Origin of the sequence: Acinetobacter sp. F-1 (assembly GCF_022869025.1) — a bacterium.
Classification (GTDB): Bacteria; Pseudomonadota; Gammaproteobacteria; order Pseudomonadales; family Moraxellaceae; genus Acinetobacter; species Acinetobacter pseudolwoffii.
The window spans coordinates 1-50901 of sequence record NZ_JAJKFX010000019.1; the positions used below are offsets into that span (position 1 = coordinate 1).

The following is a 50901-nucleotide window of genomic DNA, read 5'->3' on the forward strand; positions in this document are numbered from 1 at the left end:
TTCTTGTGAAAGTGGTTCTTCACCATTTTTTCTAGCTTCTTCTACATATAGCTCATATGCAGACTTACCATTAAGACTATCTTTACTATCCAAAACGTTCGCTACTGCAGCAATAATTCCTGCCCCACTAGCCAAAGCTATTGGCCAAATGAACAAGGCTCCCTTATCTACTTCCGAAGTTGGATATAGTAAAGGCTCAATTTTATCGATCGGATTGTAACTTATAGTTTCAAAATCAAATAAATATAATTCTGAGTTTTCATTTCTAAAAACCAATGAACTTTCTTCTTTATCAAAGTTCTCAATTAATATTTTTTCACCATTTTTTAAAGTAATGGCAGCTTGATTATTTAAATATTCGATTTTTTCTATATCTTCGATTCTTATATCTACCAGAACTACAGACCCTTTATTTAATGATATTTTTCCCAGATACTCTTTTATTAATTGATTACTACCTTCAACTTTTGAAATAACTTGAACCTGCATAAAAAACCTCAAAAAACCAAGCATATTAGTTGGATTAAACTGTGATTCACCCCACTTTTCAAGTATTAATTATATATTTTATAAAGTTATTTTTAACCATCTATACTATGATGGCCATATAGTTAAGTTTTTCTAAAGCTCATTTTTTAAATGATTAATATACACTTGATAAGCAAGTAAATAATTTAGTTCTTAATTTTTAGCTTATAGAACATATTAAATATATTTAAAAATTACACAACTATGCTGCAATTAATCTATAAATTTTAAAAAATTTTATGATTATTAAAAACAAATTAAAAATATATATTATATAAAAAACTATTCTTATACTCTGCATTAAATTTTTGAAATACTTTAGTCTGAATTTATTTGGTTTATTTTATCTGAACTGCTATCGTCAACTAAATATCCGATTTCTAACAATGTTATTAATTCATGACTTATAAATTGAATGCCCGTCATCTGGTTTTAGACTTGTTATATGCGTCTCAAAATTCTACCGCCAGCATTAAACAGATGCTATGTGCAGCAGATCTATTAAGCATTTCTCACAATAGCCTGCGAGTTGCTGTAGCCCGATTGAATCAGGAAAATATCATTCAAGCTGTAGAGCGCGGCGTGTATCAATTGCTAGAAAAAAAATTTGATACTTCTTTTATCAGTTTAAACAAGCATCCCAATATGCAAATGGCGACCGCGTGGAATGGAAAATATGTACTGGTTTATACCGGTGCTTTGGGACGTGTAGATCGCACTGCATTATCCAAACGGGAAAAAGCACTAGGTTATTATGGCTTTCAGGAAATGGAGCAGAATGTTTTTATTCGTCCAGACAACTTAATGCTGAGCTTAACCGAATTAAAAGCGGCTGCAATCCAGTTTGGATTAGATCCAGATGCACGTTTTTTTCAAGTCAGTGAGATAGATCAGGAAATAGATGTCAGTGCACTTTGGGATGTTCAAGCCTTACATCAAACTTATCTGGAGGTGAATCAAGACATTCATCAATGGTTTGATCACTCTCAAAGCTTGCCTTTACCTGATGCAGCAAAAACTGCCTTCTATCTCGGTAAATCTGCCTTATTTAGTTTACGTGCCGATCCCCTACTTCCTGCAGAATGGATAGATGCCGAAGCTCGGCAACAATTTGAACTGGCGGTTCGTAAAATAGAAAAACAGGGGCAATTTTTATGGCAACAATATTTTAACAATCAGGGTGTATAACTTATTTCATATTTATTCACAAAAATAAATTGACTGTAATATTTAGGACAAATATATTGAAAGTAATGATAAGAACGCAATAGGCAAAACAATGAACACTAAGCTCAGTGTCACCGAATTTTTTAGCCGCGAAGAAATTAAAGAACTCACCACGACTTCTGACTTACATGGTGCTTGGTCTATAGCTTCAACTTGGGCTGTGATTGTGATGACCTTCGGTACAGTGGCCTATAGCTGGGAATATTTGCCCATTTGGGGAAAATTTTTAATGTGTGCAGTGGCATTGGCGATTTTGGCAGGTCGTCAGCTGGCCATGGCGATTTTGATGCACGATGCCTCACACCATAGCCTGTTTAAAACCAAATGGCTAAATACACATTTGACCGATTGGCTGTGTGCACGCCCAATCTGGAATGAGGTCAGCAAATATCGTCCTTATCATTTGAAACATCATGCTAAAACCTCTCAACCAGACGACCCGGATTTAGGCCTGGTGAAAAACTTCCCCATTACTCAAAGCTCATTATTCCGAAAATTCTTTCGCGACTTAAACGGGCAATCTGGACTTAAATTTCTGGCAGGTCGGGTATTGATGGATTTGGAGCTTTTGGAATGGAGTGTGTCTAACGATCCCAAACCTATTCCACGTGGCGATCGTAGCAAGGTAGATTTGGCCAAAAATCTGCTGAAAAACAGTTCCGGTATGCTGCTCGCGAATGCCACGATTTTCTCTGTGTTTTGGGCCAGTGGCCATCCTAAGCTGTATTTGCTATGGCCTTTGGCTTATATCACACCATTCCCTTTATTTATCCGTATTCGCGCAATGGCTGAACATGCGGGTCTGGAAACCAGTTATTCTGCCCTCAGCAATACCCGTACAACCCGCGCAGGTTATCTGGCACGGGCTTTTGTGGCACCGATTCATGTGAACTATCATATTGAACATCATTTAATGGCCGCTGTTCCGCATCAAAAGCTGGCGAAAATGCATCAAATGTTAAGAGAGCGTCAGTATGTCGATGCTCCACCAAGTTATTTGGATGTCATCCGTTCACTTCTAAAAAACAATTAAGCCCTGCGATGCTCAGATGATTATATTTCAGTGCTGATGGGTCGAATGCCCTCGTTGTTCCGGTGGACAATTTTCTGCCTCAATCTGTAAAGTCATTTCAGTAATATGATGCTGATGGCTCAACATTTCAAAAGCCTGATGACGCAGTTTCTGATAATCTACATTCGGTGCAACCAAATGTACCGTCAACATGACTTTTTTGGAAGTAATCGCCCAGACTTTAAGCTGATGAATATCTTGTACGCCTTCGAGTGCTAAAAGATCATGACGCAGTTTTTCAATATCAATTTCATCTGGCACTCCTTCCAGCAGAATATTGATACTTTGTTTGAGCAAAATCCAGGTGCGTGGCAAAACCCAAAATCCGATCAATACGGCAATCAGTGTATCTACCCACATCCAGCCAGTAAAATAAATCAGCAGCGCCCCGATCATCACGCCGACTGACCCCAATGCATCACTCAGCACCTCCAGATAAGCCCCTTTGATATTTAGACTTTCCTGACTACTCGACACCAGAATTTTCATCGAAATCAGGTTAATGATGAGTCCTAAGCTCGCCACAACCATCATCCCCAGACTCTGGATTTCTGGAGGATTGCTTAAACGTTGATAGGCTTCAAATAAAATATAAATCGCCACCACAAAGAGCATCAAGGCATTAAACAAGGCCGCCAGAATTTCAAAGCGTTGATAGCCAAACGTGCGTTTGTTATCTGCCGGTTTTTGCCCAATCTTGATGGCCGCCAGCGCAATGGCCAGTGCAGCAGCATCGGTAAACATATGTGCTGCATCAGAAAGCAAGGCCAGACTTTGCGTCATAAAGCCGGCGATCACTTCCACAATTAAAAAGCTGGTCGTGAGTGCCAGAGCAATCGATAATTTTTTGATATTTTTCGCAGTCACAGTGACATGACTATGCTCATGATGATGTGAATTCCCCACCCCGCACTCCTTAATAATGATGCAACAAGGACATTATTTCTCGTAATTTTCCACACAGTTCTGATTTATATTACGCTTGATTTTTATCTATTTAAGTCTTTTTTGTATCCTCTAGTTGATAAGTTTTGGCAGCTTAAAGCTTGAGCTTTTCATTTTCTGTTAGCCACGCCTGAACTGAAGCACGCTGGAAATTTCGCTGGATATATACCTGAATTTTATCAGGCAGTTCAATCTGCTGGCTAAGCAGGCGATGCAGCATAAAGGCCAGATCAAAATCTGCAATTGACCACTGTTCAGTGAGCCAGCGTTCACTGAGCAAGCTCTCTGTGACTGCCAATAAACGCTGAATATCTTGCAAGACTTCGGCTGATGCAATAAAAAGTCCTTTAGGCGCAACAAAGATTGAGTCTGAAGGCATGGTCTGGCGGATTGCCATAAAATCAGTTTTGACTAAAGCCTGAACTGCACGGCATTTTGCTCTGGCCTGACTCTCTCTGGGGTATAAAGCTGGATAATCTGGCGCCGGAAAAGCATCTTCCAGATATTCTGCAATCGCCCAAGATTCAAATAAATGAAAATCATCCATCACCAGACAAGGGACTTTTCTACTGGGGCAAATTCTGCGATATGCCATGCTTTGTTGTTCCAGTTGATCTAGATCAACCGTTTTTTCCTGAAAATTCAGGCCTTTTTCTTTTAAAGCGACGTAAACTGACATGACATAGGGACTGATACGTTTTTTATCGATATAGAGACAGATATTGTGCATTTTTTCTTCCTCAGTCTTTTTATTCTATATTCACCTCTACTCTACTGCCTTTCTAGTGGGAAATGAAATTGGGCTGCATAATGATACAAAGCCGGTTCAGAGCCCTGCACCAGGATTCACTATTCAGATTGAGAATATCTTGCTTCATAAATTACGGGATTAAAAAGACTTCTATTTTTTTACAGAATGACGTTAAATAAATATTTCCCGTTTTAGATTAAATGACCATGCTGAACCTGGACCATTTCCCCGATACTGTATATGCAATCCAACATCTCGCTTTTGAAGACCTCGGTGCTTGGGAAGATGTATTTTATCAGCTGGGGCTACGTGTCCGCTATTTTGAAGCCGGGATTGATGACCTGCGTAAGGCTTATGAACATCCTGGTTTAACCGTAATTCTCGGTGGCCCAATTGGGGTTTATGAAACAGAAAACTTTCCTTTCTTACAAGCAGAAATAGACCTGCTTAAAGTACGTTTGGATAAGAATTTACCCACTTTAGGAATCTGTCTGGGTGCTCAATTGATTGCACATGCGCTTGGTGCCAAAGTCTATGCAGGACAGAGCAAAGAAATGGGCTGGTCTAAGCTCAGTCTTGCAGCTATCGAGAATAATCCACTGCGAAATCTGGAAAATATTGAAGTGCTACATTGGCACGGTGATACCTTTGACCTACCTGAACAGGCTGAATTACTGGCAAGTACTGAGCTTTATTCAAATCAGGCCTTTCGTATAGGCAGTAATATTCTGGCACTACAATTCCATCCTGAAGTCGCCAGTGATAGTCTGGAAAAATGGCTGATTGGCCATAGCTGTGAATTGAGTCAGGCTAAAATTGATATTCCTGCACTACGCGCTGCCAATCTTCAGTTTGCGCCTGTACTGGAAACTACCTCGCAAACTGTACTAGAGCAATATCTGACGCAATTAAATATCGTATCCTAGTCTCAGATAAATTCTAGGCTAAACTCTTCCTCTCGACTGTAGAAATATTATGAGCGCATTATTCGGCATTGCCGTGATTCATTTTTTTGCCCTGATTAGTCCAGGACCGGACTTTTTCTTTGTCACACAAAGTGCCATCCGGCAGTCCAGAAAGCATGCTTTATGTGCAGCCCTCGGTATTTCATTGAGCATTCTGGTCTGGTCAATTTGTGCACTTGGCGGCCTGCATTTTTTATTTCAGAAAATGGTCTGGTTACAGCAGATCTTAATGCTATTGGGTGGATTATATCTGCTCTATCTGGGCAGTTTGATGTTGAAGTCGAGCTTTAAGACACCTCTACCTTTAACAAATTCGAAAGCAGAAGCTCTTTCTATCGTTCAGCCGTCGTATCTTAAATTATTGCTGCAAGGTTTTTTCACCAACATGGCCAACCCCAAAGCCCTGATTTACTTTAGCAGTGTATTTGCATTGGCGATTAGCCCTAATGCAAAACTATCAGAACAATCTTCTCTTTTAGCTCTGGTCTTTATCGAAAGTTTGCTCTGGTTTACGGTTGTAGCCATTATTTTTTCAATGCCGAAGATGACGACTTATTATCAAAAATTTGCCAAATGGATTGATGGAGTTACAGGCGGGATCTTTATCAGTTTTGGCTGTCTGCTGATTCTGAATCGTGATTAGATCTAAGTCATTTTATTTGATAAAAAAGCACCTGAATCAGGTGCTTTTTCATACTACCCATACAGAGAATCTTATTTCTTTGTAGGCGCAGGTACAGTGGCTTCAGTGGTAATCTGAACAGTAATTTTATCACCCACACTCGGTACGTTTGCTCCTAAACCAAATGCAGAGCGGTCAAATGAAGTGGTTGCATTGAAACCAATTGCTGGAACTTTCATCATTGGATGTTCAGCCTGTTTGTTTAAAACAGCATCCAATACCACAGGTTTGGTCACGCCTTTAATAGTTAAGTCACCAGTAATTTTGAAGTTCTTTTTGTCCTGTGTTTCTACTTTGGTACTTTTAAAGCTGATGTTTGGATATTTTGCTGCATCAAAGAAATCTGCTTTCTTTAAGTGATCATCTAAAGCTGTCACGTTGGTATTAATACTGGATACTGGAATTGTCACATGCACAGCTGACTTTGCCGGTTGTTTATTGTCTACCACGATTTTGCCCTGAATATCAGAGAAATTACCAGATGGCGTAGAAAAACCGAAATGATCCCAGCTAAATACGGCTGCAGTATGGGTCGGGTCAATTGTATAGGTTACTGGTTTTGCAATAGAAAATGTTGCTACAGATGAAACCGCTAAGCCTAATACTAATGTTTTGAAATTCATGTTTTTATCTCTCGTTTTGGATGTTATTCAGTGTATAGAATTCAGAAATATTTACAGCTCTAAAGATAAAACGTTTTGTTGCAGCGATGAAACGATAAATTTGTAAGTTATTTTTTAAATTTCTATTATTAATCCATACGGTATTGGATAAATCCGGTCTTTTTGGCCACTTTATCATAGAGCATTTGTGCCTGACGATTTGATTCATGCGTAAGCCAGTAAACGCGGTCACAATTACGCTGTTCTGCCACCTGATAAACGTGTTCAATCAACTTGCAAGCGATACCTTGACCTCGATACTGCGAAGGCACAAATAAATCCTGCAAATAAGCATAAGGTCGTAGCGTCCAACTGCTGTCATGCTCGACCACATGTACAATGCCCACCACTTTTTCATCAAGCAATGCGGCAAAGCCATACATCGAATCTAGCTCAGTACTGTGTAATTTCGCCCAGGTATTTTCACTGACCTCGTCACAGATCTTCGCATGATAAAAAGCCTGATATTCTTGCCATAAAGGCAGCCATTGGTACTGGGATATTTGCTCTAAAGATTTGATCTGAATCTGGGAATTTATTTTCATGTTTACCAACTTCTTTTGCCTATTTCATCAAAATAAACCGTTTCGATAGGGTGCTGAGTTCTATAGCGGGTTATAAACTTATCTTTATCTCATCTGGTTTTGATAAGCAACTTCCAGACAAAAATTATCTGACATAAAAAAAGCCCCAATCAGGGACTTTTTTAGTATTTTAGCTTTACAGTTTTTCAACCAGAATACGATCAACCTGTTTTAGGCCAGTCGTCTTTTCATGGTTTTTACGACGGACTTTGATGACTTTTTCTTCTGCGAGTTCTTGCAGCATTAACTCAACCGCCATCATGGCCTCAAGAGGTAAATCCTGCCCGATCCATTTCTGTTCGCCTGCATCCATCAGAGTAATTTCTTCGCTAATTTGCTCGTACAAGCTCATGTTCATCTCACTTTTTTGCATTCAATTATCAAGAGAACTCTTCAACTCTTGTCACATGAAAACAGAGCTAAAAAGACCAAAAACAAAAAGACGCCCCAAAACTGGAACGCCATTTTAAACTTTTAAGGGGCTGATTAAGCAGTAATTTCTTTTACTGCTGCAACAACGGCTTCAGTGGTAATACCAAAGTGCTGGAACAAGTCTTTTGCAGGTGCAGATTCACCATAAGTACTCATACCAATCACGCGACCATCTAGACCAACGAATTTCCACCAATAATCTACATGCGCTGCTTCAACCGCAACACGCGCACGAATATTGGATGGAAGAACCGCTTCACGGTACGCTGCATCTTGCTTCATGAATTCTTCAGCACATGGCATAGACACGACACGCACGCCCTCAAGCTGTGCATAAGCTTCCATTGCCAAAGCAACCTCTGAACCTGTTGCAATAATAATCGCTTTTAATTCGCCTTTTTCTTCAGCCAATACATAACCACCTTTCGCAGCGTTCTCAATTTGTGTTTGAGTACGAGTTTGGAAAGCTAAGTTTTGACGAGAGAAGATTAACGCTGTCGGACCCTCAGAACGAGTCAATGCAGACTTCCAAGAAATTGCGGCTTCAACGGTATCACATGGACGCCAGGTATTCAGGTTTGGTGTACCACGTAAAGATGCAATTTGCTCGATTGGCTGATGCGTAGGACCATCTTCACCGAGACCAATAGAGTCATGTGTGTACACATGAATCACACGTTGCTTCATCAAGGCAGACATACGTACCGCATTACGTGCATATTCCATAAACATCAGGAATGTAGCCACATAAGGAATGAAACCGCCATGCAGCGCAACACCATTGGCGATTGCAGTCATACCGAATTCACGCACGCCATAATGTACGTAGTTACCCGCTGCATTGTCTTGTACACCTTGCGCACCTTTCCACAGCGTCAGGTTAGAACCAGCCAAGTCCGCAGAACCGCCTAGCACTTCTGGCAATAATGGAACCAGTGCTTGCAATGCATTTTGGCTTGCTTTACGTGTCGCGATGGTTTCAGCTTTAGCATTCACTTCAGCGATATAAGCATCTGCTTTTGCAACGAAGTCCGCTGGCAAATCACCTGACATACGGCGTTTTAGCTCTGCCGCTTCAGTCGGATATTTTGCAGCATAGGCAGCAAATGTTTCATTCCACGCTGCTTCAGTTTTAGCGCCCTTGTCTTTGGCATCCCAAGCTGCATACACATCTTCAGGAATAACAAATGCTTCGTCAGTCCAGCCTAATGCTGCACGCGTCAAGACAATTTCATCATGCCCGAGTGGCGCACCATGGCTGTCTTCTTTACCTTGCTTGTTTGGTGAACCCAAACCAATCACTGTTTTACAGATAATGATGGTTGGCTTAGCAGTTTCAGCTTTAGCTGCTAAAGTTGCAGCACGAAGCGCTTCGCTATCATGACCATCTACTTTAAGTACTTGCCAGCCGTAAGCCAAGAAACGTTGTTCGGTATCGTCAGAGAACCAGCCTTCCACTTCACCATCAATCGAGATACCGTTGTCGTCATAATAGGCAATTAACTTACCAAGACCTAAGGTACCTGCCAATGAACACACTTCATGTGAAATACCTTCCATCAGGCAGCCATCGCCCAGGAAGCAGTAAGTAAAGTGATCCACAACCTGAAGGTCATCTTTATTAAATTGTGCGGCTAAGGTTTTTTCAGCCAGCGCAAAACCAACAGCATTGGCGATCCCTTGACCTAGAGGACCAGTCGTCGTTTCAATCCCGGGTGCATAACCCAATTCCGGGTGACCAGGTGTTTTAGAATGAAGTTGACGGAATGCTTTTAGATCTTCAATCGAAAGATCGTAGCCCGTTAAATGAAGCAGTGCATATTGAAGCATAGAGCCATGGCCATTTGACAATACAAAACGGTCACGGTTAGCCCAATTCGGGTTGGTCGGGTTGTGGTTCAGGAATTCACGCCAAACCACATCAGCGATATCTGCCATCCCCATTGGAGCACCTGGATGTCCTGAGTTTGCTTTTTGCACAGCATCCATTGCCAATACACGAATTGCGTTTGCAATACGACGTTCATTAAGCGGGGTTGTCATAAATCAGAGTCCAAAATATTCAGAAATAGGAAATGATGAAAAGACTTTCAAAACTATGGTCTATTGTCTTAAAAAAACAGCGAGGGGTAAAGACTAAGCAACAACATTTATCAGTTTATTAGTCTTGTATTTCCTTATCGGGTAATTATTCCACATTTTTCTCTCTAGTTCTGTTTTCTCTGGTCACTTTTGCGAGGGATTTATTAGACATGATAGTTAGCATATTGTTGTCTGATTGAGCTTTTCAACCCTGCATTTTTTAGAATTGACTGTTATTTCGTTTTTAATCTAAAGTCGGCTCCATCCGTTTAAAGAGAGATGTGTCATATAATTTTCTCGTCGATGATGAAGAGCATTGATGATTCATTCTTATCAATAGATCGATCAACTATGTATTTTTTAGATGAAAAGCTTACATCTATTTAGGCTCAATCATAAGCAGCAAGCGTGCTTAGCGCCCCTGGCAGCTTTTAGGTAAATAGCGCTGATAAATATCAGTCGAGAAGCATTTTCCCGTATAGACATCAAATGCAATTGATTTACCCCGAATCGCTGCATCTAGGCCTTGCTGTCGCAGCTTAAACTCAATTCGGCATGTCGCATTAATCACCACTTTTTCGATATATCGTGTATTCCCTCCAATCTCGCGTCCAGCATCACAATGCTGGCCTGAGGCAATGAACTGAGTTCGATATGTGCCAGCCTGCTCAAACACTTCAGCCAGTTGAGCGCGTACCACATAGCCCTGATAGCTCATAAACGCCATGGTGGCTAAAATCGCCATCATCGTCAGTACAATCATCACCTCAATTAAGGTAAATACCTTTTGATACATCATGACTTATCTCCGTACAGTCTTACTTCAAGAAGCCCATACAAAAAGAATCTTGGCCATGCTTAACCGGCCAGTAGTGAAACCTTAGGCCTAATATGCAGAGAAGCCGATGCAACAACAATACAGCTAGTCGAATCATGTTGAATCACATGCGAGCGTATTAATGTAATAATCATTTTCCTGAAAATTACTCAGATTTTAGCTTTATATTTTTCCAATCAGCGATCTTTTAAAATTTATTCGAGAATATAACTGTTTAATTTTGCTACATCTGGGAAAATCCGGATTAATTTGTCGCTCCTTGCCAAATCAGCAATGACGGTTAAATCGACATATCAATTTTTTTAATTCTATTAATCAATTAAAAACACAATAATTTGAAACAATTTCGACCAATTTTGTCGTGTTAAGCTAGTCCTAGAGCGCAACTCGATGTAACATATCGGGTCTTTAAAATTAACTGTGATAGGACTATGCGCGAGTACGCTGTATTTACTTCGGAATCTGTAAGCGAAGGCCATCCAGATAAAATGGCTGACCAAATCAGTGACGCTATTTTGGATGCAATCTTAAAAGAAGACCCTTATGCACGGGTTGCTTGTGAAACGCTTGTAAAAACAGGTGCGGTTGTACTTGCCGGTGAAATCACAACGACGGCCAATATCGATTTTGAAGCGGTAGTACGCCATACCGTGAACGGTATTGGTTATCACCATTCTGATCTGGGTTTTGATGGTTCGACCTGTGCCGTAATCAACATGATTGGCAAACAGTCACCTGAAATTGCTCAGGGTGTAGACCGTCAGAAACCTGAAGATCAAGGTGCCGGCGACCAAGGTTTGATGTTTGGTTATGCCAGCCGTGAAACTGACGTTTTAATGCCTGCGCCAATTACCTATGCACATCGCTTAATGGAAAAACAAGCAGAGCTTCGTCGTAATGGAACTTTGCCTTGGTTACGCCCAGATGCGAAAAGCCAAGTGACCTTTGCTTATGAAAATGGCAAACCTGTTCGTTTAGATGCTGTGGTTTTGTCGACTCAACACGATCCTGAAATTTCACAAGCCAATCTTAAAGAAGCTGTGATTGAAGAAATCGTGAAGAAAATCATTCCTGCCGATATGTTCCATGCAGAGACCAAATTCCACATCAACCCAACGGGTATGTTCGTGATTGGCGGCCCTGTCGGTGACTGTGGTTTGACAGGTCGTAAAATTATCGTAGATACCTACGGTGGTATGGCGCGTCATGGCGGTGGTGCTTTCTCTGGCAAAGATCCATCTAAGGTTGACCGTTCTGCTGCCTATGCAGGGCGTTATGTAGCAAAAAATATCGTTGCGGCTGGTCTTGCAGACAAGTGTGAAATCCAGGTGTCTTATGCAATTGGTGTTGCTGAACCCACTTCAATTTCAATCAACACTTTTAATACTGCAAAAGTATCTGAAGAATTGATTATTGCCTTGGTTCGTGAGCACTTTGACCTACGCCCATATGGCATTACCCGCATGCTGGATCTGATTCAGCCAATGTATAAGCAGACTGCGGCTTATGGTCATTTTGGCCGTGAAGGCTCTGATACGGCCTTTACTTGGGAAAAAACCGACAAAGTGGAAGCGCTTAAAGCCTCTGCTGGTCTCTAATTTTCTCTTTAAAAAGCCCGCACCCTGCGGGCTTTTTTTATGACTGGGATTTTATTGCTTAAAATCATCTTTTTTATACGACTGACAGCTTAAATCGCAAGATTAATAATATACCCTGTTCACCTCCATCATCCTTGAATGCTTATTAAATTAGAAATTTCTTAGTTTCTGGATCTGACTCATCTAATACACTTAAAACAACTTATTAAATAAGTTATGAGCGAGTTAAAGCAGCATAAGTATTGAAAAAAGTTACAGTTAATCAACAAATTTTGATCTATTTTCTAGCATAAACTTTAAGAAATGACTGTTAAATTAGTTGGCAGCTATACAACAACAAGGGATATTACTCGATGAATAAATTAATGATTGCTTTAGGTTTAGTGGCAACTGTTGCCTTGGTCGGCTGTAACAAAGATAAAGCACCTGAAACCGGGGCAACGACAGGTGAGCATTTAGAAAATGCAGCAGATCAAGCCGGTCATGATATGCAAGATGCAAGCCGTGAAGCTGCGGTAGACACTGAAAGAGCCTTGGATAATGCAGCGGAAAATACAGCTCAAGCAGCTGACGAAGCTGCTGCTGCAACGTCTCGAGCAGCAGATGCTACTGCTGAAGCAGCACGAAAAGCCACTGCGGCCACTGCAGCTGCGGTTGAAGAAGGTGCTGGCAATGTTCGAGAAAAAGCTGAAAACTGATTTTAGCTCTCAGTTTAATGCTTAAAAAGCCTGCGATTCAATTTGCAGGCTTTTTTATGTACTTCATTTGAAAACCCAGAAACTCAAAAATGCTCGATACTGATCTATAGGCATAAAACCATACGATTAAATCTGCAATTTATTTAAGCTGCTTAAGTATAGAGAATTACAGAATAATGAAATGTTCCATTAGATTTATTTTTATAATTCACTCCCATCAATCAGATAAAGTGATAAAACTTATCAACTATAAGAATGACTTAATACTCACTCATTGGCCAAAATGGGCTGCATTTAAGCTGAAATTCAGTAGAATACCAGCCTTTATTTTTAAAATTTAATCTCCCATGTCAGTCATTGCTGCTGCTTCCCAACGGTCGAATATTTCGGTCTGGGTGGCTTTTATTTTACTTGTGATCGGTACAATCGGTGCCTATCAGATCGTTGGCTTAAATCAGGCCTTGTTATTTTTAATCGGTGGTGCGCTAGGCATGACCCTGTACCATGCCTCATTTGGTTTTACCTCGAGTTGGCGCGTCTTTATCAAGGAACGTCGCGGTCGTGGTCTGCGTGCACAAATGATTATGCTCGCTCTAGCAGTATTGTTATTCTTCCCGGCTTTAGGTGCGGGTGAATTGTTTGGCAACCCGGTCACAGGTAACGTCAATCCTATTTCCATGTCAGTCATGATTGGTGCCTTTATTTTCGGCATCGGCATGCAGCTCGGTGGTGGTTGTGCATCGGGTACGCTGTATACCGTGGGTGGTGGTAGTGCACGTATGCTGGTAACACTCTTGTTCTTCTGTATCGGCTCTGTGATTGCAACCTCACACTTAGACTGGTGGTTTGCCCTGCCGCATCTGGAACCTATTTCTCTGGTACAGAGTTTAGGGGTGATGCCTGGATTACTGCTGAGCTTTGTTATTTTTGCACTGATTGCTGCGGCGACTGTTTATTTCGAAAAGAAACGTCATGGTCGTCTGGAAGTAGAACCAAGCAGTGAGCATCAAGGCTGGAAACGCTTTATTCGTGGTCCATGGCCTCTGATTTGGGGCGGGATTATTCTGACCCTGCTCAACTTTGCGACGTTGGCACTTGCAGGTCGTCCTTGGGGCGTGACTTCTGCCCTGGCAGTTTGGGGTGCAAAAGGCGCCACTTTAGTGGGTGTTGATGTAACTGCATGGGATTATTGGCAGAAAGCTGGCAATGCCAAAGCACTTGCAGAGTCGTTGTGGTTTGATATTACCTCGATGATGAACTTTGGCATCATGCTCGGTGCTTTGCTGGCAGCCAGTCTGGCTGGTAAATTTGCCCCGAATTTCAACATTCCGAAACGCTCGCTCATTGCTGCTGTTGTCGGTGGCATCATGCTCGGCTATGGTGCACGCCTGGCTTATGGCTGTAATATTGGTGCGTATTTCAGTGGCATCGCTTCAGGCAGTTTACATGGCTGGTTATGGCTGGTGTTTGCCTTTATCGGTAATGGTATTGGGGTGAAACTTCGTCCAATCTTCTTCCCGGAAGAAAAACCACAAGCTGAAAAAATTACAGGTTGTTAATCATTTAAATTAAAAAGCCCATCTTAATGATGGGCTTTTTTATCTTTAAGATTTAAAGCGCGGCTTTTAAATTACAACCATAACCCATGGTCTGCTGAACCTGACGATAAGTGGTATAGCGATCCAGAATAAAAGTATAGAAGTGATCGGCATTCGAAAAATTGTCTTTTAGATTTTCATTGGCAGCATTCGGCAATTGGATGCCATCGACCAGTTCCAGATTATAATGCCCCAAACGATACATATCGGCAAAATAAGCATTCATCATATCGCAATAGGCAATTTTACTTGGTTTTAATGCCGTACTGCTGACCAAATGACGGTTTAAAGTTTGCAGATTATTCACATCTAAAGGAAACTGGTGTGAGAAAGCAATACTTTCTAGTTTTTTAAATTTCTGAAAATCCTGAGTCAATTGGCTATTGAGTGCATCAAAACGTTGCTGCAATTCCTGCGCTGTCTGAACCTGATATTTGACTGGATCGACGACCGGTTTTTGTGGCTCTTTCGAGCATGCGGTTAATCCAATGAGCAGCGCCAATGACGTTAGCCATACCTTCATATCTATGCACTCAATCTAAATATAAACGCTTATTATGCCTGAAAGATGCCAGATGTACTGTTTAAAGTGTTTTCTCATTCATATAACGCCAGTAGCGTTTCGGCACATATTGAATATGCAGTTTCATATTGTTACGTGTCTGAATATTCACACTATTAAAATAATCTTTCCAGAGCTGATCATACAGCCATTCATCATCATCCAGTTCGATACTGAATGACTGACTGTGCCCAATCTGGATTTGTGAATCAATTGCTTCAGCATTCATCTCGACCTGATGTACCTGCTCTAAATCATAATAAATCCCATAATTGCGCAGCTCATCATAAATCAGCCAGGATTGATCCTGATAGCGCTCCTGAAAATGTCGGGAAATAATCGGTAGAACATTAAAGTCTGGCTTAACCAGACTCAGGAATAGTCCATCCTTGGCCTTTTTAAAGCGTACAAATGCCTCCATACGGTGCTTTTCCCGTCCGACTTGCTTGGCCCATTGCGACATACCGATAACCGCATGATGACCATAATCTTTATCGACAGGTCGCTGGTTTTTAAATACATAAACCGCGAAATCAAATAGAATCTGAAACGCTGCTTCTTGTTCCGACAGAAAAGTATAGTAAAAGGCACGCAAGCTGCTGGAGGAGACTTTTTGCTTGAGCCCCTGCCAGACTCGCTGTCCATGCTCATCATTAGAGCTAACATAAATAAATTCATCAAACAGGCCATTTTGTGCTTGTGGATTGGCAGTGATGCGGGCATTCAATTCCTTAAACTCAAAAGCCCGAAATACACAACTGAGCAAGCCGGTCATGCTGCCATCAAAACAGTAACAGGCCATCAGAATGCCAGTCCAAGCTGTGGTGAAAGCTGCTGCTGATATTTAGATTGGCCAGACTGTAAAATTTGCTGACGGATCTGATGCGATTGCTGATCTTTCTTAAATTTTGGCGTATCAGCACAGCGGATAAAATGCTGTGCGCGGTTATATGCCACACCCATGCGTTTTAGCTGATCGATATGAATCTGACCAAAACGGCGTGCCTGTACAATTTTTTTGGCCGAACGTACCCCAATACCCGGTACACGCAAAATTATTTTATAGTCGGCATGGTTAATATCAACTGGAAAAGCTTCAGGATGTCGCAAGGCCCAGCTGAGTTTGGGATCAATATCCAGATCCAGATTCGGATGCTGGTCATCGACAATTTCATCGGCAGAAAATTCATAAAAACGCATTAACCAGTCGGATTGATATAGACGGTTTTCTCTTAATAATGGCGGCGCTGAACCGACAACCGGTAAGGCTTTTTCTTCAGGATTAATCGGAATATAGCCGGAAAAATACACCCGTTTCAGCTTAAATTCCTTGTAATGCCGATCGGCCATTAAAATAATGTCTTGGTCAGTTTCACTGTGTGCGCCCACCACCATCTGTGTGGTTTGTCCGGCAGGTACAAATTTTGGCACCGATTTAATCAATTTGCGTTCATCTTTGAGCTGGATCAGTCGATCCCGCACAATCCCCAAATCTTTTTGTACTTCGGCATGGGTTTTTTCAGGCGCAAACTTCTGTAATCCGGCTTCAGTCGGCATTTCCAGATTAATACTCATGCGGTCTACGTATAGTCCGGCTTCGGTAATGATTTCCTGAGATGCACCCGGAATGGTTTTCAAATGAATATAGCCATTAAAGTTTTCTTCCAGTCGCAGTTTTTTCACCACCTGTAGCATCCGCTCCATGGTGTGATCCGCCGATTTGAAAATACCCGAGCTTAAAAACAGACCTTCAATATAATTACGGCGGTAAAAGTTCATGGTCAAATCCACCACTTCCTGCACGGTAAATGCTGCTCGCTTGACGTCATTGGAACGGCGCGAAACACAATAAGAGCAATTAAAAATACAGACATTGGAAAATAGAATTTTCAGCAAGGAAACGCAGCGGCCATCTTCGGTGTAGCTATGACAAATACCATTGCCGGTATTTCCTACCCCTTTGTCTTTATTTTTACGATTGCTTCCACTGGATGAACAGGACACATCATACTTGGCAGCATCGGCTAAAATTTGCAGTTTTTCACGGATACGATCAGACATGAGCTCAGAAAGATTTGACCAAAATGCTATTATAAAGTCTTCAATTGCAGCGCTATAGTTGATCTGTCTGGCTAGCGACATAGCGTGTCGTGAGAAATGTAAATGACAGCTAAGCAAAGTTTAAGTATTTCAAAATAAAATAACTAATATGATTTGCTTAATTTTGAACTCAAGGGCAAAGTAAAAACATAACAAGGAGCAAATCTATGTCTTTATTAGAAAATCTCGGAATTAAACATCCTATTTTCTTGGCGCCGATGGCAGGTGTCTCTACAGCTGAACTTGCAGCTGAAGTGTCCAATCAAGGCGGCTTGGGTTCACTCGGTTTGGGAGCCAGCAGCATCGAGGCAGCACGACAACAGATTTTAAAAACTCAAGAATTGACAGACTGCCCTTTTCAGGTGAATTTTTTCTGTCATGACAGTGTGCCCCTAGATGAAGCTGTCGCGCAGGCATGGATCGCACAGTTTAAAAATAAATTTATTGAATATGGGGCGCAGCCACCCGAGCATTTAAACTGTATTTATCCGAGCTTTAAAGACAATGATGACTTCCTGAATCTGGTGCTGGAAACCAAACCACGGGCGGTCAGTTTTCATTTTGGCATTCCGCATCCGCATCAGATTCAAGCCTTAAAACAGGCAGGAATTTTAACCATGGTTTCTGCGACCAATTTTGCCGAAGCCAAAGCCATCGAAGCTGCCGGAATTGATATTATTATTGCCCAAGGCATTGAAGCCGGCGGTCATCGTGGAATTTTCAGTACCAAATTCGATGCTTCGGTCAAAACCTCTAATCTGGTGAAACTGATCAAACAGCATTGTTCCCTGCCGATTGTAGCGGCAGGCGGGATTATGGACGGCCAACAGGCAAGACAAATGCTGGATTTCGGTGCCGATGCCGTGCAACTTGGCACTGCATTTGTACAGTGCAAATCGTCCAATGCTAACGAGGCTTATCGTAAAGCCCTGCTTTCCAAGCCACTCACTCAAGTCAGTGCCAGTATTTCCGGTCGCCCTGCTCGCGGAATCATCAACCACTGGCATATGGATGTCGACACACCCGATCGTCTGGATGTGCCGGCTTATCCTTATACCTATGATCTGGCCAAGCAATTACATGCTGCTGCAGCCAAACAAGACGATCAGGGTTATGGCGCGTTCTGGGCAGGCTCAAATGTGGCACAAATTCGTGAAATGGAAGCGTCTGATCTGATCAATCAGCTGGTGCTGGAAATGAAACATCTCTAAAATTTATCAGCATAAAAAACCTCTCTAATTAGAGAGGTTTTTTATTCAGTCGGACTTAGCGGGTAAGTCGATGCCAGGCATCTTTGACTGCAAACTTGGCTTCTTCCCAATTTAAGCGGGATTCACCTTTCACCTGTTCCCACTTGGTCCGTAGTTCAGGTTCCGCATGATCAAAATCTGTATCACGATCATACATGGCACGGTTTTCATAACCTACGCGATAAGCGCCGCGATAGTCACGATCATAGTCTAGATCGCTGTAGGTATTCCGCGTTTCATTAAAATACGGGCGATTATGATACTCATCGCGCCAGTAATTATCTTCGGCAATCAACTGGTCGGGATGCTGATAATTATCTGCCTCACTTCGAACTTCTGGATGCTGGTAGTTATCTGCCTGTTTTTGGCGATCTGATGTTGCAATATCATTACCGGCAATGCCACCAACCACACCACCGATAATGCCGCCCACCACTGCACCTGGAGGACCACCGACCAGACCTGCAACGGCCCCTACAGCAGCACCACCTACTGTACCCGCACCGGTCGCGGCCAGATTATCTTTGCCTTCATTCATATCTGGCACATTCGGATTATCTTTTTCAGGAGTATTTAAATCCGGACGTGCATTGGCATCAGTAGGATCTATATTTAAGCCTTCGCTGCGTTCTTGTGGCAATTCCGTTGACGTTTTATGGCTAAATTCTGTGACTGGACGATTGGTATTTGTCATTACAGATCTCCCTTGGTGATGACTACAAACAAGAAGGATCACCTCCTGTTCATATTAGATGAATCCATCATAGAACAAGTTTAAGTAAGCAATGTCCAAGTCCTGTCCGGTTTAAGTCAACAAAATGTTGTGCTATGTATTTGACCGGCTTAAGTGTAAACAGCGTGCTAAAATCGACGCGCTCAAGATAAAAAAGGTAGTATTTCTACACAAAACATATTTCTTGATTGCGTCCTACTAGCCTGCCATCATTTGGTCTCTAATAAATTGACCTGTTCGACCTGAACATCACTCATAGTCAAACCATGTTCAAGTAAAGTATTAAAATAATCTTCTACTACACGATATTGATCAGCTGTATTTTCTACCTGATACATGCCCTGACGAAACTCGTTGCTTGAACGCAGACCTTTGGTATACCAGGCAATATGTTTCCGGGAAATTCGGCAACCGGAATACTCGCCATAAAACTCATATAGCTCAGCCAAATGTCCCAATAGAACATCCTTAACTTCTGTAATACTCGGCGCATCCAGATGTTGGCCAGTTTTTAAATAATGGGCAATTTCACGAAAAATCCAGGGACGACCTTGTGCTGCACGTCCGATCATGATGGCATCTGCACCGGTATAATCCAGTACGTATTTGGCTTTTTCAGGACTGTCAATATCTCCGTTGGCAATCACGGGAATATTCAACATGTCTTTTACATCTTTAATGAGTGAATAGCGGGCGGTATTTAAATACATATCTTCACGGGTACGGCCATGTAAAGCCAGCGCCGCAATTCCGGCATCTTCCGCACGTTTTGCCACCCGCATGATATTTTCATGACCATTTAAATACCCCAGACGGGTTTTTAAAGTTACCGGCACATCGACCGCAGCCACGACAGTATCCAAGATACGGGCAACTAAATCTTCATCCTGTAGCAAGGCTGAACCGGCTAATCGATTGCAGACCTTTTTGGCTGGACAGCCCATATTAATATCAACAATTTGTGCACCATTGGCCACCTGATAACGCGCAGCCTCAGCGAGATCTTGTGGATCTGAACCGGCAATCTGGGCTGAGATTGGTGCCAGCTCCCCATCAAAATTGGCACGGTAAAGACTTTTTTTGCTCATACGCAAAGTTTTGTCTGAGGTCATCATTTCACTGACCGCATGACCTGCACCAAAATACTTGCACAAGGTTCTAAACGGACGGTCAGTCACACCTGCCATCGGGGCGACAATCAAATTGTTTGACAGTTGATATGGACCAATATACATATAAATTCATCACTTTTTTGATGGGCATAGTATACTGCATCTGCCTTATTCGCTCATCTTTTCAATTAATTTACCACACCATGAATAAAACTTTTGCTGATTGTTTTTCTGTTAAGTCATTGTCTGTACTTGCACTTTCTCTGGGTCTTGCCGGCTGTGGCAATGGCTCATGGTGGTCAAAAGATGATGAACCGACACTTGAAGTTGAACATATTCGTAAAGCAATTCCGAGTCGGATAAATCAGCGTGAGTCCTGGGCACAAGATATTTACGACATCACCGAACAGTTGGGTATTCCTCAAACCAAGGAAAATGTCTGCACGATTGTGGCCGTGGTCGATCAGGAATCCAATTTTGTGGCAGACCCTACAGTACCAGGTCTGGGAGAAAAAGCGGTTAAAGAAGTTCAGGATCGTCTTGAAGAAAAATTCAAAGATAAACTCGGACAAGCAATCGGTGGAACAGTTGCGGGATATTTCCAGGAAGTACTCAAGAACCATCCAAGCCCAGAAGATAACTATTTAAGCCAGATGCGCCGGGTAAAAACCGAACGCGAACTGGATGAGTTATATCGTGAAATATTTGACTATATGTCGAAGCATTACCATGTCAGCGCACTGACCGGTGCTGCAAAACTGGTCGGCCAGAACATTGGCGAGAAAATGAATCCGATTACCACTTTGGGTTCAATGCAAGTGCATATTAGTTATGTCAAGGAATATAAACGTCAAGGTGGCAACATCGCAGCCTTACGCTCCGATGTCTATACGCAATATGGCGGCCTATATTACGGGATTCATCGTCTGATGATGTATCCTGCAGATTATGACAAACCGATCTACCGTTTTGCAGACTATAACTCGGGCATGTATTCCAGCCGGAATGCCGCTTTTCAGAGCATGCTCAATGATTTAACTGAAGCTGAACTCGATCTGGATGGCGATTTATTACTCTATAACAAAGATGGCGCGATCCGTTCGCAGAAGAGTCAATCCGAGCGTGAGCTGATCAGTGTATTTGCGAAAAATAATTTTATTATTACCGAACGTCAAATCCGCGCCGATTTAAAGAAAGAAAAAGAGAAAGATTTTGAAGATACCATGACCTATCGTGGGATCAGCAAGCTCTATCAGGAAAAAACAGGCAAAGATCCGATGTATGCAATCATGCCGGAAGTGGTCATTTCTGGACCAAAACTGAGTCGTGATTACAATACCAACTGGTTTGCCACCCGTGTCGATGGTCGATATCAAACATGCATGCGCAAAATCAAACACCTAAAACTCTAGCCTTATTTGATTTTGATGGCACCCTGTATACAGACGACAGTTTTACCGGGTTCATTTTCTATGCCTTGAAAAAACGGCATATTTTAAGACGCGGCATTCGTCTCCTGCCCTGGATTCAGGCCTATTATCTGAAGCTGTACCCTGCCCATGCGATGCGTCCAAAATTGTATGGCAACATGTTTAAGGACAGCGATGCAGAAGAAATTTTACAACTGGCGCAGGACTATGCCCAGCAGCTGGTCTTTAAGTTTAATCCAAAACTGTTGCAGCAACTTCGGCAACATCAGCAACTGGGTCATGAGATCGCGCTGGTTTCAGCATCACTGGATTTATACTTGAAACCGGTCTGTACCTATTTAAATATCGATTTACTGTGTAGCGAAGTTGAAATCAAAGCTGGAAAAATAACAGGATTTTATCAGACTCCAGATTGTAGTAATGCGCAGAAGAAACTGAGAATTTTAGAAAAATATCGTCTGGAAGATTATGCTGAAATTTATGCCTATGGTAACAGCGAAGAAGATCAGGAAATGCTGAGTTTGGCACATCAACGCTATCTGGAAGGACAAGATCAGCAATTGCCAAAAATTAATCTACCATCCGATTCAATGACATATTAGGGCTTTAAAATTTCCGCTTTATTGATACGCCATAATAATCTTTAACAAGCACTTAAATGACAGATGAGTTGTCGCTCAATGATACTTTTAAGGCAGATCTGATGACTGAATCATCCAGACTTTTTTGTTTAAATATAAGCTTCATCCATAAAAAAACCACCTCAAATAAGGTGGTTTTTAGCTTTAAGAAATATTATTTCTTAAACGGAAATGCATATTTCACAATACGTTTGATTACGCTGCCATACTGTTTTACCAGACTGGCATTGTTGTAGTTCAAACCATATTTTTCACACACCGCCTGAACTTTTGGCGCCATTTGGCGGTAACGACGGGCAGGCACATCAGGATACAGATGATGTTCAATCTGGTGACTTAAATGACCCGTCAAGATATGGAATGCTTCAGAACCGGTCAGGTTAGATGAACCACGAATCTGGCGCATATACCAGTGACCACGACTTTCATTTTGCAGTACCGATTTCGGGAATACTTCCACATCTTTGGTAAAGTGGCCACAGAAAATAATACTGAACGTCCAGATATTACGCAGACCATTGGCCACCATATTACCCGTCAAAACTGGCAACGCAGCAGGACCTGCAATCAATGGAAAGAACACATAATCTTTAAACAATTGTTTACCGATTTTGTTCTGCATTGGGCGCCATTCTTCTTTGGTCTGCTCTTTGCTTTTGCGACCTTTGAAATATTTACCCAATTCAAGGTTCTGAATGGCCACGCCCCACTGGAACAGCAAACAGAATGGCACCGCATAAATCGGTTGTAATAAATAACCCGGTTTCCAGCGCTGTTCTGGGAACAGACGCAATAGACCATAACCGATATCATCATCCATACCTTTGATATTGGTATAAGTATGATGTTTAAAGTTATGGGTTTGACGCCAGTTATCCGAAGTACCTACGATATCCCATTCATAGGTCTGACCATTCATTTTAGGATCATTCATCCAGTCATACTGACCATGCATGACATTGTGACCCAGTTCCATGTTTTCCATGATTTTGGCAAAGCCTAATAGACCTGTGCCTAGCAACCATGCTGGTGGGAACCAGCCTGCAAACAATAGCGCACGACCGGCAATTGATGAATAACGGATGGTTGAATAGACACGACGGATATATTTCGCGTCTTTTTCACCTAAATCATCCAGCACTTCTTGCTTGATCGCATCAAGTTCACGTGCAAGTTCATCGAGTTCTACTTGTGATAATTCACGGTTTTTAGGATTTTTAAAATATTGAAATTTTACTGGCATATTCATAGGATAAAACTCGCTTATAGGTCGATGACTAGATCAGTCTGCGCTGAGTTAACACAAATTTTGAGCAGATTACCTGGCTCAGTATTTCGTGCGCCGTTTACCAAATTCTTGGTCGAACCTTCCACTTTATTGCAGGCGCATTTATTACAAATGCCCATACGGCAACCATGTGTCGGTTTGATATTTTGTTGTTCCAGACTCACCAAAATGGACTGGCCTTTTGGAATACTGACAATTTTTTTCGACTGGGTCAGGGTGACATTAATAAAGCCGATATCGGATTGATCCGCCAGACTCATGCTAAAGGCTTCACCCTTAAACTCTTTGGCTGAAGCAAACAGCTGCTCTGCAGTCGATACAAAACCTGACGGGCCGCAGCAATAGACCGTGCTATTTTCCAGATTTTGCAAATCTGTCAGATAAGTTTCATTCAGACGAGCTGCCGCAGCTTGTTCTTGCGTGGCATAAACATGAAATGAGAAATTTGCATGTTTCTGAGCAAGTTCTTCGAAACGTGCTTTAAATGCTGCATCTTGATGTTTTTTAACCCAGTACCACAAGCTCACTGGTGTTGATAATTCACCCTTTTTGCTCAGGCTTTCCAGCATGCTCAGCATTGGGGTAATTCCGCTGCCTGCTGCAAGCAAGATCAGTGGACTCGCCTGCTGAGGTACAGTCATATCGCCATAAGGCTGACCAAATTCGATGACATCACCCACTTGCGCCTGCTCTGCAAACCAGGTGCTGACTTTACCGGCATGGACTTTTTTCACGGTCAATAACACATGCTGGGCATCTATACGAGTCAAACTATAGCTACGTTCATAACGAATGCCCTTCACCACCACATACACTGGATGGTGTTGCCCCGCTTCACCAAACTTAAATAAACGATTCACTTGAATTTTCAGACTCAGCATATCCTGTGCAGCATTTTCCTTGTGCACAATCTTGCCCAATGGCTGATTCAACGACCATATAGGATTGAGTTTCTGAATCCAGAAATTAATCGCATGCTGATCGATGACACTGTCAGACAGTGCATTCAGCGGCATTTTAAGTTTTTGGAGTACATGCATCGTTATCGACATCATCTTGAGGTTTTGAATTATTATACACATGTATATATATTTGTATATACATGTGTATTGTTTCCATTCATTTCACAAGCCTGTCGTGCTCGGTTATAATCAAACGATTCATGCATGAACCTATTGATGAACGAGCCTTCAATGAAAATAAGCAGTGACGCATCTCTACTACAATCGAAAAGCATTGATGAGCCGATTATCGTACGGAGTGTCGGTCGCAAGGCCACCATTACCAAAGAAGAACTGTTTCAGGCAGCATTAAACCTGATTGGTCCACAAAAAAGTATTGCATCGTTGAGCCTGCGCGAAGTCGCACGTGAGGCCGGTATTGCGCCAAACAGTTTCTATCGTCATTTTAAAGATATTGATGAGCTGGCCATTGAGCTGATTGATCGTGCCGGGATTGTATTACGTCAGATTCTGCATGAAGCACGCTTAAAAGCCTCCCGACAAAGCAGTATTATTCGTAGTTCGGTCGAAATTTTTATTGCTCAGCTGGATGCAGATGAAGGCAATTTAAGCCTGTTATTGCGTGAAGGTTATACCGGTTCAAAATCGTATAAACAGGCTGTAGAACGCCAGTTAAATTATTTTCAGCAGGAATTGCAGGATGATTTGATTCGTCTGGAACGCCTGAATAATAGAAAGTTATTACATGCCGATATTGCCGCCAAAGCCATTACTCAACTGGTGTTTAACATGGGGGCCAATGTCATTGACATGCCGGCTGAAGACCGCCAGGAAATTGCCGAACAGACCATGCTCATGATTCGGATGATTCTGGAAGGCGCTCGCCATCTGGAAGATTCGCAGCTGCGTTAATTTTCCAATTTGCGTAAAATGATATAAAAAGAGACGTACTAGACGGATTACTGTCCCAAAGTTAAAGTGATTAGCTTTAAGTTACGCGCGTGTGGCAGGGATGCCACACACTACCTATCACGACAGGACGTCGTGTATGGGTAATAAGAGACTTTTGCCTACTTTGGGGCTTTCCAAAGTAGGGTTGCGCCTGCACAAATCCATTTAAACTTTTAAAGGAAAGATGAGGCTGCGCAATATCCAAGTATAAATATCAGATATTTAAAAACACTATCGAATTGCTTTTATTACTCCATACAATTCAAACTATAGCCTAGTTAAAATTGTGGAACAGTAGTGGTACCAGTCGTCTCTTTTTTATGACGATTACAACAGTACAAGTTGAGCTTTGACCGCCTTTGCAGTCTCTTCCGGATACTCAAGCGGAAACATATGTCCGCCCTCGACCACTGAATAATCGATCCGATAAATCTTGTGCATGCCTTGAGGCAAACCCTGCTGATAAAACTGGCTCTGCTCTGCAGTCATCAGATGAATCGGCACTTCAGGTGGTCGTCTTGGCGTACGCCACCACCATGCCGGTACAGTCCGGAAAATCTCCGCTTCTACCTGTTTTGGAATGCTCAAAGTCACCCCACCGCGTTCAGGTTCTGGCTGAATGCCACTCTCGATATAATCAGCAAAACATTGCTCATCAAAATTGCTAAATAAGCGGTTTGATCTGAGTGCATCAACTGCGGCCTGTTTCGATGGCCAGTGATCCTTGCGTTTTAGCGTAATTCCTGCAGGTGTATAGCGATCGATACTTTTCAGATTCAGCTTTTTAACCAGTTCAAACATGGCGCTGTTTTTTCCAATAATAAATGGCGGATCCATAATTAACAGTTTGGAAAACAGTTCCGGACGTCGATACGCTGCCATCAAAGTCACCAGACCACCAAAGGAATGTCCAAGACCCACCACCTGCTGCTGAGGAAATTGCTGCTCGATATCTGCAATGACTTCATCGACCAGATAGCGCCAGTCTGGCGTAATCGGATATTGCGACTTCATGCCAATCAAGGGAATCGCTTTGACCTCATATTCTGGCTGGAAACAGTCCAGAAATTTCTGATAGGTTGCCGCAGGGATGCCATTGGCATGGGTAAAATGTAGGGCTTGTTTCATTATTTTCCAAACGCAGCGCGTATTCATCCTGAAATCATCGGATGAGCTTACTGATCTGAAAAGTCATGTGATAGTGCCAAAACGCTCAAAGCATGACCTTGAAGTCAGCTCTTCTTATTTTATTAAACGAATTTAAGATTTATTTCTGCGATACCGTCAAATGCTGCATGGCTAGAAAAGTCGCGCCGCAACTGGTCTTATCCCCTGCGATAAGCATTGCCCGTCCTTTGACAGTAATAGATAAATCGCTGGAGATTGCGGTGACCATGGTCTGGCATTTGGGACAATAATGCGTCATGCCATTTAAATGTACGGCGATGCCATTCATAATCAAAGACGGCTCACCTTCTACCACAATACCACCGTGGGTGGTTTTGGCTCCCAGACCAATAAAGGCTTTGGACATGTTTATTATTTCTGGTTATTGGTTAGACTGATTTTAAACACAAGAAAAATGACAGGCCAGTATTCCCCGACCAAAACAATATAAAAGCCGAATTTCGGCCATAAAAAAAGCAGCCCGAAAGCTGCATTTTTTAATTGCTTAAAACTTAAGGCTTGACGACTACCATCACCTGAATGGCTTCTGGCGTCACAGATAAACCATCCAGTAGGCCGAGACCTTCTTTCTGCAACTTCTGTAAACGTGAAATTTCATCTTCACGGATACTTGGATTAAACTGTTTCAGATAGGTCAGACGGTCAATTTCATATTGCCATTTATTACCATACACTTCTTTGGCTTGCTGCTTGAAGTTTGGCAATGCACTGCGTGCCAATTCAAGTGCTTGCTGATAACGTGCCTCAATCACATCACGACGTGCTTTCACTACTTGGCGGCAGCTGTTGCCATCTAAATGATGCAGATACGGTTTTAAAATTTCAGGCGCAATTTTTTGTGAAAGATCCTGACCTTTCTCGCTTAATAACACACGAACCAATTGTTGCGGCAGGCTTGATGGCAAGTTCAATGCTTTCGGTGCAACCACATCGACCTTGAACCAGACTTCCAGCAATACCGAACCTTGTGGCAGTGCCGCAGATTTTAATACCGCAACGTTGGTGCTACCAAAGCCTTGAGTATTGATCATTTCCATCACACTTTCAGTGAATGGATGTTCCAGGGTCAGGTATTGCGCATCTTCGCGGATTTGTGCCTGATCACGATAGAAAGTGGCAGTGATGCCTTCTTCATCCAGCGTCAAACCTTGAACCTGCATTTGATCTGTTGGCTTGATGATCACGGTACCGTTACTTTGCTCGTCAAAGTCAATATTCGTGGACGCCATAAAGCGTTTCATGAAGATCGGCAAAGTAGTATTGTCATCATAGTCTTCAAGTGCCTTGACAATTTCCTGTGCCACCACCGGACGGCAAGAGTTGTACTCTAGCAAACGGTCACGGCCTTCCTGCAATTCAGCTTCCAGCGCTTCACGTTGCACGCTGACTTCTTCCAGCAGGTCTTCAAACGCTTGACCTTTGTCTGCCAATAGACAGTCTTTCAAGCGAACAATAAAGTTTTCTTGCAAGGTTTGTGCAGTTGGGGAAATATTGCCGAAAATATTCAAGGCTTCGTTATACCAGCGGAACATACGTTCTTGCGCAGTTCCCACCAGATAAGGCACATGAATCTGAATCCGGTTTTCCTGACCGATACGATCTAAACGGCCAATACGCTGCTCTAAAACGTCCGGGTTGGCAGGAAGATCGAACAGAATTAAATCAGATGCAAACTGGAAGTTACGCCCTTCTGAACCAATTTCCGAACAAAGTAAAATCTGCGCGCCATACGAATCTTCAGCAAAATAAGCGGCAGCCTGATCACGCTCTAACAAGCTCATGCCTTCATGGAACATCGCGGTACGAATACCGGCATGTAAGCGAAGTACATTTTCCAGCGCTTCAACCACTGGCCCGCTACGCGCAATCAGTAAGACTTTCTTGTGTTTAAGATCGGTACGTAAACGCTCCATCAGCCACATCACGCGTGGATCGGCTTCCATCCATGCACCATCGAGCTGGGCTTCTTCAGGCCACATTTGCTCACGCAACTTACCATCTTTCGACCAGTGTTCCGGTGCTGGTAATGGTGCCGGCTGACAGTCACGACCCGGGAAGCCCTGAATGGCTTCACGCGTATTACGAAACAGGATACGACCGGTACCATGACGGTCTAAAAGTTCGTGAATGGCACGGAAACGCTGCTCAGGATGATCTTCAATTGAATGACCCAACAAGGCCTCAATCGCAGTCAAATGTTCTGCTTCAAGTGGCAGATTTGACATCAACACTTCTGCAATTTTAGCGGTGTGCTGATATTGCGCTTCTTCATCCAGGAAACGATCCAGCGAGTTAAAGCGCTGCGGATCGAGTAAACGCAGGCGTGCAAAGTGACTTTCTACCCCGAGCTGTTCCGGTGTTGCCGTCAATAACAATACGCCCGGCGTATGTTCAGCCAGTTCTTCGACCAGATCATAACGGTCATTACCGCCATCTTCTTCGCTCCACATCAAATGATGTGCTTCATCGACCACCAGCAAGTCGAAACCGGCTTCGAGCGCCTGTTCACGCAGATCTTCATGGTCGACCATCAAATCGACAGAGGCAATAATTTTTTGTTCGGTCAGGAATGGGTTTTGTTCAGGATCATGCTCTTTGATTGATGCAGTACGGGTCAAATCAAATAACGAGAACTCAAGATTGAAACGACGGCGCATCTCAATCATCCACTGATATTGCAGCGAATCTGGTACTAAAATCAGGATGCGTTCAGAACGGCCAGTTTTCAGCTGTTGATGGATAATCAAACCCGCTTCGATGGTTTTACCCAGACCGACTTCATCGGCCAGTAATACACGCGGAGCAAAACGCTGACCGACTTCATGCGCAATATACAACTGGTGCGGAATCAGGCCGACACGTGAACCGACCAAACCGCGCAGTGGACTGCTTTGCATATTGGCCTGCATCAGCAGCGCTTCAATGCGCAAGTCATACCATTCTTTATAATCGACCTGACTGGCCAATAGACGGTCTAGAGGCTTGGACAGCTGGATGGTGGCACCAATGCGGGTCTCATTCAGCGATTTACGTTCTTCAGTCCCATCTTCCAGGGTACGAATGACGTGATAACGCACCACGCCATTGCGGTCTTCCACGGATTCTACAATCCATTTGGTCCCTTCCTGATCCTGTAATTCATCTTTCACATTAAATACGATACGAGATAAGGGTGCATTGCTACGTGCATAGACGCGAGTTTCATCGCTTTTCGGGAATAAAATGCTAACCGACCGCTCATCAACATCAATAAGAACGCCTAAACCGAGTTCTGTTTCAGTATCTGATAACCAACGTTGACCAATAGCAAATTGCTGCAATTTTTCCACCTTTATCTTAAGTACAAGATTATGAATATTAGGCTCAATCACGAAACGTCATTGGAGCAAAATTTCACACCTTCAAGCAATGTATTTTGACATAAAGCCCACTAAAAAGTGAGCATAATTCACGCCGATTCAAGAAGTATTTCCTAGAACGGCGCCGGACAATAAAATTCGACCAGCTGATCTGTTTGAGGATGATAAAAACTCAAACGTTCAGCATGTAAATGTAGACGCGAGCTGAGCTGTTGCTGTTCAGGTGTCGCATATAAGGTATCGCCGATAATCGGATGCCCCAGATATTGCATATGCACACGCAACTGATGCGAACGGCCGGTAATTGGCGTAAGTTTCACCCGAGTCACGGCTTGTTCCTGAATATTAAAGTGTTCGATCGCCTGCCAATGCGTGATGGCCGGCTTGTTATGTGCGGGATCTGCGATATGTAAGGGCGGACGGCTTGGGTCATATACCACGGGCACCTCAATGCTACCTTCACCTTCGAGTGTACCGGCAACCACGGCCTGATAGGTTTTGTCGGTCTGGCGTTCCTGAAACTGGCGGGAAATGGTTTTTTGTCCCCATTTTGTGAGACCAAACACGAGAATGCCGGAAGTATCGCGATCCAGTCGATGGATCAGTAAGGTTTTTGGTTCTATTTTTAATAATCGGTTAATCAGGCAATCTTGTAAATCTTCTGTTTTCCCGGGAACTGTGAGTAAACCTGCAGGTTTGTGGATGACCATGAAATCGTCATCACAATGTATCAGATGTTCGGTTAGAAAATTACTCAAAGTTCAATCCCAGGCTGATCGCGAAAAACAAGGCGGCCATGATAGAAAGCTTCGCCCATAATTACAATGCGCTTTTATGTAAATGCTGATGAAATTTCCGATTTAGGTCATAAAAATGCTCAATCGCAGCGTATCAACCTGAGGATTGTAAAATGAAGCCTGCCAATTCATGCAAAGATGCATGCTGTCGTACATCTTCATAACGAATATTGGCACCATGTGCACGCCATACACCGACCAAACTCACCACGGCTACAGAGTCCAATCCATAATTTCTTAAATCGACATAGGAATCAATCTCCAGAGCATCTATGTCTAGCTGTTCTGCCACAGCCAACATAATACCTTTGGTTGATAAGACATAGTCTGAGGGCGCACTTAAATCCCACAACCGTGTCAGACTATAAGTATTTAAGTGATGCACACCTTGACTGGAAATATTTTCGATCCACTGAATATGCTGTTCCTGATTGGCCAATAAGATTGCGTCATCGACCACACCTATTTGATCCGTCACACTCATCAAATGCGGTAAGATTTGCTTGAGCATCGGTGTGACCTGCCCGGCAAAAATCAGTTGTGGATGCGTGGAGGCATATTCACCAAGCTGTTGCATGCCCTGCATCAGGTCATCACCATATAAATCGACAATGGGAATATCCAGTGCTTTGGCTTTATTGGTCAGTTGAATCAAATTTGCCATGAGTGCACTTTCTTGTATGCCCTGTTGCATACGCAAGTTTTGTAATCCGACTAAGACCAAAACCGATTGGTTCGATGCAAGCTGCCATTTGGCTTGAGATGGGGCAAGTTGGATTTTTTTGGGTATTGGGTACAGCATGGGAGACTCTTTGGCTTCAGACAGTCGGCTTTTTCGTAACTGTATATGCTAACTCAGATTGAGGGTTACTCAATACTTTAAAAGTCAACAGGGCTATATTTAAAAAATTAAAAGCAAAAATGCTTGTATCTATATTCAGATACATTCAGTCATTATATACAAACTGATTAAATGAATTTTAAACTAAACCTTTCATTTTATATTGTCATGTTATTATGGTCTTTAATAAAAATAATAACCAAATAATAATGAGAGCATTAATAACAGTCGGCTGTAAAACCGATCATGGGGGAATCATTACTTTTGGCGACCCTTCCTTTCTGGTGGAAGGAAAAGCTGTGCATTTGGATGGAATGGTACATTATTGTCCTAAATGTAATGTCCTATCGAAAGCTCTTGCTTCTAATCGAGGCTTTATGGTCGTCCTGGGTAGAAGCATTGTTGCGGCAGGAGACACATCAACTTGTGGTTCAAAATTTCTGAAAACTTCTGATTTGGCTGTCATAAGTAATGGTATTATCTCAAGTAAAATTGATCAATTAATATCAGATACAGCTACTAAATACATTGAAGAAAAAGAAGAAAAGATCATTAATAATATTTATTGGAGTTATGGAGATAACCTTATTCTTCTAAAAAGAAAATCTAGATTTTTTGATGACTTGAATTTGCATATAGAAACTTCAGGTTATGCACGAGGAGATACTATTGATATAGAAATAAAACCAGAATCTTCTGAGATCAACTCATTTCATCCATTTACGATTTCACTTGATATTGATACTGAAGGTAAGGGAGTACTTAAAAATATTTTTAAAGGAAAAACTATAATAATTGATACGGAATATTAAATATGGTGAGTATAACTGCAAGGGCTGGTGGTCGGTCTTCGACCATACAAGCAAAAAGACCTTTATTTTCCGAATTATGGAAATATTATCCGGTAAAAATGTCAGCAAGTGATGTGAACCGTACCGGGTTTGTCGGAGACTTTTTTATTTAAGTTAAGCCACCTGACCTAACGGGTTAATCTTATCATAGTACATTGCTTCAAACTCAAAAGGCGACACATAACCCAGTGCACTGTGTACACGCTTTTTATTGAACCAATCTACCCAGTTTAGTGTCGCAAGTTGTACATCTGCTAAACCTTGCCAATCTGCTTTTAAATATTCAATCACCTCTGTTTTGTATAAGCCATTCACCGTTTCAGCCAAAGCATTATCGTATGAATCACCAGTTGTACCGACTGATGCTCGTAAATTTGCTGCTTCTAAACGATTGGTATAGCGAATCGAAAGATATTGCACACCCCTGTCGGAATGATGAATCACATTCTTTGGCATGCCTCGATCGTGCAATGCTTGCTCAAGTGCATCGAGCACCATATCTGTATTCATCCGTGTAGATACTTTCCATCCAACAATTGCTCGTGAGAACACATCAATAATAAAGGCGGTATAGACCCAGCCTGAATGAGTTTGAATATACGTAAAGTCACTGACCCATAATTGGTCAGGTCGATCAGCACTAAAATTACGTTTCACTAAATCATCTGCTCGTTTTTGATCATCTCGGTTGCGGGTAGTTTGTTTGTTCTTACCACGCCAAACACCTTGTATATCTAGCTTCTGCATCAATCGAGCAACTGTACAACGTGCAATAACATAGCCTTCACGTTTCAATTTTTGCCAAACTTTACGTACACCATATCGACCTAAACTTTCCTTCCAAATTCGTTTAATTTGTTCAGCATGATGCTCATCATGTAGATCTCGTTTCGCTCGATGTTCTGGATTGTCAGCGAGATCTAAAGTTCGGTAATAGGTTGAAGCTGCGATCGGTAAAATCCTACAAATCGCATCAACACCATATAAGTCTTTATTGTTATGGATGAAATCCACCATTATTTGTGTGGGCGGTCGAGCTCCGCCTGGGCGAAAAAAGCGGCTGCTTTACGTAGAATTTCATTGGCACGCTTTAATTCTTTAATTTCACGTTCCATTTGCTTCATTTTTTCTTGATCAGATATCTGTTGTACTTTAATAGGATTTTGCTGATCTAAATGCTTTTGATGCCAGGCACGAAGTGTTTCAGGAGTACAACCAATCTTAGGCGCAATTGCTGTGATTGCAGCCCAAGTAGAAGGATAATCTTTTTCAGATTCAATCAATAATTGAACCGCTCTTTCTCTGATTTCAGGGGTATATTTTAATTTTGTCATCGGGATAGTCTCTCAGAATATTGACTCTCCGACAAACCCGGTACGGTTCAATGTGTATTCTATGGTGGGAGGTCAAGCTATGGCTTTATATCAAGAAAATCCTACAGGATACGCAAATGCTTGTGCTTTAAGATTAAGTAGATCTTTCAACTACGGCGGAATGCCAATTAAACAGTCAACCAGAGGTTATAAAGTCAGAGGCGCTGATCATAAACCTTATTTACTTAGGGTTCGCGAGATGATCAGCTTTGTTGAACAAAATTTAGGAACTGCAGATCTCTCCTTCAAGCCTCAAAATAACCAGGATTTATCATCACAATTAAAAGGGAAAAAAGGAATTATTATTTTTAAAGTCTCTGGTTGGGGAGATGCTTCTGGACATGTCACTTTATGGAATGGAAATGATTGTGGAGATAGTTGCTACTTTATTCATGATACACCGAGCCTAAGAACCACAGATATTCTGTTTTGGAATTTAAGATAATGAAAATAATTGCTGTACTTTTTAGTTGTCTAGTGATGAGTGCATGTTATGCAAAAGACTTAATTCCATCCATATCAAATGAGGATGAGCTCAATATCAAAAATTTTGGCTTTAGTTATTGTCTGACGAGGGCTCAGGATCAATCCCTCAGTTCTGAGGCTGCTCTAGCGATGGGCGGGTATTTCCAACAGGGTTCATATGAAGAACCCGCGTATAAAAATTTGAAAGAATATATAAACCAATCTATGAAAGCAAAAACTGAGGTGTATAAAAATCAAGCAAGGCCAGCCATATTAATGAGCTGTTTAGAGCTGTATAACTCGACAGAATATAATGAAATGGTTAAACAACAGCATCACTATCTTATCCGATAGTTATTTTTAACTTAGACTTGAGAAGATAAGTACATTCTCAAGCGTATAATGTTTAGCCCTGCTGCGCCAAAAACTTCTTAATCGCCACCTGCGCAATCTCAGCGTCCTCAAATGATTTCACACCTGATACACCCATCGCACCCACTAATTGCCCTTGATACAGAATCGGTTCGCCACCTTCCAGCATTCCCGAGAAACTTTCCATAGTCAGAAAGCCCATCTGCCCGCCTTTGATAATATCTTCAAACAGCTTGGATGGACGACGACTCATCGCCGAGCATCTGGCTTTTTCAATGGCCAGATTTGCAGTCATCGGTGCTGCACCATCCATACGTTTCATCGCAAGCAAATTGCCCGTTTCATCGACTAAGGCAATACTGACATTGAAGCTGTTCTGAATTGCATATTGATGGGCGTGATCCAATAGAAATTCCGCATCACTTAGAGTCAAATAATGTTTGGTTTGCATGAATGAATATCCCTAATTTTAGAATTTAATCTCCCCTAACCCTGAGTCAGATATGGCGCAAGGAAAAGAGGAGTAAATTTTATTATTTGTACAGATAAAACTCCCTCCTTTAAAAAGGTGAAAAGCACCGCTTCGCAAGAGGGAGGATTTTAAAAAAATTAAAATTTAAGCTTTCATCTCAGCAAAAGTCTCGATCGCAGCCTGAATGGTAAATTCAATATCTTCATCGCTGTGTGCAGCCGAGAAGAAGCCAGCTTCGAATGCAGAAGGTGCTAAATTCACCCCCCGATTCAACATGCCATGGAAAAATTTACGAAAAGCATCGACATCACATTTCAACATCGAATCAAAGCTGGTGATGTCTTCCTGATCGGTGAAGTACAGACCAAACATCCCACCGACCTGTTGGGTTTTAAAGGGTACGCCCGCCTCGTCTGCTGCTGCTTGTAAACCTGCAAGAAGGTTTGACAACTGCGCAGATAGGTTTTCATAGAAACCTTCAGCACGAAGATGCTTAAACATCTCAATCCCGGCACGCATTGCCAATGGATTACCCGACAATGTTCCTGCTTGATACACTTTACCCAGTGGCGCAATGCATTCCATCACTTCACGTTTACCGCCAAAGGCACCGACTGGCAGACCTGCACCAATAATTTTACCCAATGTGGTTAAATCCGGAGTTACGCCATAATGTGCCTGCGCACCGCCTAAGCCAACACGGAAACCGGTCATCACTTCATCGATGATAAAGACTGAACCATGCTCATCACAAACATCACGAATCGCTTGCAGAAAACCGTCAATTGGTTTCACCAGATTCATGTTGCCAGCTACAGGCTCCACAATCACGCCGGCAATTTCAGCACCAAACTTGGCAAAGCATTCTTTTAAAGTCGCAATGTCATTGTATGGAAGCGTGATGGTATGCTTGGCAAAATCAGCTGGAACACCCGCAGACGTTGCTTCGCCCTCACCTTTAGTTAACAAGCCCGAACCTGCTTTTACAAGAAGCGAGTCTGAGTGACCGTGATAACAACCTTCAAATTTTACAATCTTGTCACGGCCGGTATAACCGCGCGCTAAACGAATCGCTGTCATGGTGGCTTCCGTGCCCGAGTTGGTCATACGTACCAATTCAATCGACGGCATGATCTCGCAAATAATATCGGCAAGCGTGGTTTCATGAACTGTTGGCGCACCAAAGCTTAAACCATCTACTGCGGCCTGTTGAACGGCTTGAATAATTGCAGGATGGGCGTGACCCAGAATCATCGGTCCCCATGAACCGACATAGTCCACATAACGTTTTCCGTCTACATCATACAAATATGCGCCTTGGGCTTTTTCGATAAAGACCGGTGTACCACCGACGCCGTTAAATGCGCGTACAGGTGAGTTGACGCCACCCGGAATATGTTTATTGGCTTGTTTGAACAATTGTTCTTGCTTTGGAGATAAGCTCATGAAGGCACTCGACTCAAAATTAAATCAATCAAAAAATTTTATGCTGTAGCTTGAAAAAGCGCAGACCATTCATCTAAACGTTCAGGAATGGCATTCATCGGTAAGCCCAATATATCACTAATCACGGCGCAATAATCCGCACCTGACTCAATGACTTCTTTGGAATTTTCAACCGTTAAACCGCCAATGGCACATAAAGGCACGTTCAATTTCTCTTTGGCCAGTTTTAAGGTTTCCAAGCCAATATTACCGGCTTCAGGTTTACTGTCGGTGGCATAGATGGCACCAAATGCCACATAGTTTGCACCATCGGCAATGGCCTGTTCAGCCAGCTCAAGCGAGTTATTACAGCTACGACCAATCAAGACATTTTTCGGCAAGCGTGCAACTGCCTCGACAATAGACCCGTCATCCTGACCCAAATGCACACCCACCCCGTATTTAACGGCCATTTCCAGATCATCATTAATCACAAAAAGCACACCATATTCAGCACACATGGCTTTCATATACTCGATTTCGTAAATTTGATCTTGTTTGGCGACTTTTTTACGGCGATATTGCAATACTGCAATGCCGCCATTGGCCATTGCGCCTTCCAGTTTTGCCAATAAAAGTTCTACGGGATCATCATTGGTAATTAAATATAAACCGCGCATCTTGCTCGCCACTTGCTAGGATGGCTCTATTATAGGCATAACTCGGTTTAATTGCCGCAGTCCTGCTGTTTCCGCGACCGGGTAGCAACAGATTTGCAGTTTTTTAGCGCAATTTTCCAGTTAAATCTAAAATATCACCATTTTCAGGGATATACCGACTATAAAATATGGGTTTTAATCGCTTTATAACAAAAATAATAAAGTGTTAATGCTTACGCCCTCCGACAAACGCTTTTAGGATTTTGCAGATAACTTGGTGGAGAAGTTGCAAAATTCTAAGAGCGGTTTTTTTTGCCTTTAAATTTTCAATATTGTTAAGCCTCTTTAAGATTAAACTCAAAAAGATTAAAAAATACCCAATTTCAGGGATGGCCCAATTAGCTCAAAGAGACTTAAATAGCGTTAGACACAGAAAATAACCAGAAAAATAAATACCTGTGTTGGTGACACCCGATCCTTTCTAGTTTTGAATAATACGTTTGTGGGGAGACGTTTCAAAGCTAGAAAGGATCATTTTCTTTATGTATGATCCGCATGACTTGTTCTATGAATATTTACGCAATAATGGCAACGAAGTCAGTAAATTTATTTAAAAAATAGAGACATAAAAAAAGCCCGGAGAAGGTCGCTCCAGGCTTGGAAAACTGTTTTATTCAGTAAACTATAACTTTTGATCAAATTCCATCAAACTAAATAAGCAATAACACAATTAATAGAATAATAAATGGCGACTTGCAAGTCTTTTATCGAAAGATCATGTTCCCTAGCCACACAATCCGATGAAAGTTACCTGATTTTAACTTGAAATCTTATCGTATTTGCGATCAAGCAGACTGAGACGACCACGCAGGACATCCGCAAACATACGCCAGTCCGAAATAAAGCTATACACCGGCTGTTTAAAACTGGCCGGTTTATTGCGTTCAAAGATAAAATGGCCAATCCAGGCACAGGCATAGCCTGAAAGCAAACCATAAGCAAAATATCGCGGTTTGCCTTGACGAATGGCTTGAGTAAAACAATATAGGCCCATACTGCTACCTGCGACATGTAAACGGCGACTGACCATATGCCGGTGTTCGGTCAAATAAAAGCGGTAAAACTCATGATAATTGCCAATCGGCATCTGGGGTTGATGCGCGATCACATGGGTATTCTCTGGCTGTACTTGTACATTCATTTCTCATCGTCCTGATGTTTTCTTTTACCTTAGCGTATATTTTGGCCAATTAACAGTCTCTTGATTTGCTCGAATATTCTTAGATATTTTCCAAGCAAAGCCGCAATTCCTCTCGCTTTGCAACCCTATTAACAGCTCAAAGCCAATATTTAAATTCCTGTTCAATATTTTTATATGCAGGTCAAGTCTTACATGCATTTTGATTTTGGTTACAATCTGCCACGCATACATCTAAAAATATAATTGCGGCGATTGCCCGCCGAATTTTCAGCATCTCATTAAAGCGAAAAATATCAGTACATGCTGGCGTGTACTAAACAGATAGGAAAATCATTATGGTTGAAGTTGAACTCAAGTTCCAGATTCCTGCGGCACGACGCACTGCGCTGCTCAAGGCACTTGATCCGAAAAAGTCTCAACAGATCCAGCTTCAAGCCAAATATTATGATACTGCCGACCGTCAACTGGCCCAGCACGGGGTAGCACTACGTCAGCGTCTGGAAGGTACACGCTGGGTGCAAACCCTGAAAGCTGCCGGTAAAAGCCATATTGAACGCTTTGAACATAATCATGATCTGGGGGAATTAACTGAATCTCCTGAACTGGATTTAAGTATTTATACCCAGTCCTCAGAAGCACAGGCGATTCTGAGCCATGCGCTCGGCAATCAGTCTGATCAGCTACAACTGCAATTCGAAACCGATATTGCCCGCACCTTGCGTGTAATTGAATACCAAGACACACAAATCGAAGTCAGTCTGGATATTGGGCAGATCCGTACCCGAGATGCTGAACAAGAGGTACATGAAGTCGAGTTTGAGCTAAAAAGTGGGTTGATACACAATTTATTGGCGTTCAGTTTTGAATGGGTCAAGAAATATCAGCTCTGGCTCGATGTACGTAGCAAGGCAGAAATCGGTAATTTATTGGCCACCTCACAACGCGTGAGCCCGGCCACCTTCGCCAAAGAGTTCCAGATCAGTAAAAAAGACAGCGCTGGTAAAACCCTATGCAGTCTGATTGCGCAGCAGATGCAACATTTATTGCCAAATATCGCCGCGATTTCAGCTCAGGTTGCACAGCAGGAACATATTCAGCAGGCTCAACTGGCACTGGATCAGCTATATCTCACTTTGCTGCTGTTTAAAGACTGGCATCCGCAGCTTTCGGACAAATGGGCACATCAAATGGCTGCCTTTAAGCAGCAGTTCGAGCATTTACAACATTTGCAGCATATGCAAAACAGCTTGGCCAGCTTCCTGCAAAATCCGACCACTGCGGAAAATCTGAGTAAAGATATTCTGTATGCTCAGGAAAAACTGGGCAATCTAGTCAAATCAACGCAAAATGTGCATCATTATCTGGAGTTATTGACTTTTAGTTTAACTGAAGATGAACATGCTGCTCTGGATTTAAAAACTGCTGCACAAACCACGCTGCAACAACAGTATAAAGTGCTGCAAGAACAGATGAACCAGACTGAAATTAACAATTTTGAAAGTCTGGATCAATTGGCAAGCCGGATTCAGGAACTCAAATTCAGCTTCCCGATTTTAACCACAATCTATGACGTCAAAAACTTGCAGAAGTACAGCAAAGCGCTGAATGATGCACAACTTGCAGCCGGTGAATATCAAACCTTGGCCTCTTCGGCAGTGTATATTCAGCAAACTGAACTGGAAGCGAGTGACTGGTTTGTATTAGGCTGGCTGACTGCTAAACAGGAAGTCTATGCCCAGAAACTGCTTGAGGCGACAGAACAGTTCCTGGTGAGCCGTAAATTCCTCAAATAAATATCTTTAAGAATATTTCAAAGCACGCTCCCTCTACGGCGTGCTTTTTTTGTTGCAGAAGCACATCACACCATGGCTAATCTTTGAGCTATATTGATCTGTATAACCTACATCGAGAAGGAATGACCCGATGGCAGAAATAGAGCTTAAATTCCAGATTCCGTCACAGTCACGTGCACAATTTGAACAGGACTTCCAGAAGCTTCAGCCGACTCGGCATCGTTTATGTGCGCGTTACTTCGATACTGAAGCACAACAACTCCAACAACATCAAATCGCCTTGCGACAACGTCTAGAAGACCAGCAATGGGTACAAACCCTGAAATCACCTACTGAGCAGCAATTTGAACGTTTTGAACTTGAACATACATTAAAAAGCCCACCTGAAAGCTGTGATTTTCAGTTATATCGCAAACACAAACCGGCAAAAAAGATTCTGAAACAGGCGCTTGGCGATTTGGATATACCGCTTATTCTGCAATTTGAAACAGATGTCGCGCGTTATGTGCTGACCGAAACACATCAAAATAGCCAGATTGAGATTGCCTTTGATGTAGGGGAAATTCGCCATAAGGATCAAGCCATTGATATTTATGAAGTCGAATTTGAGCTAAAATCCGGTCAATTGAGCGAATTGATTGATTTCATTCGGCCATGGATTCAACGTTATGATTTATGGCTGGATACGCGGAGTAAATCGGAACGCGGTTATGCCCTATTACAGGGTGAAGAAAGTCTGCCTGTGCAGCATCAGCTGCCATTAGAACTTGAGCAGAAAGATCAGATTGCTACTATTTTAAAGAAAATCGTAGCCAACTGTCTGGCTCATCTTTTTCCGAATGCAACTGCGATTGCCGCTGATCATTATAACAGCGATCATGTGCATCAGGTACGTGTCGCGATCCGGCGCTTACGCAGTGCCTTTAAAATTTTTCAGTCTGTGACTGAACATGTACAGCCAGAATGGCCGGAACAGCTGCGAGATATTTTTCAGCAACTGGGTTCTACCCGAGATCGCGATGCCCTTGCAGAAAGTCTGATTCCGCAACTGGAAAAAGCCGGCTCACCCTTATTAAAATTACCACCACATCGACAAAAACAGCCAGATATTAGCGCGCTGTTCAGACATTCAGCTACAGTGGACTTGATACTGCAACTACTCAGCTTTAGTCAGGAAAAAACGCATAGCAAAGCCAAATCTTCGCATAAAATTTTGTGTAAAGGTTTGAGCAAGTTACATCAGCAAATTTGTCAGGATGCCGAAAACTATCAGGAACTGGATATTGAATCGCGGCATCGCACGCGTAAACGGGTGAAACGCTTGCGCTATAACGTAGAATTTTTACAGAGCTTATTTCCTGAAAAGGATGTGAAAACTTATCTGAAAGCCCTAAAACCCTTACAGGAAAGCTTGGGGCATTATAACGACCTGTTTGTGGCAGACGAACTGTTTAGACCGTATGTCAAGCAAAATAGCAAAGCCTGGTTTGTGCTGGGTTGGATAAGCGCGGAACAGCAGCGTTTGTCGAGTGAAGCAGCCGAGCGTTTACAGCGGTTTGCTGAAAATACCAAACCCTTCTGGTAAAACCGGGCTAGCGATATTTACCAAACACTTTCCAGGTATTATTATCGGCCAGAGGGTCATTATAACTATCACTGCGTTGCTTACGTGGTTTATCACGGGCATCGATCAGCTCAAAATGTGGCTCGACACTCAGCACGATACCATTCACATAAAAACGGGTACGTGTATATTCACTTTGACCATGCTGAAACACATAAGTACGTAAGTCTACAAATTCGCGGTGTGCCACCAAAGCCGCGGTATCGTCACTGTCGAGCCAGTGTCGCATGGCTGCGATCTGTTCGGGTTCAAACTGCCCGCATTTTTCAATCAGGCTGGCCACACCACGAAAAGTTTTAGATTCTTTGGCCCGGGTTTTATTTAGCCTGATTCGGTCAACATGAAAATAAAACAGCGGCAAGTTTAAATGACTGGGAAGATGGATAGCATCTAGGGTTTCATCGTCCATGAAAGGTTGGAACAGATCCTGCGCCCTTTCAATCAGACCAAGCCACTGGGTGTAATATTCTTCGACCTGCGATTTGGTTCCATAATAAATCGGCAGACCTTCGACATTGGCCAGATTTGCCGGTGGCCAGATATTCTGGCGCAATAAGGCAATATCACTTTTCAGACTTTGTACCGCAATCGCATCCTGCATGGCATTCACTTTTATATGCTTAGGCTATTTTTAGATTAAGGCAAAGGTTTAGTTTCTGCAAGGCTTTGCCTATAATTAGCCATTAAGATTTTATGATGGTCAGGAAAAATTCATGGTTCAAAAGATTGAAGCAACCGATGTAACCGAAGAAGAAGCGTTAAATGCGGCATTCTTTGAACGTGCTGATGAATTTATTCAACAAGCCAACGAGTTTTGTCGCGTAGAAAAAGGCTCGCAGGAAAAACCGAGTGATAAGCGCGGTCAAGTCAGTGCAGCCATGTTATTTGGTACTGCCCGTTTCAATACCTGGGTGGCAGCGAATAACTTTAAAGATGGCAACGAAATGCGCGATGCCAAAGATCAGGTGATGTCTTATATTATGCAGCAATTCCAAATGATGCTGGAAGATAACTATGATGAATACTGTGAACAGTTCGAAAACTATTTACGTTTCCGTCACAATGAAGAGTTTCATGCCAACAAGCATAACCATGATCACAAGCACGATCATTGATTAAAATATGAAAAGCCCCGCGGGGCTTTTTTATTTGCCTTAATTTATCATCTTGACTTCGAACTGATTTTAGCCCCATATAAATTGAATAATAAATACACTAAAACAAGGCATAGCATGCAGCAACTTCCCTTCCCGATCATTGACCCACATATTCACCAATGGGATCCGTACAACACCCCACACGCGGCAGCATTTGCCGTAAAACTGTTTGGCAAATATCCTAAATTACTGGACAAAATGGTGCGGCTGCTCAAACCTAAAGATGTGATTGAGACCATTGGCCTGACCGAGCATCTGACCGCCCCTTATCTGCCTGCGAACTACAACAAAGATCTAGGGCATTATGAAGTCGAACAAATTGTGCATGTTGAAGCCAGCTGGCATGATCAGAAAGGTACAGGCGTGGTGGATGAAACCCGTTTTGTGGCCGGACTTTCTTTTGATCAGCATAATATCCAGCTCGGTGGCATTGTCGCTACGGCGGATCCGCGGCAGAAAAACTTTAAGCAATTGATTCAATTGCATCGCGAAGCTTCTCCCAAATTTCGCGGGATTCGTAAAATGGCTGCGGTACATCCAGACAAAGGAATTCATGCCTGGACCGATGAGCCGCATCTCTACCGTAATAAAAACTTCCTGAAAGGATTTGAAGAACTGGCCAAGCAAGACTTAAGTTTTGATGCCTGGGTCTATTCGAGCCAGATTGCGGATGTGACTGCACTGGCTAAAGCCTTTCCTAAAACACCCATCGCACTAGATCACCTCGGTACGCCTGTCGGCTTATTTGGCAAGGTGGGCAGAGCTACAGGCAAGACCGAACAAGATCGCGCCCTGATATTTTCAAGTTGGCAAGATCAACTGGCTGAACTGTCCGAGTGCAGAAATGTATCGACTAAAATGTCTGGCCTGTTTATGCCGGTGCTGGGTCATGATTTTCATCAGCAGAAACGGCTGGCAACTAAACAGGAATTATTGGAACGTGCAGCTCCCCTGATTCAGCATACCTTAGATTGCTTTGGTTCTGAACGCCTGATGTTTGCCTCCAACTTTCCAATGGACAGTGTCAGCAGCTCACTCGTGAATATCATTGATGCTTTTAGCGATATTGTGCAGGACTATGATGAAAACGCGTTAAAGCCAGTTTTTTATGAGAATGCCAAAGCATTTTATAAATTATAAGAAGCGTCTGGATTTTTAAAGAAAGAAGGAAAATACATATGCTCTGGGAGGAAATAATCGCGAGTCCCCGATCAGATAGGCTTTTCTATACTTGCTGAGCAATCTTTTCTAGTTTAATCGCATCATATTATTACCAACATATTATTCACTTCGCTTTTAAGAAAGATATCGCTGTTGGAGCAATATTAGTATCAGTTGGGATTTTCCTGTTTCTTTTTGCCACTTTCTGGTGGAGCTTACCCAGTGCTGTGCTATCTGGCGTTTTAGGTGGAATCCTGTTTACCAGAAAAGCGACTTAAATTAGAGCTTCTAATAACAATGAGAAGTAAAAAGTCCCCCTATTAGAGAGGACTTTTTTAATTTAGATCAATTCTATGATTTTTTGATTTCTTTCCCATATTGATCGGCCATCACTTCAACCAACTGATCCAGCTTGATGTATTTTTTAATCACGGCATCAATGTCGGCTTTCGTCAGTTGGGCAATCGCCTGATCACGTTTTTCACGGTAAATCAGCTTACGATCTTTTTCCAGTTGAGGAACCAACATACTGTGAATACGGCGATCATCTTCCAGTGCATTGACACGTTTTTTCAGAATGCTGGCTTTGGCCGCTTCCACTTCCTGTTCAGTTACGCCACGTGTTAGCAGCTCATTGAGTACCTGATGCACCGTTTGAGAAACCTGTGCAGATTTACCTGCGGTATAATTGGCACCCAGTGCCAAAGCACCTGAATCGGCCCATTCATTAAACTGAACATGGGCACTAAAACCGTAGACCAGCGCATTTTTTTCACGTAATTCCTGAGCCAAACGGGAAGACAGTTGAGAGTCACCCAGAATATGACGGAAGACTTGTAAAGCAGGTACATCTGCATGGTCTGCCCCCACCGGGAAGGTTAGCAATGCCTGATAACTACCGAACTCACGTTGTTCAGACAAGGCATGAATTTTTTGGGCTGGATAGCTTCGATATTCTGATTTCAGGCGTGCATAAGGCTGTGCCGCTTTCCAGTCTGCGAAACTATTTTTCAGCATTTTCTGTATAGATTTTGGCTGAAATTCCCCAGTCACTGCAATGTGTGCATGATGCGTTTTAAAGAATTGCTGATACAAAGCGACCACTTGCTCACGAGTGGCTGCTTTAAACTGCCTGGTGGCCAGTTCAGGTTCAAAATGGAAACGAATGTCACCGGGCTGATAAACTTCGATGGTTCGCGCCATGGTGAGGCTCGACACTGTATCTGGCTCGGTATAAGGACGATCCAGACTGGATAAGGTCTGACCCTTGATCAAATCAAACTGGCTTTGCTCAAATGCAGGGTTTTTTAGTACATCAACCACATATTGGAAAAACTCTGCAAACTTCTCTTTTTTGGCACTGATCTGTATGTTCAGGCCATTACTCGATGGGCTGGCAGTCGCTGAACCGCCTACTTCGATAATTTTGTCAGCAATCTGCTGCAAGCTCTGGCTTTCCGATGAGCGCAGCATTAAATACGCGGTCAGATCCAGAATCTCGCCTTTATTCATCAGGCTTTGCGCAGTCCCAAAATCCAGAGAAATTGTGGCATACACCTTGTCATCGCGAATATTGGTTGGGAATAGCGCGTATTTAATGCCATTTTTTAACTTACCACGCTGAATCTGCTTGTCCTTGGCAGATAAATACTGCTTGGATTGCGCTACATACTGCTTCACTTCCGCCTGATAAACACTGACATCCTTTAAAGGCTCTTCTGTCTCAGCCTGTTGGTTCAGTGTTTTTTTCGGTGCTTCCGTCTGTGTCACTTCCTGCGCTTTTTTCTGTTCTTCCGGTGTTGGCAGGATATTGCCAGAAATACGATATTCAGGTTTTAGAAAGCCTTTATAGACCTGATTAACCTGACTCACATTCAGGTTTTCAATCGCATTCAGATCTTTAAAATACTGGCTCCAGTCACCCGAATAAGCCACGGCATAATCACTTAAACGTGAACCTAATGCAGTCGCGCTATTTTTAATATTATCAGCCTGATTGCGGGTCAGGTTTTTAACTCGGTTTAATTCGGCCTCGGTAAATGGCTGGCTTTGCTCTACGCCTTGAATCAAGCTCTGTTCCACAGTTTTTGGCTGATGATTGGGTGCATAGATCGCGCCCATAAACACCAGATTAAAGTCTTTATCCAGCCAGGTACTGGATTGCACCATGGTCGATTTTCCACTTTCCACCATGCTCTGATATAAATGCCCGCTCGGTTGCAAGGTATAGAGCGTCGGTGAAACAGCCAAAGCAGTCTTGATCTTTTCATCCGGGCCATTCAGATAAATATTGAATTTGGCCAGATCACTGCCCTTTTGCACAGTAAATTCACGCTGTTGAATCTGCTCAGGTTTTAAAGCCGGAACTTTCACTTGCGCCGGTACACTTCGCGATTGAATCGGACTGAAATGGCTATCAATCTGCTTTAATACTTCCGCCTTATCAAACTTGCCTGAAATGACCATAAAGGCATTATTCGGTGCATACCAGCTCCTGTAAAACTGGTTCAATTCCTGCATATTGATGGATTGCAGCTCATTCAGATCACCAATCGGTAACCGACCCAAATACTGATTGCCATAAGCCGACTTGAACACCTGATCCATGAGTACTGAAAATGGCTGATCCAGACGAATTTCGCGTTCGCGCTTTACAATATCAATTTCGGTCGGTACATATTTTTCCTGAAGAACCAGCTGATCCATACGCTCGGCTTCAAGGAAAATTACTTCACTGAGCGCCGTTTTTTCAGGACGAATGACATTGGTATATTTGGTTGAATAATAATCGGTACTGGCATTGGTCATTAAGGTATATTGATCGAGCCGACGCTGAAATTCATCACCTTTGACATTTTTAGTGCCTTTAAAAGCCAAGTGTTCTAGCAGATGCGCCAGACCACCTTTTCCTTTAGGATCATTCAGTGAACCGGTCAAATACACCGTATTCATAAAAATTTTATTTTCTTTATCATTCGGTGCCAGGATAATTCGTAAACCATTATCAAGACGATATTCCTCCACATTCTGTTCAGTTTTCACCAAAACAGGTTGTGCAAAACTCAGCGCACTACAACCCGACAACAAAATCGCCAAGCTTAAATTCTTATAACGTACCAACATTATTCATCCAAATTTTCAATGTAAATTTTTATTCGCGCTCATTTTAGAGAATGATTCTTATTCTGAATAGTCTTTTCTAAATTGAATCATTAAAATAACATGCCGCCTTGCCTGACGACATGCATATCTATGTAATCAGAGATTAAAGATAAAGTTCAGCCTGCATATATAATTTGCCATAACCCGAAATTTCAATTCGTTCCTGATCTTGCAAGGCACAATAAAGTACACCACCGCGCGCTGATGCCTGATAAGCGACCAGTTCATTTTTACCCAGTTTGTCTGCCCAAAGTGGCGCAATTCCGGTGTGAATAGACCCTGTGACCGGGTCTTCATCGATTCCGTTACTCGGTGCAAAATAACGTGAAATACAATCATATTGTGTATCTTGCGAGGTAATCGCGACATCTAAAAAGCTATTCTGAGCAGTAATCGCGGTACGCTTGCCATTTAATTGTTTTAATAATTCAAAATCAGGTGATTCATCTAGCACATCCTGTACTGACTCATATTCGACAATATAACCTTGTGCATTCAGATAAACCTGCTTAAACGGTTTGCTCAATGCCTGTCTTAAGGCTTCAGGATATTCTGTGACGGCTACTGCGCGGCGAATTGGAAAGTTCATTCTGATCTTGCCATCTGTATCCTGATCAACCACAAAAATCCCCAGATCTTTCACATGAAACTGGATCGTTTTTGCCGTACCAAATTGATTGAATAATACAAAGCTGCTGGCCAAGGTTGCATGACCACAAAAATCCACCTCCTTGGTCGGGGTAAACCAGCGAATAGCATAATTTTCTGCATCAATTATTTTCACAAAAGCTGTTTCAGACAGATTATTTTCCAAGGCGATATTTTGCATCAGGCCATCTTCGAGCCAGTCCTCCAGCACAATCACCGCAGCTGGATTTCCTTTAAACAGTTCCGTGGTAAACGCATCGACCTGGTACATTTTCATTTTCTGAAGTCCTCAATATCACAATCTCTAGTTTAAAAGCTTTTTTGCAAGAGTGAACTTGAATATGCTAATAATCTAACTAATCTAGCCACTTAAATACACCAATATAGTGAATGATGCGGTATGACCAACCCCCATCTTCAAAGTATTCTCCTAGAAAAATCCTATCGGCTGGGTAGGCTGAGCCTGCATGATGTACCTGAAAAATTGGCACCATCTGGCCTAAGGTTATTTAAATTCTCTGGTTTTGATATTTCTCTGGGCAAGGCTGTGCTGCATGGATACTCTGCGAGCTGATTCCCGGGCCGCATAACCAGCAAATGCATGATCTGTTTATTGGCAAGCTGATTGCAGCCGATGCCAATGATCAGTCTTCCGCGACAGTCACTGACATTATCATGTAGTGAGTGAAGAATGGAAAAGTACTCATCATGTGACTGGTGGACAATTTTATAGTATTGGCAAGGCGGTAAGCGTTGATGATTCGGACGTATAATTTTTTAAATGGGACATAAACAAAAATTATCCCGGATGAGCAGATAATATCTGCAAGCCCAGAGCATCTGAAATTATGCTACTTTATTCTCAATCTTCATTTGGTCTAATGCGCTATGATGCCTTTTAAAATTCACTGTATTGATGTCCAGAACTCGCTGCAAAATTATATCTGGTTGCTGGAACATACGGCTTCTCATCAGGTCGCAGTCATTGACCCGACCGAAGCAGGATTGGTGCAAGATTATTGTGCCGAACACGGTTTAACCTTAAGTCAAATCTGGTTAACGCACTGGCATAAAGACCATATTGGCGGTGTGCCCGGCTTAATTCAGGGACAAAATCTGCCTGTTTATGGCCCGCGTGCAGAACTCAGTAAAATTCCGTTTATCACGCATCCACTTGAGCATGAAGAACAGTTCAGCTTTCATGGGGCAGATGTTCAAGTGATCGCAGTACCAGGCCATACATTAGGCCATATCGTTTACTTCATTGATGCGATTGATGTGCTGTTCTGTGGCGATACTTTATTTGCCATGGGCTGTGGCCGGGTTTTTGAAGGTACTTATTCACAGATGTATCATTCACTGTCACGTCTGGCAGCCTTGCCACCACGTACCCAGGTCTATTGCACGCATGAATATACCCTGTCGAATGCCCAGTTTGCCAAACACATCGAACCGGACAATCAGGCAATTCTGGAACGCTTCGAGCATATCGAACGCTTGCGTATGTTAGGCCAGTGCACGCTGCCAAGTAGCATTGAAGATGAATTACAAACCAATCCTTTCCTGCGTGCGGATAGTGTGGAAGAGTTTCAGCGCTTGAGAACCCTGAAAGATCAGTTCTAGAGTTAAAGATCCATGTTAAAGAATCTGGTGACTTTGCGCATAAGCATCCAGTTCGTCTTGAGTGACGACACGCACTGCCTGCATTTCGTCAACACGTACCAGCAGCAAACCAGCTAAGGCCGGTTGATAACGACGTGCACTACCAAACGGCGTATAGGCTACTTTCGATTGCACTGTAAAATTCAACCAGTCCTCATGTCCCAGCATCACAGCAACCGGATCTAAGCCCTGTTGCTGCATCCATTCAATTTTCTGATTCACATTGTGTTCAATCGTCAGTTCAGTCATGGCAATCGTATTTAATTCAAGAATTACATTTTTGATAGTATAGGGCATGCATCTCAAACGATAGCTCAGAAAACCAGCAGCTGCTAATGATCCGATTAAATAATCAATGCAAGCTTAATATGCCGATGCTTCGGCATTCCCTTATTCTTACATTTTATGGCGTTGATAAAGTTCAAATTTAGATCAATAGCAAAATAAGCCTTTGAAATTAAAGTATAATTAAGTTTATTTACATGCTATAAAAACTTAATATTTAGTTACAACCTATTCAATATTATAAAAATCATTTACTTAAGTCATAAACTGCTTCTTTAGCGAGCATACGATGTTCACTAAACATTCAAATTAGATTAAATTAATTAAATATGGGAATTTGCCCTTTAAAACAAAATTTCTCACCCTTATTTAAGATAGAACAATGATGAAGGAGTGATCTCGTGAAAAAAGTGGTTAAAGCTAAAAATCTGATTGCATTTCGACTATGGTTAGAAAAATTAGGATATTCCGTTCGCACCCTGGCTGATGATCGTGGTTTCAGTTTCAGTTTCAAAAAAGAATACGGTCTGGTCACCTGTGATCTGGCCGGCAATGCACTCGCGATCCAGCTGGGTGAGGAATTTGAAGATCATTTAAAAGCCTGATGCAGGTTATTTTCAATCAAAAAAATAAATAAATTATTCCACTGATTCAGCAACTCTATTCTCCAATCTTTAGCCCGTTTCGATGGGCTTTTCTTTTTATCTTGATTAAT

The 50901-nt window shown here is 42.4% G+C and carries 49 protein-coding genes, 1 pseudogene and 1 other annotated feature; of the genes and pseudogenes, 21 read left to right on the plus strand and 29 right to left on the minus strand.

Annotation, left to right across the window (positions count from 1 at the left end; genetic code table 11):
- A partial coding sequence (locus LOZ91_RS13555) for a BapA prefix-like domain-containing protein (RefSeq protein WP_244783406.1) occupies window positions 1-489 on the minus strand: 489 nt, incomplete at its 3' end.
- A 438-nt stretch (window positions 490-927) separates the two neighbouring features.
- On the opposite strand from LOZ91_RS13555, the gene LOZ91_RS13560 reads away from it, so the two are divergent.
- Both LOZ91_RS13560 and LOZ91_RS13565 read left to right on the plus strand, forming a co-directional pair.
- On the plus strand, window positions 928-1716 hold the full coding sequence (locus LOZ91_RS13560; RefSeq protein ID WP_159515879.1) for a PaaX family transcriptional regulator C-terminal domain-containing protein: 789 nt from the start codon (window positions 928-930) through the stop codon (window positions 1714-1716).
- Window positions 1717-1807: 91 nt separating this feature from the next.
- Complete coding sequence (locus tag LOZ91_RS13565) at window positions 1808-2788, plus strand: fatty acid desaturase family protein (RefSeq protein ID WP_244783407.1); 981 nt, start codon at window positions 1808-1810, stop codon at window positions 2786-2788.
- 27 nt (window positions 2789-2815) lie between these two features.
- On the opposite strand, the gene LOZ91_RS13570 is transcribed toward LOZ91_RS13565, so the two are convergent.
- Both LOZ91_RS13570 and yfcF read right to left on the minus strand, forming a co-directional pair.
- Window positions 2816-3733, minus strand: a complete 918-nt coding sequence (locus tag LOZ91_RS13570; protein WP_244783408.1) for a cation diffusion facilitator family transporter — start codon at window positions 3731-3733, stop codon at window positions 2816-2818.
- Window positions 3734-3866: 133 nt separating this feature from the next.
- On the minus strand, window positions 3867-4502 hold the full coding sequence (yfcF, locus tag LOZ91_RS13575) for a glutathione transferase (RefSeq protein ID WP_100357103.1): 636 nt from the start codon (window positions 4500-4502) through the stop codon (window positions 3867-3869).
- A 227-nt stretch (window positions 4503-4729) separates the two neighbouring features.
- Here yfcF and LOZ91_RS13580 point away from each other — a divergent pair, with 227 nt between their 5' ends.
- Both LOZ91_RS13580 and LOZ91_RS13585 read left to right on the plus strand, forming a co-directional pair.
- Window positions 4730-5449, plus strand: a complete 720-nt coding sequence (locus LOZ91_RS13580; RefSeq protein ID WP_244783409.1) for a glutamine amidotransferase — start codon at window positions 4730-4732, stop codon at window positions 5447-5449.
- A gap of 49 nt (window positions 5450-5498) precedes the next feature.
- On the plus strand, window positions 5499-6131 hold the full coding sequence (locus LOZ91_RS13585) for a LysE family transporter (RefSeq protein WP_100357102.1): 633 nt from the start codon (window positions 5499-5501) through the stop codon (window positions 6129-6131).
- A 71-nt stretch (window positions 6132-6202) separates the two neighbouring features.
- Here the strand turns inward: LOZ91_RS13585 and LOZ91_RS13590 are convergent, their stop codons facing one another.
- From LOZ91_RS13590 to LOZ91_RS13610, 5 genes are all read right to left on the minus strand, one after another.
- Window positions 6203-6793, minus strand: coding sequence for a YceI family protein (locus LOZ91_RS13590; RefSeq protein ID WP_100357101.1), 591 nt, complete (start codon window positions 6791-6793; stop codon window positions 6203-6205).
- Window positions 6794-6921: 128 nt separating this feature from the next.
- Window positions 6922-7377 (minus strand): GNAT family N-acetyltransferase, encoded by a 456-nt coding sequence (locus LOZ91_RS13595; protein ID WP_005096652.1) that lies wholly within the window; start codon window positions 7375-7377, stop codon window positions 6922-6924.
- A 175-nt stretch (window positions 7378-7552) separates the two neighbouring features.
- Window positions 7553-7768, minus strand: coding sequence for a hypothetical protein (locus tag LOZ91_RS13600; protein WP_005096650.1), 216 nt, complete (start codon window positions 7766-7768; stop codon window positions 7553-7555).
- A 134-nt stretch (window positions 7769-7902) separates the two neighbouring features.
- Window positions 7903-9891 carry a transketolase gene (gene tkt / locus LOZ91_RS13605; RefSeq protein WP_074382885.1) on the minus strand — a complete coding sequence of 663 codons (1989 nt, stop codon included), beginning with the start codon at window positions 9889-9891 and terminating at the stop codon, window positions 7903-7905.
- 451 nt (window positions 9892-10342) lie between these two features.
- Window positions 10343-10726 carry a pilin gene (locus tag LOZ91_RS13610; protein ID WP_348519898.1) on the minus strand — a complete coding sequence of 128 codons (384 nt, stop codon included), beginning with the start codon at window positions 10724-10726 and terminating at the stop codon, window positions 10343-10345.
- Window positions 10727-11199: 473 nt separating this feature from the next.
- Between LOZ91_RS13610 and metK the strand changes: the two genes are divergently transcribed.
- The 3 genes from metK to LOZ91_RS13625 all read left to right on the plus strand — a co-directional run bounded on the left by metK (window position 11200) and on the right by LOZ91_RS13625 (window position 14623).
- Window positions 11200-12366, plus strand: a complete 1167-nt coding sequence (gene metK / locus LOZ91_RS13615) for a methionine adenosyltransferase (protein ID WP_005096646.1) — start codon at window positions 11200-11202, stop codon at window positions 12364-12366.
- Between the two features lie 353 nt (window positions 12367-12719).
- On the plus strand, window positions 12720-13064 hold the full coding sequence (locus tag LOZ91_RS13620; protein WP_005096643.1) for a hypothetical protein: 345 nt from the start codon (window positions 12720-12722) through the stop codon (window positions 13062-13064).
- Window positions 13065-13411: 347 nt separating this feature from the next.
- Complete coding sequence (locus tag LOZ91_RS13625; protein WP_180077378.1) at window positions 13412-14623, plus strand: YeeE/YedE family protein; 1212 nt, start codon at window positions 13412-13414, stop codon at window positions 14621-14623.
- 52 nt (window positions 14624-14675) lie between these two features.
- Here the strand turns inward: LOZ91_RS13625 and LOZ91_RS13630 are convergent, their stop codons facing one another.
- The 3 genes from LOZ91_RS13630 to LOZ91_RS13640 all read right to left on the minus strand — a co-directional run bounded on the left by LOZ91_RS13630 (window position 14676) and on the right by LOZ91_RS13640 (window position 17285).
- Window positions 14676-15185: a hypothetical protein gene (locus tag LOZ91_RS13630; protein ID WP_180000876.1), complete on the minus strand. Its 510-nt coding sequence runs from the start codon at window positions 15183-15185 to the stop codon at window positions 14676-14678.
- 61 nt (window positions 15186-15246) lie between these two features.
- The gene (locus tag LOZ91_RS13635) at window positions 15247-16026 is read right to left on the minus strand and encodes a TIGR03915 family putative DNA repair protein (RefSeq protein WP_100328722.1); all 780 of its coding nucleotides are present in this window, start codon (window positions 16024-16026) and stop codon (window positions 15247-15249) included.
- Window positions 16026-17285 (minus strand): putative DNA modification/repair radical SAM protein, encoded by a 1260-nt coding sequence (locus tag LOZ91_RS13640; protein ID WP_180000875.1) that lies wholly within the window; start codon window positions 17283-17285, stop codon window positions 16026-16028. Before LOZ91_RS13640 ends, LOZ91_RS13635 begins: the two co-directional genes overlap by 1 nt.
- A gap of 206 nt (window positions 17286-17491) precedes the next feature.
- Between LOZ91_RS13640 and LOZ91_RS13645 the strand changes: the two genes are divergently transcribed.
- On the plus strand, window positions 17492-18535 hold the full coding sequence (locus LOZ91_RS13645; protein WP_180000366.1) for a nitronate monooxygenase: 1044 nt from the start codon (window positions 17492-17494) through the stop codon (window positions 18533-18535).
- Window positions 18536-18590: 55 nt separating this feature from the next.
- On the opposite strand, the gene LOZ91_RS13650 is transcribed toward LOZ91_RS13645, so the two are convergent.
- Both LOZ91_RS13650 and dusB read right to left on the minus strand, forming a co-directional pair.
- Window positions 18591-19268 carry a hypothetical protein gene (locus LOZ91_RS13650; RefSeq protein ID WP_100357098.1) on the minus strand — a complete coding sequence of 226 codons (678 nt, stop codon included), beginning with the start codon at window positions 19266-19268 and terminating at the stop codon, window positions 18591-18593.
- 248 nt (window positions 19269-19516) lie between these two features.
- On the minus strand, window positions 19517-20542 hold the full coding sequence (gene dusB / locus LOZ91_RS13655; protein ID WP_244783411.1) for a tRNA dihydrouridine synthase DusB: 1026 nt from the start codon (window positions 20540-20542) through the stop codon (window positions 19517-19519).
- 80 nt (window positions 20543-20622) lie between these two features.
- Here dusB and LOZ91_RS13660 point away from each other — a divergent pair, with 80 nt between their 5' ends.
- Both LOZ91_RS13660 and LOZ91_RS13665 read left to right on the plus strand, forming a co-directional pair.
- The gene (locus LOZ91_RS13660; protein ID WP_180096494.1) at window positions 20623-21831 is read left to right on the plus strand and encodes a DUF1615 family protein; all 1209 of its coding nucleotides are present in this window, start codon (window positions 20623-20625) and stop codon (window positions 21829-21831) included.
- Window positions 21798-22451, plus strand: a complete 654-nt coding sequence (locus LOZ91_RS13665) for an HAD family hydrolase (RefSeq protein ID WP_005096629.1) — start codon at window positions 21798-21800, stop codon at window positions 22449-22451. Before LOZ91_RS13660 ends, LOZ91_RS13665 begins: the two co-directional genes overlap by 34 nt.
- Before the next feature lie 193 nt (window positions 22452-22644).
- On the opposite strand, the gene LOZ91_RS13670 is transcribed toward LOZ91_RS13665, so the two are convergent.
- Together LOZ91_RS13670 and LOZ91_RS13675 are read right to left on the minus strand one after the other, a co-directional pair.
- Window positions 22645-23739: an acyl-CoA desaturase gene (locus tag LOZ91_RS13670; protein WP_005096627.1), complete on the minus strand. Its 1095-nt coding sequence runs from the start codon at window positions 23737-23739 to the stop codon at window positions 22645-22647.
- Between the two features lie 14 nt (window positions 23740-23753).
- Complete coding sequence (locus LOZ91_RS13675; protein ID WP_159515890.1) at window positions 23754-24818, minus strand: iron-sulfur cluster-binding domain-containing protein; 1065 nt, start codon at window positions 24816-24818, stop codon at window positions 23754-23756.
- Between the two features lie 153 nt (window positions 24819-24971).
- Here LOZ91_RS13675 and fabR point away from each other — a divergent pair, with 153 nt between their 5' ends.
- A complete protein-coding gene (gene fabR / locus LOZ91_RS13680) occupies window positions 24972-25652 on the plus strand; it encodes an HTH-type transcriptional repressor FabR (RefSeq protein ID WP_005096625.1) in 681 nt (226 codons plus the stop codon).
- 366 nt (window positions 25653-26018) lie between these two features.
- On the opposite strand, the gene LOZ91_RS13685 is transcribed toward fabR, so the two are convergent.
- The 5 genes from LOZ91_RS13685 to LOZ91_RS13705 all read right to left on the minus strand — a co-directional run bounded on the left by LOZ91_RS13685 (window position 26019) and on the right by LOZ91_RS13705 (window position 31837).
- The gene (locus tag LOZ91_RS13685; RefSeq protein WP_159515891.1) at window positions 26019-26819 is read right to left on the minus strand and encodes an alpha/beta hydrolase; all 801 of its coding nucleotides are present in this window, start codon (window positions 26817-26819) and stop codon (window positions 26019-26021) included.
- Window positions 26820-26958: 139 nt separating this feature from the next.
- The gene (locus tag LOZ91_RS13690) at window positions 26959-27225 is read right to left on the minus strand and encodes a PAAR domain-containing protein (RefSeq protein ID WP_100328728.1); all 267 of its coding nucleotides are present in this window, start codon (window positions 27223-27225) and stop codon (window positions 26959-26961) included.
- 145 nt (window positions 27226-27370) lie between these two features.
- Entirely contained in the window at window positions 27371-30208 is a 2838-nt protein-coding gene (gene rapA, locus LOZ91_RS13695) for an RNA polymerase-associated protein RapA (protein WP_244783412.1), read from the minus strand.
- A gap of 143 nt (window positions 30209-30351) precedes the next feature.
- Window positions 30352-30996, minus strand: coding sequence for an RluA family pseudouridine synthase (locus LOZ91_RS13700; RefSeq protein WP_244783413.1), 645 nt, complete (start codon window positions 30994-30996; stop codon window positions 30352-30354).
- Window positions 30997-31129: 133 nt separating this feature from the next.
- Window positions 31130-31837 (minus strand): phosphopantetheine-binding protein, encoded by a 708-nt coding sequence (locus LOZ91_RS13705; RefSeq protein WP_005171498.1) that lies wholly within the window; start codon window positions 31835-31837, stop codon window positions 31130-31132.
- A gap of 248 nt (window positions 31838-32085) precedes the next feature.
- Between LOZ91_RS13705 and LOZ91_RS13710 the strand changes: the two genes are divergently transcribed.
- The gene (locus LOZ91_RS13710; protein ID WP_244783421.1) at window positions 32086-32688 is read left to right on the plus strand and encodes a PAAR domain-containing protein; all 603 of its coding nucleotides are present in this window, start codon (window positions 32086-32088) and stop codon (window positions 32686-32688) included.
- A 153-nt stretch (window positions 32689-32841) separates the two neighbouring features.
- Here the strand turns inward: LOZ91_RS13710 and LOZ91_RS13715 are convergent.
- A protein-coding gene (locus tag LOZ91_RS13715; RefSeq protein WP_244783414.1) for an IS3 family transposase occupies window positions 32842-34061 on the minus strand; the annotation gives its coding sequence in 2 pieces (ribosomal slippage) (window positions 32842-33785 and window positions 33785-34061; 1221 coding nt in all).
- Window positions 33670-33786: a sequence feature (AL1L pseudoknot), on the minus strand. Its footprint overlaps the gene before it by 117 nt.
- Window positions 34062-34140: 79 nt before the next feature.
- On the opposite strand from LOZ91_RS13715, the gene LOZ91_RS13720 reads away from it, so the two are divergent.
- Together LOZ91_RS13720 and LOZ91_RS13725 are read left to right on the plus strand one after the other, a co-directional pair.
- Entirely contained in the window at window positions 34141-34545 is a 405-nt protein-coding gene (locus tag LOZ91_RS13720; protein WP_244783415.1) for a type VI secretion system amidase effector protein Tae4, read from the plus strand.
- Window positions 34545-34919, plus strand: coding sequence for a hypothetical protein (locus tag LOZ91_RS13725; RefSeq protein ID WP_100355069.1), 375 nt, complete (start codon window positions 34545-34547; stop codon window positions 34917-34919). The genes LOZ91_RS13720 and LOZ91_RS13725 overlap by 1 nt, the downstream gene beginning before the upstream one ends.
- Window positions 34920-34971: 52 nt before the next feature.
- Here LOZ91_RS13725 and LOZ91_RS13730 read toward each other — a convergent pair whose 3' ends face one another.
- The 4 genes from LOZ91_RS13730 to LOZ91_RS13745 all read right to left on the minus strand — a co-directional run bounded on the left by LOZ91_RS13730 (window position 34972) and on the right by LOZ91_RS13745 (window position 38694).
- On the minus strand, window positions 34972-35388 hold the full coding sequence (locus LOZ91_RS13730) for a heme-binding protein (RefSeq protein ID WP_005171507.1): 417 nt from the start codon (window positions 35386-35388) through the stop codon (window positions 34972-34974).
- A gap of 165 nt (window positions 35389-35553) precedes the next feature.
- Window positions 35554-36855 carry a glutamate-1-semialdehyde 2,1-aminomutase gene (gene hemL / locus LOZ91_RS13735; protein WP_180039854.1) on the minus strand — a complete coding sequence of 434 codons (1302 nt, stop codon included), beginning with the start codon at window positions 36853-36855 and terminating at the stop codon, window positions 35554-35556.
- A 38-nt stretch (window positions 36856-36893) separates the two neighbouring features.
- Entirely contained in the window at window positions 36894-37514 is a 621-nt protein-coding gene (gene thiE / locus LOZ91_RS13740) for a thiamine phosphate synthase (RefSeq protein WP_005171511.1), read from the minus strand.
- Window positions 37515-38310: 796 nt separating this feature from the next.
- Entirely contained in the window at window positions 38311-38694 is a 384-nt protein-coding gene (locus LOZ91_RS13745) for a DUF962 domain-containing protein (RefSeq protein WP_180077353.1), read from the minus strand.
- A gap of 335 nt (window positions 38695-39029) precedes the next feature.
- Between LOZ91_RS13745 and LOZ91_RS13750 the strand changes: the two genes are divergently transcribed.
- Together LOZ91_RS13750 and LOZ91_RS13755 are read left to right on the plus strand one after the other, a co-directional pair.
- Window positions 39030-40487, plus strand: coding sequence for a CYTH domain-containing protein (locus LOZ91_RS13750; RefSeq protein WP_180077351.1), 1458 nt, complete (start codon window positions 39030-39032; stop codon window positions 40485-40487).
- 130 nt (window positions 40488-40617) lie between these two features.
- A complete protein-coding gene (locus LOZ91_RS13755) occupies window positions 40618-42072 on the plus strand; it encodes a CYTH and CHAD domain-containing protein (RefSeq protein WP_244783416.1) in 1455 nt (484 codons plus the stop codon).
- Between the two features lie 7 nt (window positions 42073-42079).
- On the opposite strand, the gene LOZ91_RS13760 is transcribed toward LOZ91_RS13755, so the two are convergent.
- Entirely contained in the window at window positions 42080-42712 is a 633-nt protein-coding gene (locus tag LOZ91_RS13760) for a hypothetical protein (protein WP_005096604.1), read from the minus strand.
- A 112-nt stretch (window positions 42713-42824) separates the two neighbouring features.
- Here LOZ91_RS13760 and LOZ91_RS13765 point away from each other — a divergent pair, with 112 nt between their 5' ends.
- Together LOZ91_RS13765 and LOZ91_RS13770 are read left to right on the plus strand one after the other, a co-directional pair.
- Window positions 42825-43226, plus strand: coding sequence for a DUF3144 domain-containing protein (locus LOZ91_RS13765; protein ID WP_005096603.1), 402 nt, complete (start codon window positions 42825-42827; stop codon window positions 43224-43226).
- Between the two features lie 117 nt (window positions 43227-43343).
- Window positions 43344-44408 carry an amidohydrolase family protein gene (locus LOZ91_RS13770; protein ID WP_244783417.1) on the plus strand — a complete coding sequence of 355 codons (1065 nt, stop codon included), beginning with the start codon at window positions 43344-43346 and terminating at the stop codon, window positions 44406-44408.
- A gap of 372 nt (window positions 44409-44780) precedes the next feature.
- On the opposite strand, the gene LOZ91_RS13775 is transcribed toward LOZ91_RS13770, so the two are convergent.
- Together LOZ91_RS13775 and LOZ91_RS13780 are read right to left on the minus strand one after the other, a co-directional pair.
- Window positions 44781-47552 (minus strand): pitrilysin family protein, encoded by a 2772-nt coding sequence (locus LOZ91_RS13775; RefSeq protein ID WP_244783418.1) that lies wholly within the window; start codon window positions 47550-47552, stop codon window positions 44781-44783.
- 142 nt (window positions 47553-47694) lie between these two features.
- Entirely contained in the window at window positions 47695-48516 is an 822-nt protein-coding gene (locus LOZ91_RS13780) for a PhzF family phenazine biosynthesis protein (protein WP_244783419.1), read from the minus strand.
- A gap of 165 nt (window positions 48517-48681) precedes the next feature.
- On the opposite strand from LOZ91_RS13780, the pseudogene LOZ91_RS14650 reads away from it, so the two are divergent.
- Both LOZ91_RS14650 and gloB read left to right on the plus strand, forming a co-directional pair.
- Window positions 48682-49012: pseudogene (locus LOZ91_RS14650) on the plus strand (flavin reductase); the annotation flags it as partial.
- A 115-nt stretch (window positions 49013-49127) separates the two neighbouring features.
- Window positions 49128-49862 (plus strand): hydroxyacylglutathione hydrolase, encoded by a 735-nt coding sequence (gloB, locus tag LOZ91_RS13785; protein ID WP_244783420.1) that lies wholly within the window; start codon window positions 49128-49130, stop codon window positions 49860-49862.
- A gap of 15 nt (window positions 49863-49877) precedes the next feature.
- Here gloB and LOZ91_RS13790 read toward each other — a convergent pair whose 3' ends face one another.
- Window positions 49878-50150, minus strand: coding sequence for a hypothetical protein (locus LOZ91_RS13790; protein ID WP_074383176.1), 273 nt, complete (start codon window positions 50148-50150; stop codon window positions 49878-49880).
- Between the two features lie 437 nt (window positions 50151-50587).
- Between LOZ91_RS13790 and LOZ91_RS13795 the strand changes: the two genes are divergently transcribed.
- Entirely contained in the window at window positions 50588-50791 is a 204-nt protein-coding gene (locus LOZ91_RS13795; protein WP_005096596.1) for a hypothetical protein, read from the plus strand.
- Window positions 50792-50901: the final 110 nt, after the last annotated feature.

What these genes read in the sequence shown, in the direction of transcription:
- LOZ91_RS13750 (WP_180077351.1), top strand. Translation starts at nt 39,030, where the DNA reads ATGGTTGAAGTTGAACTCAAGTTCCAGATTCCTGCGGCACGACGCACT.
- LOZ91_RS13660 (WP_180096494.1), top strand. Translation starts at nt 20,623, where the DNA reads ATGAATAAAACTTTTGCTGATTGTTTTTCTGTTAAGTCATTGTCTGTA.
- LOZ91_RS13630 (WP_180000876.1), bottom strand. Translation starts at nt 15,185, where the DNA reads ATGAAGGTATGGCTAACGTCATTGGCGCTGCTCATTGGATTAACCGCA.
- LOZ91_RS13650 (WP_100357098.1), bottom strand. Translation starts at nt 19,268, where the DNA reads ATGACAAATACCAATCGTCCAGTCACAGAATTTAGCCATAAAACGTCA.
- LOZ91_RS13685 (WP_159515891.1), bottom strand. Translation starts at nt 26,819, where the DNA reads ATGAAACAAGCCCTACATTTTACCCATGCCAATGGCATCCCTGCGGCA.
- LOZ91_RS13675 (WP_159515890.1), bottom strand. Translation starts at nt 24,818, where the DNA reads ATGCATGTACTCCAAAAACTTAAAATGCCGCTGAATGCACTGTCTGAC.
- LOZ91_RS13775 (WP_244783418.1), bottom strand. Translation starts at nt 47,552, where the DNA reads ATGTTGGTACGTTATAAGAATTTAAGCTTGGCGATTTTGTTGTCGGGT.
- gloB (WP_244783420.1), top strand. Translation starts at nt 49,128, where the DNA reads ATGATGCCTTTTAAAATTCACTGTATTGATGTCCAGAACTCGCTGCAA.
- LOZ91_RS13595 (WP_005096652.1), bottom strand. Translation starts at nt 7,377, where the DNA reads ATGAAAATAAATTCCCAGATTCAGATCAAATCTTTAGAGCAAATATCC.
- LOZ91_RS13625 (WP_180077378.1), top strand. Translation starts at nt 13,412, where the DNA reads ATGTCAGTCATTGCTGCTGCTTCCCAACGGTCGAATATTTCGGTCTGG.
- LOZ91_RS13725 (WP_100355069.1), top strand. Translation starts at nt 34,545, where the DNA reads ATGAAAATAATTGCTGTACTTTTTAGTTGTCTAGTGATGAGTGCATGT.
- LOZ91_RS13765 (WP_005096603.1), top strand. Translation starts at nt 42,825, where the DNA reads ATGGTTCAAAAGATTGAAGCAACCGATGTAACCGAAGAAGAAGCGTTA.
- LOZ91_RS13770 (WP_244783417.1), top strand. Translation starts at nt 43,344, where the DNA reads ATGCAGCAACTTCCCTTCCCGATCATTGACCCACATATTCACCAATGG.
- metK (WP_005096646.1), top strand. Translation starts at nt 11,200, where the DNA reads ATGCGCGAGTACGCTGTATTTACTTCGGAATCTGTAAGCGAAGGCCAT.
- LOZ91_RS13585 (WP_100357102.1), top strand. Translation starts at nt 5,499, where the DNA reads ATGAGCGCATTATTCGGCATTGCCGTGATTCATTTTTTTGCCCTGATT.
- yfcF (WP_100357103.1), bottom strand. Translation starts at nt 4,502, where the DNA reads ATGCACAATATCTGTCTCTATATCGATAAAAAACGTATCAGTCCCTAT.
- LOZ91_RS13580 (WP_244783409.1), top strand. Translation starts at nt 4,730, where the DNA reads ATGCTGAACCTGGACCATTTCCCCGATACTGTATATGCAATCCAACAT.
- LOZ91_RS13610 (WP_348519898.1), bottom strand. Translation starts at nt 10,726, where the DNA reads ATGTATCAAAAGGTATTTACCTTAATTGAGGTGATGATTGTACTGACG.
- LOZ91_RS13560 (WP_159515879.1), top strand. Translation starts at nt 928, where the DNA reads ATGACTTATAAATTGAATGCCCGTCATCTGGTTTTAGACTTGTTATAT.
- LOZ91_RS13760 (WP_005096604.1), bottom strand. Translation starts at nt 42,712, where the DNA reads ATGCAGGATGCGATTGCGGTACAAAGTCTGAAAAGTGATATTGCCTTA.
- LOZ91_RS13705 (WP_005171498.1), bottom strand. Translation starts at nt 31,837, where the DNA reads ATGCTGTACCCAATACCCAAAAAAATCCAACTTGCCCCATCTCAAGCC.
- tkt (WP_074382885.1), bottom strand. Translation starts at nt 9,891, where the DNA reads ATGACAACCCCGCTTAATGAACGTCGTATTGCAAACGCAATTCGTGTA.
- LOZ91_RS13635 (WP_100328722.1), bottom strand. Translation starts at nt 16,026, where the DNA reads ATGGCCTGTTACTGTTTTGATGGCAGCATGACCGGCTTGCTCAGTTGT.
- LOZ91_RS13780 (WP_244783419.1), bottom strand. Translation starts at nt 48,516, where the DNA reads ATGAAAATGTACCAGGTCGATGCGTTTACCACGGAACTGTTTAAAGGA.
- dusB (WP_244783411.1), bottom strand. Translation starts at nt 20,542, where the DNA reads ATGTATATTGGTCCATATCAACTGTCAAACAATTTGATTGTCGCCCCG.
- LOZ91_RS13600 (WP_005096650.1), bottom strand. Translation starts at nt 7,768, where the DNA reads ATGAGCTTGTACGAGCAAATTAGCGAAGAAATTACTCTGATGGATGCA.
- LOZ91_RS13745 (WP_180077353.1), bottom strand. Translation starts at nt 38,694, where the DNA reads ATGAATGTACAAGTACAGCCAGAGAATACCCATGTGATCGCGCATCAA.
- LOZ91_RS13710 (WP_244783421.1), top strand. Translation starts at nt 32,086, where the DNA reads ATGAGAGCATTAATAACAGTCGGCTGTAAAACCGATCATGGGGGAATC.
- thiE (WP_005171511.1), bottom strand. Translation starts at nt 37,514, where the DNA reads ATGCGCGGTTTATATTTAATTACCAATGATGATCCCGTAGAACTTTTA.
- LOZ91_RS13720 (WP_244783415.1), top strand. Translation starts at nt 34,141, where the DNA reads ATGGCTTTATATCAAGAAAATCCTACAGGATACGCAAATGCTTGTGCT.
- LOZ91_RS13640 (WP_180000875.1), bottom strand. Translation starts at nt 17,285, where the DNA reads ATGTCTGATCGTATCCGTGAAAAACTGCAAATTTTAGCCGATGCTGCC.
- LOZ91_RS13620 (WP_005096643.1), top strand. Translation starts at nt 12,720, where the DNA reads ATGAATAAATTAATGATTGCTTTAGGTTTAGTGGCAACTGTTGCCTTG.
- LOZ91_RS13565 (WP_244783407.1), top strand. Translation starts at nt 1,808, where the DNA reads ATGAACACTAAGCTCAGTGTCACCGAATTTTTTAGCCGCGAAGAAATT.
- LOZ91_RS13730 (WP_005171507.1), bottom strand. Translation starts at nt 35,388, where the DNA reads ATGCAAACCAAACATTATTTGACTCTAAGTGATGCGGAATTTCTATTG.
- LOZ91_RS13665 (WP_005096629.1), top strand. Translation starts at nt 21,798, where the DNA reads ATGCATGCGCAAAATCAAACACCTAAAACTCTAGCCTTATTTGATTTT.
- hemL (WP_180039854.1), bottom strand. Translation starts at nt 36,855, where the DNA reads ATGAGCTTATCTCCAAAGCAAGAACAATTGTTCAAACAAGCCAATAAA.
- LOZ91_RS13790 (WP_074383176.1), bottom strand. Translation starts at nt 50,150, where the DNA reads ATGACTGAACTGACGATTGAACACAATGTGAATCAGAAAATTGAATGG.
- LOZ91_RS13590 (WP_100357101.1), bottom strand. Translation starts at nt 6,793, where the DNA reads ATGAATTTCAAAACATTAGTATTAGGCTTAGCGGTTTCATCTGTAGCA.
- LOZ91_RS13755 (WP_244783416.1), top strand. Translation starts at nt 40,618, where the DNA reads ATGGCAGAAATAGAGCTTAAATTCCAGATTCCGTCACAGTCACGTGCA.
- LOZ91_RS13645 (WP_180000366.1), top strand. Translation starts at nt 17,492, where the DNA reads ATGTCTTTATTAGAAAATCTCGGAATTAAACATCCTATTTTCTTGGCG.
- LOZ91_RS13690 (WP_100328728.1), bottom strand. Translation starts at nt 27,225, where the DNA reads ATGTCCAAAGCCTTTATTGGTCTGGGAGCCAAAACCACCCACGGTGGT.
- LOZ91_RS13670 (WP_005096627.1), bottom strand. Translation starts at nt 23,739, where the DNA reads ATGAATATGCCAGTAAAATTTCAATATTTTAAAAATCCTAAAAACCGT.
- fabR (WP_005096625.1), top strand. Translation starts at nt 24,972, where the DNA reads ATGAAAATAAGCAGTGACGCATCTCTACTACAATCGAAAAGCATTGAT.